The organism is Orrella sp. JC864 (assembly GCF_037026685.1).
Classification (GTDB): domain Bacteria; phylum Pseudomonadota; class Gammaproteobacteria; order Burkholderiales; family Burkholderiaceae_B; genus Orrella.
Genome location: NZ_JBANET010000012.1, coordinates 1 through 57,038 on the forward strand (window position 1 = coordinate 1; position 57,038 = coordinate 57,038).

General features: G+C 70.1%; 45 protein-coding genes, 1 pseudogene and 2 riboswitches (1 of these 48 running past the window's edge). Of the genes and pseudogenes, 31 read left to right on the forward strand and 15 right to left on the reverse strand.

The features are described from left to right. Positions 1–865: 865 nt before the first annotated feature. Positions 866–973: riboswitch (glycine riboswitch) on the forward strand. Positions 974–986: 13 nt separating this feature from the next. After that, positions 987–1,085: riboswitch (glycine riboswitch) on the forward strand. 80 nt (positions 1,086–1,165) lie between these two features. The 4 genes from gcvT to V8Z80_RS12200 all read left to right on the forward strand — a co-directional run bounded on the left by gcvT (position 1,166) and on the right by V8Z80_RS12200 (position 6,316). Continuing rightward, the gene (gcvT, locus tag V8Z80_RS12185; RefSeq protein WP_336062134.1) at positions 1,166–2,269 is read left to right on the forward strand and encodes a glycine cleavage system aminomethyltransferase GcvT; all 1,104 of its coding nucleotides are present in this window, start codon (positions 1,166–1,168) and stop codon (positions 2,267–2,269) included. A gap of 65 nt (positions 2,270–2,334) precedes the next feature. Next, on the forward strand, positions 2,335–2,715 hold the full coding sequence (gcvH, locus tag V8Z80_RS12190; RefSeq protein WP_155194598.1) for a glycine cleavage system protein GcvH: 381 nt from the start codon (positions 2,335–2,337) through the stop codon (positions 2,713–2,715). 55 nt (positions 2,716–2,770) lie between these two features. Then, positions 2,771–5,614, forward strand: coding sequence for an aminomethyl-transferring glycine dehydrogenase (gene gcvP / locus V8Z80_RS12195; protein ID WP_336062135.1), 2,844 nt, complete (start codon positions 2,771–2,773; stop codon positions 5,612–5,614). Positions 5,615–5,773: 159 nt separating this feature from the next. Next, on the forward strand, positions 5,774–6,316 hold the full coding sequence (locus V8Z80_RS12200) for a 2,4'-dihydroxyacetophenone dioxygenase family protein (protein ID WP_155194594.1): 543 nt from the start codon (positions 5,774–5,776) through the stop codon (positions 6,314–6,316). Here V8Z80_RS12200 and V8Z80_RS12205 read toward each other — a convergent pair. Further along, on the reverse strand, positions 6,306–7,205 hold the full coding sequence (locus tag V8Z80_RS12205) for a LysR family transcriptional regulator (protein ID WP_336062136.1): 900 nt from the start codon (positions 7,203–7,205) through the stop codon (positions 6,306–6,308). The two genes, V8Z80_RS12200 and V8Z80_RS12205, sit on opposite strands and share 11 nt — an antisense overlap. 131 nt (positions 7,206–7,336) lie before the next feature. Between V8Z80_RS12205 and V8Z80_RS12210 the strand changes: the two genes are divergently transcribed. The 7 genes from V8Z80_RS12210 to V8Z80_RS12240 are packed head-to-tail and all read left to right on the forward strand — an operon-like array spanning position 7,337 to position 14,085. Next, positions 7,337–8,302 carry a Bug family tripartite tricarboxylate transporter substrate binding protein gene (locus V8Z80_RS12210; RefSeq protein WP_155194591.1) on the forward strand — a complete coding sequence of 322 codons (966 nt, stop codon included), beginning with the start codon at positions 7,337–7,339 and terminating at the stop codon, positions 8,300–8,302. A 34-nt stretch (positions 8,303–8,336) separates the two neighbouring features. After that, positions 8,337–9,260: an NAD(P)-dependent oxidoreductase gene (locus tag V8Z80_RS12215; RefSeq protein WP_155194589.1), complete on the forward strand. Its 924-nt coding sequence runs from the start codon at positions 8,337–8,339 to the stop codon at positions 9,258–9,260. Beyond that, entirely contained in the window at positions 9,260–10,108 is an 849-nt protein-coding gene (locus V8Z80_RS12220; protein ID WP_336062137.1) for a shikimate dehydrogenase family protein, read from the forward strand. The genes V8Z80_RS12215 and V8Z80_RS12220 overlap by 1 nt, the downstream gene beginning before the upstream one ends. Continuing rightward, complete coding sequence (locus V8Z80_RS12225) at positions 10,105–10,899, forward strand: SDR family NAD(P)-dependent oxidoreductase (protein WP_155194585.1); 795 nt, start codon at positions 10,105–10,107, stop codon at positions 10,897–10,899. The genes V8Z80_RS12220 and V8Z80_RS12225 overlap by 4 nt, the downstream gene beginning before the upstream one ends. 17 nt (positions 10,900–10,916) lie before the next feature. Continuing rightward, positions 10,917–12,518, forward strand: a complete 1,602-nt coding sequence (locus V8Z80_RS12230; RefSeq protein WP_336062208.1) for a GMC family oxidoreductase — start codon at positions 10,917–10,919, stop codon at positions 12,516–12,518. A gap of 24 nt (positions 12,519–12,542) precedes the next feature. After that, a complete protein-coding gene (locus V8Z80_RS12235) occupies positions 12,543–12,962 on the forward strand; it encodes a carboxymuconolactone decarboxylase family protein (RefSeq protein ID WP_155194581.1) in 420 nt (139 codons plus the stop codon). Positions 12,963–13,017: 55 nt separating this feature from the next. Then, complete coding sequence (locus V8Z80_RS12240; RefSeq protein WP_336062138.1) at positions 13,018–14,085, forward strand: Bug family tripartite tricarboxylate transporter substrate binding protein; 1,068 nt, start codon at positions 13,018–13,020, stop codon at positions 14,083–14,085. Positions 14,086–14,118: 33 nt separating this feature from the next. Here V8Z80_RS12240 and V8Z80_RS12245 read toward each other — a convergent pair whose 3' ends face one another. The 8 genes from V8Z80_RS12245 to V8Z80_RS12280 form a co-directional block, all read right to left on the reverse strand. Continuing rightward, entirely contained in the window at positions 14,119–14,991 is an 873-nt protein-coding gene (locus V8Z80_RS12245; protein WP_336062139.1) for an amidohydrolase family protein, read from the reverse strand. A 1-nt stretch (position 14,992) separates the two neighbouring features. Beyond that, positions 14,993–16,060, reverse strand: a complete 1,068-nt coding sequence (locus V8Z80_RS12250) for an isocitrate/isopropylmalate dehydrogenase family protein (protein ID WP_336062140.1) — start codon at positions 16,058–16,060, stop codon at positions 14,993–14,995. 32 nt (positions 16,061–16,092) lie between these two features. Continuing rightward, complete coding sequence (locus V8Z80_RS12255) at positions 16,093–17,151, reverse strand: Bug family tripartite tricarboxylate transporter substrate binding protein (protein WP_336062141.1); 1,059 nt, start codon at positions 17,149–17,151, stop codon at positions 16,093–16,095. Between the two features lie 36 nt (positions 17,152–17,187). After that, positions 17,188–17,820 carry a GntR family transcriptional regulator gene (locus tag V8Z80_RS12260; protein ID WP_155194574.1) on the reverse strand — a complete coding sequence of 211 codons (633 nt, stop codon included), beginning with the start codon at positions 17,818–17,820 and terminating at the stop codon, positions 17,188–17,190. A gap of 125 nt (positions 17,821–17,945) precedes the next feature. After that, positions 17,946–19,904: a DUF945 family protein gene (locus V8Z80_RS12265; protein WP_336062142.1), complete on the reverse strand. Its 1,959-nt coding sequence runs from the start codon at positions 19,902–19,904 to the stop codon at positions 17,946–17,948. Further along, complete coding sequence (locus V8Z80_RS12270; RefSeq protein ID WP_336062143.1) at positions 19,901–20,422, reverse strand: dihydrofolate reductase; 522 nt, start codon at positions 20,420–20,422, stop codon at positions 19,901–19,903. The genes V8Z80_RS12265 and V8Z80_RS12270 overlap by 4 nt, the downstream gene beginning before the upstream one ends. Continuing rightward, on the reverse strand, positions 20,419–21,213 hold the full coding sequence (locus tag V8Z80_RS12275; RefSeq protein WP_155194569.1) for a thymidylate synthase: 795 nt from the start codon (positions 21,211–21,213) through the stop codon (positions 20,419–20,421). Before V8Z80_RS12275 ends, V8Z80_RS12270 begins: the two co-directional genes overlap by 4 nt. Before the next feature lie 62 nt (positions 21,214–21,275). Next, positions 21,276–21,740 carry an OsmC family protein gene (locus V8Z80_RS12280; RefSeq protein ID WP_155194567.1) on the reverse strand — a complete coding sequence of 155 codons (465 nt, stop codon included), beginning with the start codon at positions 21,738–21,740 and terminating at the stop codon, positions 21,276–21,278. A 136-nt stretch (positions 21,741–21,876) separates the two neighbouring features. Between V8Z80_RS12280 and coq7 the strand changes: the two genes are divergently transcribed. The 10 genes and pseudogenes from coq7 to V8Z80_RS12330 all read left to right on the forward strand — a co-directional run bounded on the left by coq7 (position 21,877) and on the right by V8Z80_RS12330 (position 34,720). Beyond that, positions 21,877–22,554, forward strand: coding sequence for a 2-polyprenyl-3-methyl-6-methoxy-1,4-benzoquinone monooxygenase (coq7, locus tag V8Z80_RS12285; RefSeq protein ID WP_155194565.1), 678 nt, complete (start codon positions 21,877–21,879; stop codon positions 22,552–22,554). Positions 22,555–23,139: 585 nt separating this feature from the next. Beyond that, positions 23,140–24,243, forward strand: a complete 1,104-nt coding sequence (locus V8Z80_RS12290) for an MraY family glycosyltransferase (protein WP_336062144.1) — start codon at positions 23,140–23,142, stop codon at positions 24,241–24,243. Between the two features lie 107 nt (positions 24,244–24,350). Then, entirely contained in the window at positions 24,351–25,625 is a 1,275-nt protein-coding gene (tviB, locus tag V8Z80_RS12295; protein ID WP_155194563.1) for a Vi polysaccharide biosynthesis UDP-N-acetylglucosamine C-6 dehydrogenase TviB, read from the forward strand. 8 nt (positions 25,626–25,633) lie between these two features. Further along, the gene (locus V8Z80_RS12300; RefSeq protein WP_336062145.1) at positions 25,634–26,656 is read left to right on the forward strand and encodes an SDR family oxidoreductase; all 1,023 of its coding nucleotides are present in this window, start codon (positions 25,634–25,636) and stop codon (positions 26,654–26,656) included. Between the two features lie 84 nt (positions 26,657–26,740). Next, the gene (gene murJ / locus V8Z80_RS12305) at positions 26,741–28,102 is read left to right on the forward strand and encodes a murein biosynthesis integral membrane protein MurJ (protein ID WP_336062146.1); all 1,362 of its coding nucleotides are present in this window, start codon (positions 26,741–26,743) and stop codon (positions 28,100–28,102) included. Further along, entirely contained in the window at positions 28,099–29,292 is a 1,194-nt protein-coding gene (locus V8Z80_RS12310) for a glycosyltransferase family 4 protein (protein ID WP_336062147.1), read from the forward strand. The genes murJ and V8Z80_RS12310 overlap by 4 nt, the downstream gene beginning before the upstream one ends. 15 nt (positions 29,293–29,307) lie before the next feature. Further along, positions 29,308–31,221: an asparagine synthase (glutamine-hydrolyzing) gene (gene asnB, locus V8Z80_RS12315; RefSeq protein WP_336062148.1), complete on the forward strand. Its 1,914-nt coding sequence runs from the start codon at positions 29,308–29,310 to the stop codon at positions 31,219–31,221. Positions 31,222–31,266: 45 nt separating this feature from the next. Then, positions 31,267–32,415, forward strand: a complete 1,149-nt coding sequence (locus V8Z80_RS12320) for a glycosyltransferase family 4 protein (RefSeq protein ID WP_336062149.1) — start codon at positions 31,267–31,269, stop codon at positions 32,413–32,415. Beyond that, a pseudogene (locus V8Z80_RS12325) lies at positions 32,408–33,559 on the forward strand (glycosyltransferase family 4 protein); the annotation flags it as partial. The gene V8Z80_RS12320 and the pseudogene V8Z80_RS12325, both read left to right, overlap by 8 nt. A 12-nt stretch (positions 33,560–33,571) precedes the next feature. After that, entirely contained in the window at positions 33,572–34,720 is a 1,149-nt protein-coding gene (locus V8Z80_RS12330) for a glycosyltransferase family 4 protein (RefSeq protein ID WP_336062209.1), read from the forward strand. 669 nt (positions 34,721–35,389) lie between these two features. On the opposite strand, the gene V8Z80_RS12335 is transcribed toward V8Z80_RS12330, so the two are convergent. Then, a complete protein-coding gene (locus V8Z80_RS12335) occupies positions 35,390–36,778 on the reverse strand; it encodes a phosphomannomutase/phosphoglucomutase (protein ID WP_336062150.1) in 1,389 nt (462 codons plus the stop codon). Between the two features lie 427 nt (positions 36,779–37,205). On the opposite strand from V8Z80_RS12335, the gene urtA reads away from it, so the two are divergent. The 6 genes from urtA to V8Z80_RS12365 all read left to right on the forward strand — a co-directional run bounded on the left by urtA (position 37,206) and on the right by V8Z80_RS12365 (position 43,549). Further along, positions 37,206–38,462 (forward strand): urea ABC transporter substrate-binding protein, encoded by a 1,257-nt coding sequence (gene urtA / locus V8Z80_RS12340; protein ID WP_336062151.1) that lies wholly within the window; start codon positions 37,206–37,208, stop codon positions 38,460–38,462. 15 nt (positions 38,463–38,477) lie between these two features. Next, a complete protein-coding gene (gene urtB, locus V8Z80_RS12345) occupies positions 38,478–40,166 on the forward strand; it encodes an urea ABC transporter permease subunit UrtB (RefSeq protein ID WP_336062153.1) in 1,689 nt (562 codons plus the stop codon). Then, the gene (gene urtC, locus V8Z80_RS12350; protein WP_155194547.1) at positions 40,163–41,275 is read left to right on the forward strand and encodes an urea ABC transporter permease subunit UrtC; all 1,113 of its coding nucleotides are present in this window, start codon (positions 40,163–40,165) and stop codon (positions 41,273–41,275) included. The genes urtB and urtC overlap by 4 nt, the downstream gene beginning before the upstream one ends. 53 nt (positions 41,276–41,328) lie before the next feature. Then, on the forward strand, positions 41,329–42,111 hold the full coding sequence (urtD, locus tag V8Z80_RS12355; protein WP_336062210.1) for an urea ABC transporter ATP-binding protein UrtD: 783 nt from the start codon (positions 41,329–41,331) through the stop codon (positions 42,109–42,111). Between the two features lie 8 nt (positions 42,112–42,119). Continuing rightward, positions 42,120–42,818 carry an urea ABC transporter ATP-binding subunit UrtE gene (gene urtE / locus V8Z80_RS12360; RefSeq protein ID WP_336062155.1) on the forward strand — a complete coding sequence of 233 codons (699 nt, stop codon included), beginning with the start codon at positions 42,120–42,122 and terminating at the stop codon, positions 42,816–42,818. A 182-nt stretch (positions 42,819–43,000) separates the two neighbouring features. Next, entirely contained in the window at positions 43,001–43,549 is a 549-nt protein-coding gene (locus V8Z80_RS12365; RefSeq protein ID WP_336062156.1) for a MarR family winged helix-turn-helix transcriptional regulator, read from the forward strand. A gap of 45 nt (positions 43,550–43,594) precedes the next feature. Here V8Z80_RS12365 and V8Z80_RS12370 read toward each other — a convergent pair whose 3' ends face one another. The 5 genes from V8Z80_RS12370 to V8Z80_RS12390 form a co-directional block, all read right to left on the reverse strand. Further along, entirely contained in the window at positions 43,595–44,566 is a 972-nt protein-coding gene (locus V8Z80_RS12370; RefSeq protein ID WP_336062157.1) for a Bug family tripartite tricarboxylate transporter substrate binding protein, read from the reverse strand. 65 nt (positions 44,567–44,631) lie between these two features. Further along, the gene (locus V8Z80_RS12375) at positions 44,632–46,326 is read right to left on the reverse strand and encodes an amidohydrolase (RefSeq protein ID WP_155194538.1); all 1,695 of its coding nucleotides are present in this window, start codon (positions 46,324–46,326) and stop codon (positions 44,632–44,634) included. Continuing rightward, the gene (locus tag V8Z80_RS12380) at positions 46,323–47,870 is read right to left on the reverse strand and encodes a gamma-glutamyltransferase family protein (protein WP_336062158.1); all 1,548 of its coding nucleotides are present in this window, start codon (positions 47,868–47,870) and stop codon (positions 46,323–46,325) included. The genes V8Z80_RS12375 and V8Z80_RS12380 overlap by 4 nt, the downstream gene beginning before the upstream one ends. Positions 47,871–47,887: 17 nt before the next feature. Then, on the reverse strand, positions 47,888–48,916 hold the full coding sequence (locus V8Z80_RS12385; protein WP_155194534.1) for a D-cysteine desulfhydrase family protein: 1,029 nt from the start codon (positions 48,914–48,916) through the stop codon (positions 47,888–47,890). Between the two features lie 155 nt (positions 48,917–49,071). Beyond that, complete coding sequence (locus V8Z80_RS12390) at positions 49,072–51,447, reverse strand: glycerophosphodiester phosphodiesterase family protein (RefSeq protein WP_336062159.1); 2,376 nt, start codon at positions 51,445–51,447, stop codon at positions 49,072–49,074. 178 nt (positions 51,448–51,625) lie between these two features. Between V8Z80_RS12390 and V8Z80_RS12395 the strand changes: the two genes are divergently transcribed. From V8Z80_RS12395 to V8Z80_RS12410, 4 genes are all read left to right on the forward strand, one after another. Next, on the forward strand, positions 51,626–53,068 hold the full coding sequence (locus tag V8Z80_RS12395) for an FAD-binding oxidoreductase (RefSeq protein ID WP_155194530.1): 1,443 nt from the start codon (positions 51,626–51,628) through the stop codon (positions 53,066–53,068). A 56-nt stretch (positions 53,069–53,124) separates the two neighbouring features. Next, the gene (locus V8Z80_RS12400; protein WP_336062211.1) at positions 53,125–53,847 is read left to right on the forward strand and encodes a response regulator transcription factor; all 723 of its coding nucleotides are present in this window, start codon (positions 53,125–53,127) and stop codon (positions 53,845–53,847) included. Then, entirely contained in the window at positions 53,844–55,187 is a 1,344-nt protein-coding gene (locus tag V8Z80_RS12405; protein WP_336062160.1) for a sensor histidine kinase, read from the forward strand. Before V8Z80_RS12400 ends, V8Z80_RS12405 begins: the two co-directional genes overlap by 4 nt. An 82-nt stretch (positions 55,188–55,269) precedes the next feature. After that, on the forward strand, positions 55,270–57,038 hold the 5' portion of the coding sequence (locus V8Z80_RS12410) for an LTA synthase family protein (protein ID WP_336062161.1). Its footprint extends 199 nt past the window's final position; the window shows 1,769 of its 1,968 coding nt (coding positions 1–1,769); it begins with the start codon at positions 55,270–55,272; its stop codon lies beyond the right edge, outside the window.

A 57,038-nucleotide genomic window follows, 5' to 3' on the forward strand; every position in this document is an offset into this window, starting at 1 on the left:
CGCCGTGCGGCGCGGTTGCGCCGCGCCCGGCGCCAGAAATCGCCCGCCACCCCGCCCGGCCTCGGCGGACTGCGTAGGTTGGGCTTGGTCCGGCGCTGGGGGCGGAGTCGTTCTTGCCTGCTTGCCCCACGCCGGTTGAAAAGAGAAAGATCTTGCAGGGCCGCTCAAGCGGGGCGCGCAGGCGCCCCTTCTTTCGCATTCGACCGCCGATTTTGAGGGGGAGGGGCGGCGGGGTAGGGCCGAAGATTTCAGGATTGTGAGAGGCGTGTCATCACCGCCGCTGCCGCCGTCAGTGCCGCTGCCACCCCGGAGTCTGCCAGCGTATCAGCGTAGCTTCCTCAGTAGGGTCTGCCAGTGTTCCAGCGTAGGGGCGGGTTGTCAGAGTCATCAGCGTAGCGGCCAGGCCGCCAGTGTCCCTTCCGCCCTGAGGCTTGCAAGCGGCTCCACACCCAACGCATGCGCCACAGCCCTGAAATCTTCAGGCTTGCCCCGCTGCCCCTCCCTCCCAAAATCGGCGGTCGAATGTTCGCCAGGGGTTGCCTGCGCAACCCCTGGCGAACGGCCCCGCAAGATCTTTCTCTCTTCAAGCGGCGTGGGGCAAGCAGGCAAGAAGAACCAAGCCACCCGGCGGTGGAGCGATCACACGGCTCAGAAGGCCGGCGTGGCCGGGCGGGGTGGCGGGCGATTTCTGGCGCGGGGGCGGCGCGACCGCGCCGCACGCGACGGCATGAGCCCGCCACCCCGACCGGCCCCGCCGGCCGTCAAGAAAGCGACCGCAACCCCCCCGGACCTTGAACAACAACACCACGCGCGCCCCCGCCCTGGCACCCCCACTGCATTTCGAGTTATGCTGTGCAAGTTGTCGATGCATGATGCAGGAGAGTGCGCACGGACCCGGATCCCGGATGTGCCGTGTCGCCGCCGAAGGCGCAATTCGCCCGGAATCGCTCAGGCCCAACAGGGCATCATGCCTTGCCCACGAGGCAGGACAGCACTCTGGAGAGACCCGGCTGCGCGCCGGGCGCCGAAGGGGCAAACCTGCCGCGTGCGGGGCAACTCTCAGGCCAAAGGACAGAGGGGCGGAGCACCTTGGCCGGTGCGGCGGCGGCGTTTGCCGCGCATCGGCATTGACGCAACCGATCCATACCGCTCCGGAGCTTGCCGCATGTCCACCGATCTCAAATCGACCCCCTTGGCGCACCTGCATGAGCAGGCCGGCGCGCGCATGGTGGATTTCGGCGGCTGGCGCATGCCGCTGGCCTACGGTTCGCAGATCGAGGAACACCACGCCGTGCGCCAGGACGCCGGCATGTTCGACGTCTCGCACATGCTCAACGTCGACGTGCAGGGGCCGGCCGCCCAGGCTTTCCTGCGGCATCTGCTGGCCAACGACGTGGCGCGCCTGAAGACGCCCGGCAAGGCCCTGTACTCCTGCATGCTCAATCCCGAAGGCGGCGTCATCGACGACCTGATCGCCTATTTCTTCACGCCTGAAAGCTATCGCCTGGTGGTCAACGCCGGCACGGCCGACAAGGACCTGGCGTGGATGCAGCGGGTGGCGCAGACCCAGGGCTTCGAGGTGCGCATCGCGCCGCGCCGCGACCTGGCCATGATCGCGGTGCAGGGCCCGCAGGCCCGCGCCAAGGTGTGGGCCGCGCGGCCGGGCTGGCAGGCCGCCACCGAAGGGCTGGCCGCGTTTCACGCCGCCCAGGCCGCACCCGGCACGCTGGTGGCCCGCACGGGCTATACCGGCGAGGACGGATTCGAGATCATGGTGCCGGCCGACCAGGCCGCCGCGCTCTGGACCGAGCTGCAAGCCCAGGGCGTGCGGCCCTGTGGCCTGGGCGCGCGTGACACCTTGCGGCTGGAGGCCGGCATGGCGCTCTACGGCCAGGAGATGGACGAGTCCGTGACGCCGGCGCAGGCGGGCCTGTCCTGGACGGTCTGGCTCAAGGATGCCGGGCGCGACTTCATCGGCCGCGAGGCCATCGAACTGGGCGCCGAACCTTGCGCCTTCCTGGGCCTGCAGCTGCAGGAGCGCGGCGTCATGCGCGCCCACATGGCCGTGCGCACGGCCGACGGCGGGCAGGGCGAGGTCACCAGCGGCACCATGTCGCCGACGCTGGGCGTGTCCATTGCCATGGCGCGCCTGCCCGAAGGCGCCAAGCCCGGCGATACGGTCGAGGTGGACATCCGCGGCAAGTGGGTGCCCGCCCGCGTGTGCGCCTTGCCATTCGTGCGCAACGGCAAGCCCGTGCAGCACGCCTGAATGCTTCCCGCCGCCGCATGCCGCATGGCGCGGCGGTCCGATTTTCCTTTTCTCCCGGAGTCCGCATGAACCTGCCCAACGACCGTCAATACGCCCGCACCCACGAATGGATCAAGCCCGAGGGCGATCTGTACGCCGTGGGCATCTCCGATGCCGCCCAGGAGCAGCTGGGCGACCTGGTCTACGTCGGCGACGTGAACGTCGGCGCCAAGCTGGCCGCCGGCGCCACCGCCGGCGTGGTCGAGTCCGTCAAGGCCGCCTCGGACATCTACGCGCCCGTGGCCGGCGAGATCGTCGCCTTCAACGAAGCGCTGCAGGACAACCCCGCCCTGATCAACGAAGACCCCTACGGCGCCTGGATCTTCAAGATCAAGCCCGACGAGCCGGGCAAGACCGAAGGCCTGCTGGACGCCGCCGGCTACCAGGCCGTGGTCGACGCCGGCTAGGCCGATCCGATTCCCTTTTCTTCACCTTACCGCCCCGCAGCAGGAAAGCCAGCCCATGCCCCGCGATTTTGACCCCGCCCGCGACTTCGTGTCGCGCCATATCGGTCCGGCCGAGGACGATCTGCACAAGATGCTCTCGGTGGTCGGCGCCGACAGCCTGCAGGCGCTGATCGAGCAGGTCGTGCCGCCTTCCATCCGGCTGCAGGAGCCGCTGGACCTGCCCGCGCCGCGCAGCGAGCCCGACGTGCTGGCCGAACTGCGCGAGATGGCGGCGCGCAACGAGGTCTATCGCAGCTACATCGGGCAGGGCTACTACGGCACCCACACGCCCAACGTGGTGCTGCGCAACGTGTTGGAGAACCCGGCCTGGTATACGGCCTATACGCCCTACCAGCCCGAGATCTCGCAGGGCCGCCTGGAGGCGCTGCTCAACTTCCAGACCATGGTGGCCGACCTGACCGGGCTGGACATCTCCAATGCCTCGCTGCTGGACGAAGGCACCGCCGCGGCCGAGGCCATGACGCTAGCCCGGCGCGGCAGCCGCAGCGCCAGCCAGGTGTTCTTCGTCTCGCAGCACTGCCATCCGCAGACCATCGAGGTGGTGCGCACGCGCGCCGAGGGCCTGGGCATCGAGCTGGCCATCGGCGACGAGGCGCAGGGCCTGCCGGACTGCTTCGGGGTGCTGCTGCAGTATCCGCAAAGCCTGGGCGCGGTCGGCGACTATCGCGCCCTGGCCGAGTCGGTGCATGCCAAGGGCGGCATCGTGGCCTGCGCCACCGACCTGCTGGCCCTGGCGCTGCTGGCGCCGCCGGGCGAGTGGGGCGCGGACATCGCCGTGGGTTCGGCGCAGCGCTTTGGCGTGCCTTTTGGCTTCGGCGGCCCGCATGCCGGCTTCATGGCCTGCCGCGATGCGCTCAAGCGCAACATGCCCGGACGCCTGGTGGGCGTGTCCAAGGACGCGCAGGGCAAGCCGGCGCTGCGCCTGGCGCTGCAAACGCGCGAGCAGCACATCCGCCGCGAGAAGGCCACTTCCAACATCTGCACCGCCCAGGTGCTGCTGGCCGTGATGGCCGGCCTGTACGCGGTCTGGCACGGCCCGCAGGGCATCGCGGCGATCGCGCGGCGGATCAACGCCCAGGCGGCGCAGCTGCGCGCCGCCTTGCAGGCGGCGGGCCACGAGGTGCTCAACGACAGTTTCTTCGACACGCTGCTGGTGCGCACCGGCTCGCGCACGGCCACCGTGCTGCAGGCCGCCGCGCAGGCGCGCATCAACCTGCGCCACGTGGATGCCGAACGCGTGGCGGTGTCGCTGGACGAGACCGTGACCGATGCGGACCTGGCCGCGCTGGCCGGCGTGTTCGGCGCGCAGCTGGGCGAGGCCGCCGCGGCCGGCGGCATCCCCGCGGCGCTGGCGCGCCAGGGCGCGATCCTGTCGCATCCGGTGTTCTCCAGCGTGAAGTCCGAGACCGACATGCTGCGCTACCTGCGCCGCCTGGCCGACAAGGACCTGGCACTGGACCGCAGCATGATCCCGCTGGGCTCGTGCACCATGAAGCTCAACGCCACGGCCGAGATGATTCCCATCACCTGGCCCGGCTTCGCGCATATCCATCCCTTCGCGCCGGCCTCGCAGACGGCCGGCTATGCCGAGCTGATCGGCAAGCTGTCGCGCGCGCTGTGCGAGATCACCGGCTATGACGCCATCAGCCTGCAGCCCAACTCGGGCGCCCAGGGCGAATACGCCGGGCTGCTGGCCATCCGCGCCTATCACCGGGCGCAGGGCCAGGGCCAGCGCGACATCTGCCTGATCCCGGCTTCGGCGCACGGCACCAACCCGGCCTCGGCGCAGATGGTGGGCATGGAAGTGGTGGTGGTGGCTTCCGATGCGCAGGGCAACGTCGACCTGGACGACCTGGCCGCGCGCATCGCGCAGGCCGGCGACAGGCTGGCCGCGCTGATGATCACCTATCCCTCGACGCACGGCGTATTCGAGGAAAGCATCACGCAGATCTGCGCCATGATCCATGATGCCGGCGGCCAGGTGTACCTGGACGGCGCCAACATGAACGCCATGGTGGGCGTGGCGCGCCCGGGCCGCTTCGGCTCGGACGTCTCGCACCTGAACCTGCACAAGACCTTCTGCATCCCGCACGGCGGCGGCGGGCCGGGCGTGGGCCCCGTGGCCCTGCGCGGCCACCTGGCGCCCTACCTGCCCGGGGTGGTGGGCAGCGACGGCAAGCTGGTGGCCGACACGCCGGTCGGGCCGGTGTCGGCGGCGCCCTACGGTTCGGCGGGCATCCTGCCGATCCCCTACGTGTACATCGCGCTGATGGGCGCGCAGGGCCTGCGCCGCGCCACCGAGGTGGCCATCCTGAACGCCAACTACATCGCCACGCGCCTGAAGGACCACTACAAGGTGCTCTATACCGGCCGCAACGGCCGCGTGGCCCACGAGTGCATCCTGGACGTGCGTCCGCTCAAGGATTCCAGCGGGGTCAGCGCCGAGGACATCGCCAAGCGCCTGATCGACTATGGCTTTCATGCCCCCACCATGAGCTTTCCGGTGGCCGGCACGCTGATGGTCGAGCCCACCGAGTCCGAAGGCCTGCACGAGCTGGACCGCTTCATCGACGCCATGATCGCCATCCGCCAGGAGATCGCCCAGATCGAGCGCGGCGAGCGCGACCGCGACGACAACGTGCTGCGCAACGCCCCGCATACCGCCCAGACGCTGCTGGCCGAGGACTGGCACCACGACTACCCGCGCCAGCAGGCCGCCTATCCGGTGGCCTCGCTGCGCGAGGGCAAGTACTGGCCGCCGGTGGCCCGGGTGGACAACGCCTACGGCGACCGTAACCTGGTGTGCGCCTGCCCGCCGCTGGAGGCCTACGCGAGCTGACCTGGGGTCCGGCCCATCCCGGGGGAACTGTGAAATTGCGTCACAAGCCATTGGCGCCAGGCCCGTTCCGGTACGAAGCCGCTTGCGGATACGCTGCCGCTTCGGTCGCGCCATGCCTAGCCGGCAAGGCGCGTCGCCCAGCCAGCTATCGGAGAGCCCATGCAAGACGCCGTACAGAACCAGCCGGATACCCGCGCCATTCCTTATCAACTGCCCCAGGTGCCGTACATGAGCGCCGACCTGGTGGTGGGCAACGTCCTGGACCTGGCCCTGCAGGACGACGAGAAATGGGTGCCCGTGACCGACGCGGTGTCCTTCAAGCCGCTGCTGCTCTCGACCACCGGCGGCTACTACGTCAACCTGCTGCGCGTGCGGCGCAGCGGCGTGCTGTCCCGCCACCGCCATACCGGCGCCGTGCACGCGCTGGTGCTCAAGGGGCGCTGGTACTACCTGGAGCACGACTGGGTGGCCGAACAGGGCGCCTTCGCCTTCGAGCCGCCGGGCGAGACGCATACCCTGTACGTGCCCGAGGACGTGCAGGAAATGATCACCTGGTTCCATGTGCAGGGCGGCTATACCTACGTCGATCCGCAGGGCAGGGCGGTGGGCTACGAGGATGTCTTCACCAAGCTGCAGGCCGCCCGGCAGCACTATCGCGGCCTGGGCCTGCCCGACAGCTACCTGGAACAGTTCATCCGCTGAACCGGCCGTCGTGGCCGAAACGCTCGAACAGGAAGTCCAGGAAGACCCGCACCTTGGGGCTGAGGAACTTGCGGCTCTTGTAGACCACGAACAGCGGCTCCTCATGCTGCGGCTGGAACGATTCGAGCACCGGCACCAGGCGCCCCGCCGCGATCTCGCCGTCGATGTGGAAGGCGGCCAGGCGCACCAGCCCCGCCCCGTGCAAGGCGAGCTGCATCAGCATGTCCCCCTGGTCGGCCCCCAGGTTGCCCTGCGCGGCCACGCCGTCGGGTTCGGTCGTGAAGGGCCAGGTGTTCCAGTGGGTGCGGTGGGTGAAGTTCAGGCAATTGTGCTGCGCCAGGTCGGCCGGGGTGCGCGGCGCGCCGTGCCGGCGCAGGTATTCGGGCGAGGCGCAGACGATCCAGCGGCTGGTCAGCAGCCGGCGTGCGATCAGCGAGGAGTCGGGCAGCGTGCCGCTGTGGATGGCCACGTCGATGTCGTGCTCGACCATGTCCAGCGGATCGTTGCTTAGCAGGAAATCGATGCTCAAGCCCGGATGCGCGGCCAGGAAGCCGCCGATGGCCGGCGCCAGCTGGTACTTGGCGAAGGTGAACAGGCAATGCACCCGCAGCTTGCCGCGCGCCTGCCCCGCGTGGGTCTGCAGGGCGTTCTCGGCCTCGGTCAGGGCCTCGATCACGCGCAGGCCTTCCCGGTGCAGGGTCCGCCCGGCCGGCGTGAGCTTGACGTCGCGCGAGGTGCGTTCGAACAGCAGGGTGCCCAGCCGCGCCTCCATGCGCGAGATGGTCTTGCTCACGGCGGAAGGCGAGCGCGACAGCCGGCGCGCGGCCGCGGAGAAGCCGCCCGTCTCGACCACGGTGATGAACAGTTCAAGTTCGGCCAGCTGGTTCAACGATCGCCTCCGTCTGTGAATTTTCTTCAAATGCCTGTGCCGCCGGGCGCCTTCCCGAGCCGGCGTGCGCGCTGCATCATCGCCAGGCGGTAAGGTTACCGTCCCACGAGATCACTAGACAGGAGACAAGCATGCTCAAGCGCGCCTTGGCGGCGATGGCCGCGAGCCTAACGTTTCTGGCCCCCGCGGTCCAGGCCTTTCCCGACAAGCCGGTGCGCATCGTCGTGCCCTTCAGCCCCGGCGGCGGCACCGACATTCTCGCGCGCCAGGTCGCCGAAGGGCTGGCCACCTCCGAAAAATGGAACGTGGTGGTGGAGAACCGCCCGGGCGGCAACGGCGCGGTGGCGCTGTCCTCCGTGGCGCGGGCGCCGGCCGACGGCTACCAGGTGGTGCTGGCCTTGCGCGAGAACATCGTGATCGCGCCCTTGCTGAACCAGGGCGCCGGCAACTTCGATCCGCTCAAGGATTTCACCTCCATCGTGCATATCGCCGATGCGCCGATGGTGGTGGCCACCGGGCCGAACAGCGGCCTGCAGAGCATGGAGCAGGTGATGCGCCAGGCGCGCGAGCAGCCGGGGCGGCTGCGCTTCGGCACCTCGGGGCAGGGCAGCATGTCGCACCTGCTGCTTGCCCTGCTGGACAAGGCCGCCAACGTGCCCATGACGCACGTGCCGTACAAGGGCTCGAACCCCGCGCTGACCGACCTGGTGGGCGGGCATGTGGAGCTGGTCGGCGGCTCGATCGCCTCGGCCAAGTCCTTCATCGAAAGCGGCCGCATCACGCCGCTGGCCGTCTCCTCGGCGCAGCGCGTGGCCGCGCTGCCGCAGGTGCCCACCATCGCGGAGCTGGGCCAGCCCGGCTTCGAGGTGGTGACCTGGTACGGCTTCTTCGGCCCGGCGGGCATGCCGCAGGAGGTGGTGCAGACCCTGAACGCGGCCGTCAACAAGGTGCTGCAGGCGCCGGCCATGCAGCGCATCCTGGCCGAGCAGGGCATGCAGACGCGCATCGGCACGCCCGGCGATTTCGACAAGCTGTTTCGCGAGGATTACGAGGGTCTGTCGCGGCAGATGGGCGAGCTGGACATGAACGCCAACTGAGCCGGCGCACGGCTCGCACAAAGGAGTATTGGTCATGAGCGATCAGGATGTCGCCGGCTTCGTCGGCCTGGGCGCGATGGGCGCGGCCATCGCGCGCCGCCTGCTGCAGGCCGGCGTGCGCCTGCATGTGTACGATCCGGACGCCTCGCGCATGCAGGCGCTGGCCGCGCTGGGCGCGGTGGCGCACGAAGGGCCGCGCGCCGTGGCGGACGCCGCCCCGGTGGTCTATGCCTGCCTGCCCGGCGCCCAGGTCAGCCGCCAGGTGGCTTATGGCGAGGGCGGCGTGCTGGGCGGCCGGGCGCTGCGCGTCTACGTCGAGATGTCCACCATCGGCCGCACGCCGGTGATGGATATCGCGCGGGCCTTGCACGAGCACGGCGTGGCGGTGGTCGATGCGCCGGTCAGCGGGGGCCCGCGCGGGGCGCAGGCCGGCACGCTGTCCATCATCCTGTCCGGCCCGGCGCAGGCGCGCGAGCGCATCCGCGCGCAGGTGCGGGCCATGGGCAAGGGCGTGTTCGAGGTCGGCGAGCAGCCCGGCCAGGCGCAGATGATGAAGCTGGTCAACAACCTGATCTCGGCCGCCAACATGGTGTCGGCCTACGAGGCGCTGGTGCTGGGCGCCAAGGCCGGGCTGGACCCGGACCAGATGGTCGAGATCATCAACGTGAGCACCGGGCGCAACAGCGCCACGCTGGACAAGGTGCCCAAGTCCATCCTGCCCGGCACCTTCGACTATGGCGCCAGCATCCGCACCATCCACAAGGACGTGACGCTGGGCCTGGAGGAGGCGCAGGCGCTGCGCGTGCCGATGTGGCTGGGCCATAGCGTGCGGCAGGCCTGGGAGTTCGCCGTGACGCAGGGCGGCGAGGACCTCGATTTCACGGCCCTGATCCGCTACATGGAGGATTGGGCCGGCGTGCAGGTGCGCAGCCGCAAGAACGGCAAGGAGCCGGCTTGATGCGCGAGATCACGGGCAAGACGGCGCTGTATTGCATCCTGGCCGACCCGATCGGCCACGTGCAGACGCCGCAGCTGGTCAACCGCCTGATGCGCGAGCAGGACCGCGACGGCGTCATGGTGCCGGTGCACGTGCGGCCGGACGACCTGCCGCAGATGATGGCCGCGCTGCGGCGCGCCGGCAACCTGCGCGGCATGGTGGTGACGGTGCCGCACAAGATGGCGGCGCTGCCGCTGTGCGACGCGCTCGAAGGCGACGCCGCGCAGATCGGGGCGGTGAACGTGGTGCGCCGCGAGGCCGGGGGGCGCCTGGTGGGCGGCATGCTGGACGGCCAGGGCTTCGTGCGGGGATTGCGGGCGCTGGGCTTCGTGCCGGCAGGCGCCTCGGTCTACCTGGCCGGGGCCGGCGGGGCGGCCAGCGCCATCGCCTTTGCCCTGGCGCGCGCCGGCATCGGCAGCCTGAGCATCGCCAATCGCGGCCAGGCCCGCTACCAGGCGCTGGCCGAGCGGCTGGCCCGGCACCATCCGGCGCTGCCGGTGCGTGCGGCCGGTGCCGATGCGTCCGGGCATGCGCTGGTGATCAACGCCACCTCGCTGGGCATGTCGCCCGGCGATCCGCCCCCTCTGGCGCTGGAAAGCCTGGACGCGGGCCAATGGGTGGCCGACATCATCATGGAGCCGGCCCAGACGGCGCTGCTGGCGCAGGCGCGGCGCATCGGCGCGCGCACGTACGGCGGGCTGGGCATGTTGCAGGCGCAAGTGGCCGACATGGTGGCGTTTTTCGACGCCGGCCAGCCGGCGCAGGCCGGCGCGCATCACGCCGGCCCAACCGAAAGGAGCATGGGATGAGGCTGAAGGACAAGGTCGCCGTGGTGATCGGCGCGGGGCAAAGCCCCGGACAGACGGTGGGCAACGGGCGGGCGACGGTGCTGCGCTTCGTGCAGGAAGGCGCACAGGTGCTGGCGGTGGACCGCGACGCGGATTCGGCCGCCGAGACGGCGGCCCAGGCGGGGGCGGCCTGCGTGCCGTGGCAGGCCGACGTGCTCAGCGAGCAGCAGATCGCCGCGGCGCTGGCCCAGGCGCAGCAGCGCTGGGGGCGCATCGACATCCTGCACTACAACGTGGGCATCAGCGTGTCCGGGGGCGACGCCGACCCGCTGGAAATCACCGAGACCGCCTTCGACCGCATCTGCGCCATCAATCTGCGCGGCTGCGTGATGGCCGGCAAGCACGTGCTGCCCATCATGCGCGCCCAGGGCAGCGGGGTCATCCTGACCACGGCCTCGGTATCGGCCTGGCAGCGCTATCCCTGGGTGGCCTACAAGGCTTCCAAGGCCGGCATGATCGCCTATACGCAGCAGCTGGCCATCGAGAACGCCGCCTATGGCATCCGCGCCAACGCCATCCTGCCCGGCCTGATGGATACGCCCATGGCCGTCGATACGCGGGCGCAGTCCTTCGGGCGGGCGCGCGAGGACGTGGTGGCCGAGCGCAACGCCCGCGTGCCGCTGCGCGGCCGCATGGGCACGGCCTGGGACGTGGCCAATGCCGCGGTGTTCCTGGCATCGGACGAGGCCGGCTTCATCACCGGCGTGGAACTGCCGGTGGACGGCGGCGCCCTGGTCAACATCGTGCGCTAGGGACGGCCATGGCCCAGATCGATACCTACGACTACGTCATCGTCGGCGGCGGCACGGCCGGCTGCATCCTGGCCAACCGCCTGAGCGCGGACGGCCGCAGCACCGTGGCCTTGCTGGAGGCCGGCGAGCCGGGACGTGGCCTGTGGGTGGGCATACCGGCGGGCTTTACCAAGCTGCTGACGCACCCGCGCTGGAACTGGGGCTTTCGCAGCGAGCCCGAGCCGGGCACCTGCGACCGGCCCATCGCCATCCCGCGCGGCAAGGGCCTGGGCGGCTCGACGCTGATCAACGGGATGATCTATGTGCGCGGCCAGCCCGGCGACTACGACGCGTGGGCGCAGGCCGGCGCGCGCGGCTGGAGCCATGCCGATGTCGCACCCTACTTCGAGAAGCTGGAGCAGACCACGGTCGGCGGCGCGGGCCGCGGACGCAGCGGCCCCATGCACATCACCGAGGTGGCCGAGCGGTTTCCGATTTCGGAGGCCTTCCTGCAGGCCGCCGGCCAGGACGGCTGGCCGCGCAATCCGGACTACAACGGCGCCAGCCAGGAGGGCGTGGGCTACTACCAGGTCTGCCAGCATCGGGGCCGGCGCTGGAGCGTGGCCGACGGCTATCTGCGGCCGGCATTGCGCCGGCGCAACCTGGACGTGCGCACGCAGGTCCATGTCACCTCGCTGGTGCTCGAACAGGGCCGCTGCACCGGCGTGCGCTTGCGGCGCGCCGACGGCAGCACCTCGCAGCTGCGCGCCCGGCACAGCGTGGTGCTGACGGCCGGGGCGGTGCAGTCGCCGCAGCTGCTGGAGCTCTCGGGCATCGGCAGCCCGCAGGTGCTGGCGGCCGCCGGCATCCCGGTGGCCCATGCGCTGGCAGGCGTGGGCGAGAACTATATCGACCACTACGCCACGCGCATGAACTGGCGGGTGCGCGGGGCCAGGACGCTGAACGAGTCCACCCGCGGCCTGTCGCTGGCCGCGGCGGTGGCCCGCTACGCGGTGCAGCGCCGCGGCATCCTGACGCTGGGCACCGGACTGGCCTTCGGTTTCGTCAAGACCGACCCTGCGATGCCCACCCCGGACGTGCAGTATTTCTTCATGCATGCCAGCTATGCCGATGCCGCGGTGCGCAAGCTGGACCGCCTGCCGGGCATGACCCTGGGCGTGGCGCAGCTGCGGCCGCGGTCGCGCGGCAGCATCCACGTGGCCAGCGCCGACCCGCACGCCGCGCCGGCGATCCGGCCCAACCTGCTGACCCATCCGCAGGACCAGCGCTGCCTGATCGACGGCATGCGCATCGCCCGGCGCATCGTCGAGCAGCCGGCCATGGCGCGCTACGTGCAGGCCGAGCTGAACCCCGGTCCGCAGGTGCAGACCGATGCGCAATGGCTGGAGTTCGCGCGGCGCACCGGCCAGACCATCTACCACCCCATCGGCACCTGCCGCATGGGCGAGGACGAGCACGCCGTGGTCGACAGCAGGCTGCGCGTGCGCGGGCTGCAGGGCCTGCGCGTGGCCGATGCCTCGGTGATGCCCGCGATGGTGTCGGGCAACACCCAGGCAGCGGTGATGATGATCGCCGAGAAGGCGGCCGACCTGCTGCTGCAGGACGCCCGCTCGGCATGACTTTCTATTTTTCAAGGAGCAGCCATGCAAGACGACAAGCCTTTTGACCCGGTTACCCCCGAGACCGTGGCGCTGGGCCACAAGAACCGCCGCGCCACCCTGGGCGACAAGTATGTGGACCAATCCATCGCGCGCGCCCAGCAGGACGATTTCTTCGCGCCCCTGCAGGAAGCGGTGACCGGCCTGGCCTGGGGCGCCATCTGGGGGCGTCCGGGCCTGACGGCCAAGGAGCGCAGCCTGATCACCGTCAGCGTGCTGATCGCCACCGGCCGGCGCCACGAGCTGGCGCTGCACCTGAACGGCGCGCTGAACAACGGCTGGACCCGCAAGCAGGTCCAGGAAATCCTGCTGCATGCGGCCTGCTATTGCGGCATGCCGGCGGCGGTGGACGGTTTCCGGATCGCCAAGGAAGTGCTCGACGAGCGCGCGCAGTCCGGGCAGTAGCGCCGCGACGCGGGCAGGCCCCGCGCCGGTGAATCATTCACGAGGAGACACAATCATGATCGACACAATGGGGAATGTGAAGAACGCCTTGCGCCGCGCGCTGGGCTTGGGGCGGGGGCGGGCCGCGCGAGACCGCGCCGCGCTAGGCCTGGCTGCGCTGGGGCTGGCTGCGCTGGGGCTGGCCGCCGTGCCGGCCGCGCAGGCGCAGGACTATCCCGCGCGGCCCGTGACCTTGCTGGTGCCCTTTACCGGCGGCGGCGCGACCGACGTGCTGGCGCGCGCGGTCGCCGAAGGCCTGGCCAAGGAGCTCAAGCAGCCCGTCATCGTCGAGAACGTGCCCGGCGCGGGCGGCTCGGTGGGGCAGGCGCGCGCGGCGCGCTCGCCGGCCGACGGCTACACGCTGCTGCTGGGCAACGTCGGCACGCTGGCCGCCAATGCCTCGCTGTACCGCAACCTGTCCTACGACATACTGGCCGACTTCACCGCCTTGGCCTCGGTGGGCGATGCGCCGCAGGTGCTGTCCATCCGCGCCGATTTCCCGGCGCGCACGCTCGAGGAGTTCGCGGACTACGCCAGGCAGAACGGCGAACGGATGAACTCGGGCACGGCGGGCGTGGGCTCGGGCTCGTTCCTGGGCGGCGTGGTGCTGAACGAGGCGCTGGGCATCAAGGTGCCCCCGGTGCATTACCGCGGCGCCGCGCAGACGATCGCCGACGTCATGGCCGGCCACATCGACTACACCATCGAAAGCAGCAGCACCGCGGTCGGCTCCATCGCCTCGGGCAAGGTGCGCGGCCTGGTGGTGCTGCGTCCCGAGCGCGTCGCGGTGCTGCCCGACGTGCCGGCCGCCGGCGAGACCCGCTATCCCGGCCTGCACTACGACATCTGGAACATGATGCTGGTGCCCAAGGGCGTGCCCGAGCCGGTGCTGGAAAAGCTCAATGCCGCCATCAACCGCGCCCTGGCCACGCCTGCGCTGCGCCAGCGCTACGAGCAGATGGGCGTGGCGCTGCCCAGCCAGGAGCATCGCTCGCTGGCCGGCTCCGCCGAACTGCTGCGCAGCGAGGTGGCACGCTGGAAGACGCTGCTCGAGCAGGCCGGCGTCAAGCCCGATGGCGCCTGAGCCTGGCACCGGCGCCGCGGGGCGCCGGCGCGGCTAGCCGAAGTCGTACAGCCGCGCCGGGTTGTCCGCCAGCACTTGCCGGCGCAGGCCCGCATCGGGCAGCCAGGCGTGGATCTCGCGCAGCAGGTGCGACGGCGCGATCCGGCGATAGGCGCTGACCTCGGTGGGGCGCTTGCCGGGCTCGCGGTTGGTGTGCGGCCAGTCGCTGGCCCATAGCATGCGGGCCGGATTGGCCTGCAGCAGCGCGCGGGCCAGCGCGGCGACCTGCTCCTGATCCTGATCCTGGGCCTGGCCGCCGCCGGCGATGCGGTACGAGGCCGACAGCTTGACGTATGCCATGCCGCTGGCGGCCATCTCCAGCACCCGCTCGACGCGGGCGTCCTGCAGCGGCGTGCCGGCGGGGATCATGGCGAAGTGGTCCAGCACGATCGGAACGGGCAGGCCGGCAAGCAAGGGCGCGGCCTGCGCGATCGCGTCCAGCGAGGCATACACCTGCAGGTGCCAGCCCAGCCCGGCGATGCGGCCGGCCCACTGGCGCAACGCGCCGGCGATGGCTTGCGGGTCGCTGCGGCCCAGGCTTTCCAGGTTGATCCGCAGGCCGCGCACGCCGCCCAGGTGCAGGCGCCGCAGTTCGGCTTGGCCGGCCTGCGGATCCGCCACGGCCACGCCCCGCGCCGCGCCGGGCAGGGCCGCCAGGCTTTCCAGCAGGCATTGGTTGTCGGTGCCGTAGACGCTGGGCTGCACGATCACGGCGCGCGCCAGGCCCAGGCGCGCCAGGTGCGCGCGCAGGTCCTGTACCGCGGCCGGGCCGGGCGTGTAGGCGCGCTCGGGCACCATCGGGTGGCGCGGGTCGATGACGTGCACGTGGCAATCGCAGGCCAGCGCGGGCAAGGCGTTCGCCGGCATGTCAGCCTCGCAGGGCCGCCAGGCGGCGCACGAAGGCCTGGCCGGCCTCGCGGGTGCCCAGCGTGCCGCCCACGTCGCGCGTGCATTCGCCTGCCTGGATGGTCTGGGCGATGACCGCCTCGATGGCGGCCGCCGCCTCGGCGTAGCGCGGCAGCCCCTTGCGCTGGCCGTGCCAGTTCAGCAGCATCGCGGCCGACAGGATCAGCGAAATGGGATTGGCCACGTTCCGGCCGGCGATGTCGGGCGCAGAGCCGTGCGCCGCCTGGCCCATGGCGTGGTCGCGGCCGGCATTGAGCGAGCCGCCCAGGCCCAGGCTGCCCGACAGCTCGGCGGTCAGGTCCGACAGGATGTCGCCGAACATGTTGGTGGTGACGATGACGTCGTAGCGCTGCGGCGCGCGCACCACGTGGGCCATCATGGCGTCGACGATGACCTCGTCGATGCCCACCTCGGGAAACTCGCGGCCCACTTCGCGGCATACGTCGATGAACATGCCGTCGCCCAGCTTGAGCACGTTGGCCTTGTGCACGATGGTCACGTGCTTTCTGCGGGTCATGGCCAGCTCGAAGGCCGAGCGGGCGATGCGTTCGCAGCAGGGGCGGGTGATGCGGCGCAGCGACACCACCACGTCGGGGGTGATCAGCATCTCGCTGCTGCCCGATTCGATGTTGCGGTCGGCGTAGAAGCCTTCGGTGTTCTCGCGCACCACCACCAGGTCGAATTCGCCCAGGCGCGCCTGCATGCCGGGGTAGGTGCGGGCCGGGCGGATGTTCGCATGCAGGTCCAGGCATTTGCGGAAGAACTTCGAGGGATTGATCTCGCCGCGCGATTCGTCCTTGAAGTCGTAGGTGGCCATCGGCCCGAGCATCAGGCCGTCGGCCTGCCTGACCTTCTCCAGCAGCGCGGGCGTGACCGTGGCGCCGTGGCGCTTGAGGCTTTCGTGCCCGGCCACATCGTGTTCCAGGCGCAAGCCCAGGTCAAAGCGCGCATCGGCGGCCTGCAGCACGTCCACGGCGACGGCCATGGTTTCGGGGCCGATGCCATCGCCAGGCAGTACGACGATCTTCATTGTCTGTTCCTTGAAAAGTCGAAGGGGTACGGTCAAACCGGCTCGATGCCCACGGCAGACACCAGGTCCCGGTACTTGCCGGTCTCGGCCTGCACGAACTGCCGGAAGGCCTCGGGCGTATTGGCCTGCACGGCGGCGTTGTCGGCCTCGAATCGCTGCCGGATGGCCGGCTGCGCCACGATGGCGTTGATCTCGCGGTTCAGCCGCGCCACGATTTCATCGGGCGTGCCGGCCGGCACGAACACCCCGCCCCACAGGCTGAACTGGAAACCGGGCAGCACGGACTCGGCCACGGTCGGCACCTGCGGCAGCGCCGCCAGCCGCTGGGCGGTCGAGACGGCCAGCACGCGCAGCTTGCCGGCCTTGACGTGCGGCATGGCCGCCGAGGCGCTGGAGAAAAAGAAGTCCACATGCCCGCCCAGCAGGTCGGTCATGGCCTGGCCGGCGCCCTTGTAGGGCACGTGGACCATGCGGGTCTGCGTGCCCAGCGCCAGGGCGGCCGCGGCCAGGTGCCCGGGCGTGGCCGCGCCCGAAGAGGCGTAGGAAAGCTGCTCGGGCCGCTGCGCCGCCGCCTCCAGCAGGGCGCCCAGGTCCGGATAGGGCGAGTTGGCCGGCACGGCCAGCACCAGCGGCGCATCGCCCACCAGCACCACGGGCTTGAGATCCTTGAGCGGATCGTAGCCGGGTGTCTGCATGGCGAAGACATTGACCGCGATCTCGCCGGTCTGGCCCAGCAGCAGGGTGTGTCCGTCGGCGGCGGCGCGCGCCACCAGCCGCGTGCCGATCGACCCGGAAGCCCCGGGGCGGTTGTCGACGATGACGGTCTGGCCCAGCGCCTGGCCCAGCGGGTCGGCGATCAGCCGCGCAAAGACGTCGCCTTGTCCGCCGGGGGCGTAGGGCACGATGAAGGTCAGCGGTTGGGAAGGGTACTGGGCGGCGGCGCGCAGCGGCCCGGGCAGGGCCGCGCCCAGCAGGCCGCCGGCCAGCCCCAGCAGGACGGCGCGGCGGCCGGTGGCGCGGCCTGGCCGGGCGGACGCCAGGGCGGGCTGGCAGGCGGCGCCCGGGGCGGGGCGGGGGAATCGATGCGGCATGGTTGCTCCTCGGTCTGTCGTGGTGTCTTGCCGTGCTCAGCCTTGGCGCAGCAGCTTGAGCCGCTCCAGCAGCGCCTGGTGGATGTGGTGCTGCGCGGCGCCCTGGGCGCGCTGCGGGTCGCGTTCGCGTATGGCCGCCAGGATGAGCCGGTGTTCGTCGTCCGAGCGCCGGGCGCGCTCGGGGCTGCTGAGCGTGCTGCGCCCCAGCAGGTAGGTGGTGTCGGTCAACGATTGCAGCGAGCGCAGCAGGTAGCGGTTGTGCGCGGCGCTGTAGATGGCCTGGTGAAAGCGCAGGTTCTGGGCCACGGGATCGCCGCCGTCGCCTTCGTCCAGGATGGCCTGCATGTGCACGAGGTCGGCCTCGGTGGCGTGGCGCGCGGCAAAGGCGGCGGCCGCGCCTTCGAGCACCTGGCGCATGGCGTAGAGCTCGCCGACTTCCTGCTGGTCCATGCTGGCGACCACCAGGCCGCGGCCGGGCTCGCGGGTGATCAGGCCTTCGTCCTCGATGCGCTTGAGCGCCTCGCGCACCGGCGTGCGGCCCATGTCCAGCAGCTTGGCGACTTCGACTTCGCGCAGCCTGTCCGAGGCGGTGAACGCCCCGCTGAGGATGCGGCGCTTGATTTCGTTATAGGCGGCATAGGCCTGGGAGTTGCCCGGTGTGATCGGCATGTGGGTCCCTGTATTTTTGTATATTTTTGCATACAAAAAAACCGGGCGCAAACCGGCGTCATGCGCGCAAGCGGCCCGGGCAGGGGCCTGCGAGCCGGCCAGGGGCCTCGGATGCGAGGCGGGGTTTACTGCCGGGGCTGCGGCGCCGTCCCGGGGCCGGCCTCGGCCTCGGCCTGGCCCGGGACGGGCGCTTCCTGGGCGCCGATGAACTCGGCGAATTCTTCGCTCAGGTCCACGAAGGTCACGATCAGCGACGCCAGGTTCTCCTGGCCCAGGCCGCCATAGGCGCCGATGTCCATTTCCAGCACGGCCTGGCCGTCCTCGGACTGGTAGGCCTTGACCCAGCGGCTGTCGGCGTTCCAGGCGTTGAGCCGCGTGAGCGTCACGTGCGGACCGGCATCGTGGATGGCCCGCAGCAGCAGCTCCTCGCAATCGTCCTGGCCTATGCAGCCGTAGAACTCGACCTGGATCTCGCGCCCGCGCAGCGCCTGGCCGTCGCGGCGGCGGATCTCCAGCAGCGGCTCGCCGGCGGCGTCCCGGCTGCGGGCCACTTCGTAGCCTTCTTCCTCGAACAGCGCGGCGATGTGCTTGGGATCCAGGCTTTGCAGCACCTGGCCGAAGGCCGGCCCGGCAGGCTCTTCCTGCAGGCCGGGTACCGCCAGGCCCAGGCCCGGCGCGAGGTCCTGGATGGGCTGCTCTTGCCCGTTGACCTGCAGGCGCCCGTCGGCGTAGGCCAGCGTCATGGACAGGCGATCGCCCTGGGCGGTGACCAGGCCGGTGAGCTGCGCGGCATCGGCCATGGCCTGGACCTGCGTCTGCGCCATGGCGGCGGCGGCCTGCGGATCCCGCCCGTCCTGGTCCTGCAGCGTGGCCGCCACGATCTCCTGCAGCATGGGCTTGGCCACGCTCAGGTCCAGGTCCAGGCGTTCGAGCAGGTGCAGCGCCGGCAGCGCCGAGGTCTGGTCCGCGGGCGGCGTGCGCTCGCGCAGGCCGGCCTTCACGCTCAGGCGGCTCTCGCCTTGCGGCATGCGCCACAGCCAGGGCTCGATGGCGACGGTGGGCTTGCCGGCCAGCAGCCCGTCCACCGCCTGCTCGAAGGCTTCGTAGGTCGCCGTGCTGGGCCCGTCGGCTTGCGCGCTTTCGCGCAGCAGCGCGTCATAGCGCGCCGAAAAGGCCTGCAGCGCCGCGCCGTCCAGGTTGCCGATCTGCAGGGCCATCTGCATGTTGCCGAAGTCGCGCTCGCGCACCGTGATGCGGTCCACGGCATACGTGGCGTCCACGGCCACGCTGCTGCCGCTTTCGGAGACGCTCAGGCGGTGCGAGAGCTTCTCCAGCACGACCGGCGCGGCGCCGGGCGCCTGCACGCGTACCAGGCCGAGGTTCAGGCTGCTGTCGCCCACGCCCATGCCCAGCGCGCCGGCCCGCGTGTTGGCGCCCACGCGCAGGCCCCGGATCTCGGCGGCCTGGCCGGGCGCCTCGTACAGCAGGTGGTCCATCACGCCGCTGGCGGCCACGCGCTGCAGGTCCGCGGCCACCATGCCGCTCAGGCGCGCGCCGCTGAACGAAACCGAACGGCCGTCGCGCTGCGCCTGGAACGCGGCCAGCGTCCAGTCGCCGTGGCTGGCGCCGTCAAAGCCGATGCGCGTCAGGCCGCGCAGCGGCTTGTCCTGCCCGGTGAGTTCGAACAGGGCGCGGGCTTGCGCCTCGTTGACCAACACCGTCTCGATGTGGGCCAGCCCGGGCACGAACTGGCCCCGCGCCAGGGCCGAGGGCGCCAGCGGGCCGTGGGCGATGCGGTTCTCGATGACCAGCCGGCCCGCGAGCGCTTGCTCGTCGGGCTGCGTGGGCTGGCGCTCGTAGCTGAAGACGTAGCGCGCGCGGCTGTTGAACCAGCCGCGCGCGTAGGATTCGGTTTGCAGCGCCAGCGTCAGGCCCTGCATGCCGTGGTTCTGCAGCGCCGCGTGCGCCTGCTCCAGGGCCTGGGCCGTACGGGCCTGGATGCGCTTGCCCAGGTGCCAGCTGGCGCCGGCGTAGGCGAGCGCGGCCAGCGCCAGGGCGGACACGACTGCGGTGGATTTTTTCATTGCAGGGCCGTCCCTGTATGACGTTCCGATGCGATGCGCCGGTATTCGACGAAATCGTAAGCGTAGCCGTTCTCGGCCGGCTGCGGCGCGCGGGACTGCTCGCGCCACTGGCCGGCAGGCAGGTCCGGAAAGAAGGCGTCGCCCGGCACCTCGGCCTGGATCTCGGTGGCCACGATGCGGTCGGCGTGCGCCAGGGCTTGTTCGTAGATCTGCGCGCCGCCGATCACGAAGACCTCGGGCGCATCGCCGGCCAGCCGCAGCGCCGCCGCCAGGTCGGGCGCCAGTTCGGCCCCTTCGGCGCGGTAGCGCGGGTTGCGGCTGATGACGATGTTGCGCCGGCCGGGCAGCGGGCGGCCCAGCGACTCCCACGTCTTGCGGCCCATGATGATGGGCGCGCCGGTGGTCGTGCGCTTGAAGTGCGCCAGGTCGCCCGGCAGCCGCCAGGGCAGGGCATTGTCGCGGCCGATGGCGCGGTTGCGGGCATAGGCCACCACCAGGGTCAGGCAGGGGGGGGTCATACCGCCACCGCCGCCTTGATGTGCGGATGGCATTGGTAGTTCTCGATGGCGAAGTCCTCGTAGCGGTAGTCGAAGATGGACTCGGGCTTGCGCAGGATCCTGAGGGTGGGGTAGGGATAGGGTTCGCGCGAGAGCTGCAGCGCCACCTGTTCGGTGTGGTTGCTGTAGATGTGGCAGTCGCCGCCGGTCCAGACGAACTCGCCCGGGGCCAGGCCGCATTGCTGGGCCACCATGTGGGTGAGCAGGGCGTAGCTGGCGATGTTGAACGGCACGCCCAGGAAGACGTCGGCGCTGCGCTGGTACAGCTGGCACGACAGGCGGCCTTCGGCCACGTAGAACTGGAAGAACGCGTGGCAGGGCGGCAGCGCCATCTTCGAGAGCTCGCCCACGTTCCAGGCCGAGACGATCAGGCGGCGCGAGTCGGGGTTGGCCTTGATCTGCGCGATGACCTGCGCGATCTGGTCGATGTGCCGGCCGTCGGGCGTGGGCCAGGAGCGCCATTGCACGCCATAGACCGGGCCCAGGTCGCCGTCGGGCGCGGCCCATTCGTCCCAGATGGTCACGCCCTGCTCCTGCAGCCAGCGCACGTTGCCGTCGCCGCGCAGGAACCACAGCAGTTCGATGAAGATGCTTTTGGTGTGCAGTTTCTTGGTGGTCACCAGGGGAAAGCCCTGGGCCAGGTCAAAGCGCATCTGGTAGCCGAACACCGAGCGCGTGCCGGTGCCGGTCCGGTCCGTCTTGAGCACGCCATGTTCGTGGACGTGGCGCATGAAGTCTTCGTATTGCCGCATGGAGTTTCCTGCCGCGCGCGCCGGGCCCGGCCGCGCGCCTTGTCTGGGTGGTTCGGCCCCGGCTAGCGCGAGGCGGCCGGCTGCCCGGCGTTTTCGGCCTGTTCGGCGGTATCGACCAGCTCGACCGACCAGCTCAGCTCGGCGGTCTTGCCCAGCATGGCCGAGGCCGAGCAGTACTTGTCGTGCGAAAGGGCGACGGCGCGCTCGACCGCCGCGCGCGGCAGCTTGCTGCCGGTGACGGTGAAGGCGAAGTGGATGCGGGTGAACACCTTGGGATCGGTGTCCGCGCGCTCGGCCTGTAGCGTGACGCTGCAGCCGCTGACCGCGTGGCGCCCGCGCTTGAGTATCAGCACCACGTCGTAGGCCGCGCAGCCGCCGGTGCCGGCCAGCAGCATCTCCATGGGCCGCGGCGCCAGGTTGTTGCCGCCGCCTTCGGGGGCGCCGTCCATCGCGGTCACGTGGCCGCTGCCGGTGCGCGCCACGAACAGCATGCCGGAGGGGCCGCCCCAATCTATCGTGCATTCCATGCCGTTTTCCTGTCCTGAAAGAGTAGAAAGCATCATAACCGTCCGGCGCGCGGGCGGCGTCGCGCGGCGCTGTCGCTACAATGAGGGGGCGCTGGCGTGGGCCAGCGCGGGGATCGTTCCCAAGGAGTCCGCCCGCATGAATGCCGCCTCGCGTCCCGTACCCGCTTTCCATCGCCGCCCCGGGCGGCTCGATCCGCTGATCGCCGAGCTCGACCGCGCGCTGCAGGTGCTGACCGGCGTGGCCACGGCCAGCCGTCCCAACCCGGCCGGGCCCCGCCCGGCGCAGCCGGCGGCCGGGCTGGACGCCGGCCAGCGCCGGCATGCCGCGGGGCTGATGCGCGTGAACCATGTGGGCGAGGTTTGCGCCCAGGCGCTGTATCGCGGCCAGGCGGCGGTCTGCAAGGACGCGGCGGCGCGCCGCCTGTTCGAGCAGGCCGCGCGCGAAGAGGTGGACCATCTCGCCTGGTGCGCGCAGCGCATCCAGGAGCTGGGCAGCCGCCCCAGCCTGCTCAACCCGCTGTGGTATGCCGGTTCCTTCGGCCTGGGCCTGGCCGCGGGGCTGGCCGGCCCGGCCCGCAACCTGGGTTTCATGGCCGAGACCGAGCGCCAGGTCGAGCAGCACCTGGACGGGCACCTGAAGTCGCTGCCCGAGCAGGACGAGCGCTCGCGCCGCATCGTCCAGCAGATGAAGCAGGACGAAAGCGAGCACCGCCAGAAGGCAGAGGACGGCGGCGGCGTGCGCCTGCCCGCGCCCGTGCGCGGCGCGATGCGGCTGATGTCCAAGGTCATGACGGTCACCGCCTACCGGCTGTGACGGGCCGCGCCATTGCCTGGCCGAGCCGCCGGCAGGGCGCCCGCCAGGCCAGAGGGTTAACCCTGTCCCGGCTGCGCGCGGCGGGGCAAGTCCCGGGCTCCTAATAACTCATGGTTATAAACAAACGCCGGTTTTCCGCAGTGCACAAAAACAACAGATGCTTGGAAAACGACGCTTGCACATTTTTTTCTTGCATCGCACAAAAAACTCGTCTACCATTCACACATCGGATGTCGATTTGCAGACGGCGCGGTGGAAACCCCGGCTGCTTCGGTGATAGCCCTAAGCGGGTTAACCCTCGACATGCCACGGTTGTCTCCTCCACCCTCCTCCTTTGGTGGATTTGGCCCGAGATCGTCAGATCTCGGGCCTTTTTTTTCGTTCTTTCGGATCCTTTGTCCCGGTCGGGCACTCTAAAATGCGCAGTGCGCACCCGTGCGCCGGCCCGCGCACGCCCCGCCCGGCGGGGCCGTTACGTTCTGTGGGCGGGTCTTGCAATTGCACATTGGGCCCATACAGAGGGCTTACACCTGGGTCGGATAATGTGCGACCTGTGATATTGCCAAACTTTCCAAAGGTAATTGAGTGACCTGGTTCTCCATTTGCGTGGTCGCGTTCATGGTAGGCGGCTTGATCGTCGCTTCCGAGCGCTGGCATGGCGCATTGACGGGCGATACCGACCTGAACAAGCCGCAGGCCTTCCATTCGCGCTCCACGCCGCGCGTGGGCGGGCTGGCCGTGCTGGCGGGCACGCTGGCCGGGCTGCTGGTGCTGGGCCCGAGCAACATGACGCTGACCTGGCTGTGGCCGGCCCTGTTCGTGGCGGCCATGCCGGTGTTCGTGGCGGGCCTGCTCGAGGACATCACCAAGGACATCGGCGCGGGCAAGCGCCTTCTGGCCGCCTTCCTGTCGGCGGCGATCGCCTGGTGGCTGCTGGGCGGGGTCTCGCGCGTGGGATTCGCCTGGGCCGACGTCATCCTGGCCTATTGGCCGGTCTCGCTGCTCTTTACCGTGGTGGCGGTGGGCGGCTGCACCCACGCGCTGAACATCGTCGACGGCATGAACGGCCTGGCCGGCATGGTGGCCACGCTGATGGCCATCTCGCTGAGCCTGGTGGCCCTGCAGGTGGGCGACACGCCCATCTTCCTGATCTCGGCGGCGCTGGCTTCGGCCACGCTGGGCTTCCTGGTCTGGAATTTTCCCTTCGGCCGGGTATTCCTGGGCGACGGGGGGGCCTATTTCCTGGGCTTCATGCTGGCCGAGCTGGCGGTGCTGCTGGTCGTGCGCAATCCGTCGGTCTCGCCCTTCTATGCCCTGGCAGTGCTGTTCTATCCGGTTTTCGAGACGCTGTTCTCCATCTGGCGCCGCCGCTTCAAGCGCGGCGTGCCGGTGGACCAGCCCGATGCCCTGCACCTGCACCAGCTGGTGTTCCGCCGCCTGGTGCGCGTGACCTTCAGCCGCCGCAGCCGGCACGCGGTGCCGGCCCTGTGCAATGCCATGGCTTCGCCCTATCTTTGGGTGTTGACGCTGATCGGCCTGGTGCCGGCCACCATTTTCTGGGACAACGCCGTGGCCCTGTGCATCAGCCTGGCGGTGTTCGCCGCGGTGTACATCTGGCTGTATTCCAGGCTGGTGTCCTGGCGCCGGCCGGGGTGGCTGCTGCTGCCCTCGGTCCTGCGGTCGGACTAGCGCCGCGGCAGGCCGCCGGGCGCGGGCGGGCGGCCCGCCGGCCCGGCATGACGTGATTCCGTCCTGGTATTTACAATGCCGCTCAGGCGCGGCAAGGGAGATTCATTTTGCGTATCGACGATATCAAGCTGGCTGTCGTGGGACTGGGCTACGTGGGCCTGCCCCTGGCGGTGGAGTTCGGCAAGAAGCGGTCCGTGATCGGTTTCGATATCAACGCCCGGCGCATCGCCGAGCTGCGCGGCGGGCACGACCACACCATGGAGGTGGAGGACGAAGAGCTGGCCCAGGCCAAGCACCTGAGCTTTACCGACGAGCGCGAGAAGCTGCGCGAGGCCAACGTCTACATCGTCACGGTGCCCACGCCCATCGATGCGCACAAGCAGCCCGACCTGACGCCGCTGATCAAGGCCAGCGAGACCATCGGCAGCGTGCTCAAGCGCGGCGACATCGTCATCTACGAATCGACCGTCTATCCCGGTGCCACCGAGGAAGACTGCGTGCCGGTGCTCGAGCGCGTCTCGGGCCTGAAGTTCAACCACGACTTCTATGCCGGCTACAGCCCCGAGCGCATCAACCCCGGCGACAAGGAGCACCGCGTCAGCACCATCAAGAAGGTGACCTCCGGCTCCACGCCCGAGGTGGCCGAGCTGATCGACCAGCTCTACCAGCAGATCATCACCGCCGGCACGCACAAGGCCTCGTGCATCCGGGTGGCCGAGGCCGCCAAGGTCATCGAGAACACCCAGCGCGACGTGAACATCGCGCTGATCAACGAGCTGGCGCTGATCTTCAACAAGATGGGCATCGATACCGAGGACGTGCTCAAGGCCGCCGGCACCAAATGGAACTTCCTGCCTTTCCGGCCGGGCCTGGTGGGCGGGCACTGCATCGGCGTGGACCCCTACTACCTGACGCACAAGGCCCAGTCCATCGGCTATCACCCCGAGATCATCCTGGCCGGGCGCCGCCTGAACGACTCCATGGGCAGCTACGTGGTCTCGCAGCTGGTCAAGACCATGACCAAGCGCCGCATCCACGTGCAGGGCGCGCGCGTGCTGGTGATGGGCCTGACCTTCAAGGAAAACTGCCCCGACCTGCGCAACACCCGCGTGGTGGACATCGTGCAGGAACTGGGCGAATACAGCGTGGACGTGGACGTCTACGATCCCTGGGTCGAGCCCGAGGAGGCCGTGGCCGAATACGGCATCACGCCGATCGAGACGCCCAGCAAGGGCCACTACGACGGCATCGTGCTGGCCGTGGCGCACCGCGAGTTCGTGCACATGGGCGCCGACGCCATCCGCGCGCTGGGCAAGCCGCAGCACGTGCTGTACGACCTGAAGTACGTGCTGCCCTCGCACGATTCCGACCTGCGTCTTTAAGGAACACGATGAGCCGTTACCAGCAAACCCTCGACGTTCTGCGCCAACAGCCCCGCACCTGGCTGGTGACGGGCTGCGCCGGCTTCATCGGGTCGAACCTGCTCGAAACCCTGCTCAAGCTCGACCAGCGCGTGGTCGGGCTGGACAACTTCGCCACCGGACACCAGCGCAACCTGGACGAGGTGCGCGGCCTGGTGACGGCCGAGCAGTGGGCGCGCCTGCGCTTCATCGAGGGCGACATCCGCAAGCTGGACGACTGCCGCCAGGCGGCGCAGGGCGTGGACCACGTGCTGCACCAGGCGGCGCTGGGTTCGGTGCCGCGTTCGCTGAACGACCCCATCACGACCAACGAAGTCAACATCTCTGGTTTCCTGAACGTGCTGGTGGCCGCGCGCGACGCGCAGGTCAAGTCCTTCGTGTATGCGGCCTCCAGCTCCACCTACGGCGATCATCCGGGGCTGCCCAAGGTCGAGGACCGCATCGGCAAGCCGCTCTCGCCCTACGCGGTCACCAAGTACGTCAACGAACTCTACGCCGACGTGTTCGCGCGCTCCTACGGTTTCAAGAGCGTGGGCCTGCGCTATTTCAACGTGTTCGGCAAGCGCCAGGATCCGGAGGGCGCCTATGCCGCGGTCATTCCCAAGTGGGTCGCGGCGATGATCCGCAACGAGGACGTGGCGGTCAACGGCGACGGCGAGACCAGCCGCGATTTCTGCTTCGTCGAAAACGCCGTGCAGGCCAACCTGCTGGCCGCGCTGGCCGAGGGCCAGGCGCAGGACCAGGTCTACAACGTGGCCGTGAGCGGACGCACCACGCTGAACCAGCTGTTCGAATTCCTGGTGCAGACCCTGGGCAGGATAGGCGTGCAGTACGACAAGCGGCCGGTCTACCGCGACTTCCGGCCCGGCGATGTGCGCCATTCGCAGGCCGACATCAGCAAGGGCGCGAGCCTGCTGGGCTATGCGCCCACGCACACCATCGTGCAGGGCCTCGAAGAGGCCATGCCCTGGTACGTGCAGTTCCTGCGCTGAAACGAGGCCGCCGCGCTTGACGCCCCGCCTGCGCTCCACGACCACGGGCGCGGCCGCCGCCGGCCGCTCCCAAGGAAGGGCTGAATGAAAGCCTTGCGCCAGCGCCTGGCCCGCCTGCATCCGGACCACCGCCGCATCGCCTCGGGGGCGTTCCGGGTCGCCATCTTCCTGGTGCTGGGCAAGGCGGCCGGCGCCTTCAAGGAAATGGCCGTGGCCTACCGCTACGGCGTCAGCGACGCGGTCGATGCCTACCAGTTCACGCTGACCATGGCGACCTGGCTGCCGGTGACCGCGGTCAGCGTGCTGTCGGTGGTGCTGATACCGGTGCTGGTGCGCGTGAACCGCAGCGCCGAGGCGGACCGGGCCCGTTTCGTGGGCGAGCTGCAGATGCTGGCCCTGGTGCTCGCGCTGGCCCTGGGGGCGCTGACCTGGCTGGCCTGGCCGCTGGTGCTGCAGGTGGTGGGCAGCGGGCTGTCCGAGAACGTGCAGGCCATGTCGCGCCAGCTGCTGTGGGCCTTCGCGCCGGTGGCCGCCTTCACGCTGCTGGCCGGCATCAGCGCGGCGCGCCTGCGCGCGCGCGAGCGCCATGTGAATACGCTGCTTGACAGCGTGCCGGCGGTGGCGGTGCTGGCCTGGGTGATGCTGGCCTTCAATGCCCAGGGCGTGGGGCCGCTGCTGTGGGGCACGCTGGTGGGCTTTGCCGTGCAGGCCGCCTGGCTGGCCTGGCTGGCCGCGCGCGCCGACGGCGCATGGGGCCGGCCGCTGTGGGGCATGCGTTCGGCGCACTGGCCCGAGGTCATGAAGGCGGCCGGGGTCATGCTGATCGGCCAGGTGGCCATGAGCTTCGTGGGCCCCATCGACCAGTACACCGCGGCCAACCTGGGCCAGAACGCCAATGCCACGCTGGGCTATGCCGCGCGGCTGCTCTCGCTGCTGCTGGGCATCGGGGCGGTGTCGGTGGGCCGGGCCGCGCTGCCCGTGCTGGCCGACGTGCAAAGCCGCGGCGAGGTGCATCGCGCCCGCGCCATGGCGCTGAAGTGGTCGGCCCTGATGGTCCTGGCCGGCGCCGGCGCGGTGGCGGTGGGCTGGGTGCTGGCCCCTTGGGGCGTGGCCTTCCTGTTCGAGCGCGGCGCCTTCACCGCCCAGGATACCCAGGCCGTGGCCGGCGTGCTGCGCTGGGGCATGCTGCAATTGCCTTTCTACTTCGGCGTGCTGGTGCTGGTGCAGCTGCTGGCCAGCCAGAACCGCTACCGCATCATGGCGCTGATCGCCGTGGCCAATTTTGGCCTGAAGGCCGTGCTCAACCCGGTGCTGGCGCCCCTCATGGGCACCGCGGGCATCATGCTGGCAACCAGCCTGATGTACCTGCTGTCCTATGTCTGCTATGTGTTCGCCGCGCTGCGCCCGCCGCCGGCGGCCGCCGTTTCCAAGGGAGAGTCCGCATGAGCGCAGATCCTATCGCCGCGGCGGCGCAGGGGCTGCCGCAACGCATCCTGATCCTTATCCACTCGCTGCACGGCGGCGGCGCCGAGCGCGTGGCCGCAGACCTGAGCGCGCAATGGGCCCGGGCCGGCGCCGAGGTCACGCTGGTGACGCTGGCCGGGGCCGACAAGGATGTCTACGCGCTGCACCCGGACGTGCGGCGGGTGGCGCTGGGCATGGCCGGCGACAGCGGCGGCGGGATGCGCGGCCTGCTGGCCAACCTGCGCCGGGTGCGGGCCTTGCGGCTGCGCATCGTGGCCAGCCGGGCGCAAGTGGTGCTGGGCATGATGACCACGGCATCGGTGCTGGCCGTGCTGGCCGCGCGCGGGCTGCCGGTGCGGGTGATCGCCACCGAGCATACCCATCCGCCCTCGCAGTCGCTGTCCCGGCTGTGGCGCCAACTGCGCCGCTATGCCTATCCGCGCGCCCACCGGGTGGTGGCGCTGACCCGCGATACCGCGCGCTGGATCGAGACGCACGTGCCCGGTTCGCGCCTGGCGGTGATTCCCAATCCCGTGCACTGGCCCTTGCAGCACGAGCCGCCGGTGGTGGCGCCGCCGCCGGCCGGCCCGCGCATCCTGCTGGCGGTGGGCCGGCTGCACCGGGACAAGGGCTTTGACATGCTGCTGCAGGCCTATGCGCGCATCGCCGCACGTTTTCCGGACTGGCACCTGGTCATCCTGGGCGAGGGCGCCGAGCGGGCCGCGCTGGCCGCGCAGATCGCGCGGCTGGGCCTGGACGGGCGCGTCAGCCTGCCCGGGCGCGTGGGCAACATGGACCAATGGTATGCGCGCGCCGACCTTTACGTGCTCAGCTCGCGCGTCGAAGGCCTGTCCAATACCCTGCTCGAAGCCATGGCCAGCGGGCTGGCCGCCGTGGCCTTCGATTGCGAGACCGGCCCGCGCGAGATCGTGCGCGATGGCGTGGACGGCGTGCTGGTGCGTCCGGCCGCCGACGAACAGGCCCTGGCGCAGGCGCTGGCCGGGGTGATGGGCGACGAGGGCCGCCGCGCGGCCCTGGCCGCCCAGGCCGTGCAGGTGCGCGAGCGCTTCTCGGTCGAGCGCGTATTGGGGCTGTGGCGCCAGGTGCTGGCCGGCGGCCCCGCAACGGCGCGCGTGCCCGCCGGCGGCGGCGCGTCCCCTTCCGACAGCTAGATCAGGAAAGCCATCATGTGCGGAATCGTTGGAATCTGGGGCGCCATGCCCGACAAGCGGCGATATGTCGAGTCCGGCTGCACGCGCATGCGCCACCGCGGGCCCGACTCGAACGGCTACTGGGAGGACGAGGCCGCCGAGCTGGCCTTCGGCCACGTGCGCCTGGCCATCCAGGATCTTTCGCCGGCCGGCCACCAGCCCATGATCTCGGCCTGCGGGCGCTACGTGCTGGTGCTCAACGGCGAGATCTACAACCACCTGGAGCTGCGCGAGCGCCTGGCCGCCGCCAGCCTGGCGCCGGACTGGCGCGGCCATTCGGATACCGAGACCCTGCTGGCCTGCTTTGCCGGCCTGGGAGTGCAGGCCACCTTGCAGGCGACGGTGGGCATGTTCGCGCTGGCGCTGTGGGACCGCGCCACCCAGAAGCTGGTGCTGGCGCGCGACCGCATGGGCGAGAAGCCGCTGTACTACGGCTATGCCCAGGGCGCGCTGGTGTTCGGCTCGGAACTGAAGGCGCTGGCCGGCGTGCCCGGCTTCGGCGCGCGCATCGACCGGCGCGCGCTGACGCTGCTGATGCGCCACAACTACATTCCCGCGCCCTGGTGCATCTACGAGGGCATCGCCAAGCTCATGCCCGGCACCTGGATCGAAGTGCTGCCCGGCGACATGCGCCGGCGCGACATGCCCGAGCCGCGCGCCTATTGGTCGGTGCGCGAGGCGGCCCACAATGCGCGCCAGACGCCGCTGCGCTTTGCCTCGGACGAGCAGGCCGTGGACGGGCTCGAGGCGGTGCTGTCCAAGGCGGTGGCCGGCCAGATGCTGTCGGACGTGAGCCTGGGCGCCTTCCTGTCCGGCGGCATCGATTCGTCCACCATCGTGGCGCTGATGCAGGCGCAAAGCAGCCAGCCGGTGCGCACCTTCGCCATCGGCTTTCACGAGAAGGGCTACAACGAGGCCGAGCATGCCAAGGCGGTGGCGCGCCACCTGGGCACGGACCACACCGAACTGTACGTGACCGCGCAGGACGCCCTGGCCGTGGTGCCGGGGCTGGCCGATATCTACGACGAGCCCTTTGCCGACTCCTCGCAGATTCCCACCACGCTGGTGGCGCGCATGGCGCGCCGCGACGTGACCGTGGCGCTGTCGGGCGACGGCGGCGACGAGCTGTTCGGGGGCTACCAGCGCTATTTCCGCGTCAAGAACTGGTGGGACAAGTGCTCGCGCGTGCCCGTGCCGCTGCGCGTGCCGCTGGGCATGATGCTGTCCGGCACCGCGCGCCTGCCCGGCAAGGGCGACTGGCGCGGCAAGGTGGGCAAGATGGGCGAGCTGCTGCAGTCGCGCAGCAAGCCCGAGTTCTACCGGCATTTCGTGTCCTACTGGCTCGACCCGGCCAGCGCGGTGGTCGATGGCGGCGAGCCGGACACGCCGTTTTCCGCGCCCTTCCAGGGCAGCACCTACGACGCCATGATGGAGCTGGACGCGGCCACCTACCTGCCCGACGACATCCTGGTCAAGGTGGACAGGGCCGCCATGTCGGTCAGCCTGGAAACCCGCGTGCCCATGCTGGACCACCGGGTCTACGAGTTCGCCTGGAGCCTGCCGCTGTCCTTCAAGATCCGGCGCGGCCAGGGCAAGTGGGTGCTGCGCCAGCTCTTGTATCGCCACGTGCCGCAGGCGCTGGTCGACCGTCCCAAGAAGGGCTTCGGCGTGCCGCTGGCGGCGTGGCTGCGCGGGCCGCTGCGCGATTGGGCCCACGCGCTGCTGGACGAATCGCGGCTGCGCCAGCAGGGCCTGTTCCAGCCCGAGCCCATCCTGCGCAAATGGCGCGAGCACGCCTCGGGTCATCGCGACTGGAGCACCCATCTGTGGGGCGTGCTGATGACGCAGGCCTGGCTGGACCGCTATCGCGCCGATGCCAAGGAGCCATGAAACACAGCGGGCCGTTGCGGGCGGCCCGCGCAAGAAGGAAACACGATGAAGATCCTCATGCTGGTCAGCTCGATGCACGCGGGCGGCGCCGAGCGCGTGGCCGCCACCCTGGTCAACGCCTGGGCCGAACGCGGCGACGAGGTCACGCTGCTGCCCACCTATTCGGACAAGGGTTCCTGCTTTTATCCGGTCTCGGACGACGTGGCGCTGGTCTGGCTGGCCGACCTGGCCCGGGTGCGGGGCGGCGGGCCGGCGGCCGCGGCGCGGCGCCTGCTGGCGCTGCGCCGCTACATCGCGCAGGCCAGGCCCGACGTGGTGGTGTCCTTCCTGACCAACGTCAACGTCGCGGCCATCCTTGCCACGCGCGGGCTCGGGATTCCGGTGATCGCCTGCGAGCGCACCAATCCAGCCGCCGGCGCCGGCGTGGGCGCCTTGCTGGGCGCGGCGCGGCGCCTGGCCTACCCCCTGGCCGAACTGGTCACGGTGCAGGCCCAGGCCACCGTGGCGCCGTTTCGCCAGATGGTGCCGGGCCTGCGGGCCATGGCGGTGATCCCCAATCCCCTGCCGCCCGAGCTGGCGGCCGCGCCGGTGGCAGCACGGCTGCCGGCAGTGGACGAGCGCCGGCGGCTGATGGCCATGGGCCGGCTGGTCCCGAGCAAGCAGTTCGACCTGCTGATCGATGTCTACGCGCAGCTGGCGCCCGCGCATCCGCGCTGGGATCTGTGCATCTGGGGGGAGGGGCCGGACCGCGACGCCTTGCAGGCGCGCATCGACGGCCTGGGCCTGGCCGGGCGCATCACGCTGGCCGGGCGCACCGAAACGCCCTGGCAGGCGCTGGCCGAAGGCGATGCCTTCGTGCTGACCTCGGCCCTGGAGGGATTTCCCAATGTGCTGCTCGAGGCCATGGCGCTGGGCCTGCCTTGCGCGGCCTTCGACTGCCCCAGCGGCCCGCGCGAAATGAGCCGCGACGGCCAGGATGCGCTGCTGGTGCCCAATGGCGACCGCCAGGCGCTGCGCCAGGCGCTGGAGCGGCTGATGGGCGATGCGGCCTTGCGCGTGGCGCTGGCCGAACAGGGTGCGCGCTCGGTGCGCGAGCGCTATGCCCTGCCTGCCGTGCTGCGGCAGTGGGACGCGTTGTTCGCGCAGGTCGGCGCCGCGCCCGCCAACTCCAAGCAGGAGACGACCCATGACTGAGGCCGACCGCCAGCGCTTGCGGGTATTGCACGTCATTACCGGACTGGGGCAGGGCGGCGCCGAGGCCGTGCTGCTGCGCCTGGTGCTGGGCGCGCCCGATCCTTCCCTGCATACCGTGGTCTCGCTGACCGACGAGGGCGTGCACGGCGAGCGGCTGCGCGCCGCCGGGGCGCAGGTGCTGGCCCTGGACATGCCGCGCGGGCGGCTGACCCTGCCGGGTTTCCTGGCCTTGCGCCGGCGCATCCGCAAGGACAGGCCCGACGTGGTGCAGACCTGGATGTACCACGCCGACCTGGTGGGCGGGCTGGCCGCCCGCATGGCTGGCGTGCGGGCCATCGCCTGGGGGGTGCGCAACTCGGGCGCCCACCTGGAAAAAAGCAGCTTCTCGGCCCGCATGGTGCTGCGCCTTTGCGCGCGGCTGTCCGGTTGGCTGCCGGCCGCCATCGTCTATTGCGCCGAGCAGGCACGGGTGCGCCACGAGGCCCTGGGCTACGCGCCGGACAAGTCGGTCCTGATCCAGAACGGCTACGACCTGTCGCGCTTCGCGCCCGATCCGGCCGCGCGCGAGCGGCTGCGCCAGCGCTGGGGCCTGGCGCCGGCAACGGTGCTGCTGGGCTGCGTGGCCCGCTGGGATCCGCTCAAGGACCATGACAACCTGCTGGGCGCGCTGGCCGCGCTCAAGGCGCAGGGCCAGGCGCGCGACCTGCGCTGCGTGCTGGTGGGCCGCGGCATGGACCAGGCCAATACCGCCCTGGTCGGCCGCATCCGCGCCCTGGACCTGCAGGACGTGCTGATCCTGGCCGGTCCCAGCGACGACGTGCCGGGCGTGATGAACGCGCTGGACGTGCACGTGCTGTCCAGCCGCGCCGAGGGCTTTCCGAACGTGGTGGCCGAGGCCATGGCCTGCGGCACCCCTTGCGTGGCCACCGACGTGGGCGACGCGGCGGCCATCGTGGGCGAGACGGGCTGGGTGGTGCCGCCCGAAGACAGCCGGGCGCTGGCCGGCGGCATCCAGGCCGCGCTGGCCGCCCTGGCCGAGCGCGGCAGGCAGGCTCTGGGCGCGGCCGCGCGTGAGCGCGTGCAGCAGCGCTACGGCCTGCCGGTGATGCTGGCGGCCTATACGGACGTGTGGCGGCGCCTGGCCCGGCGCGATCCGCTGCGGGCCGGGCGCGCGCCCGAGCGCCTGCTGTTCGTGGTCAACAACCCGGCCTTCTTCCTCTCGCACCGCCTGCCGCTGGCGCTGGGCGCGCAGGCCGCGGGCTTCCAGGTGCACGTGGCCACCATGGACGGCGATACCGTGCCCGTCATTCGCAGCCACGGCATGGCGCATCACGTGCTGCCGCTCTCGCGCAGCGGCAGCAACCCCTTGCAGGAGCTGCGTTCGCTATGGGCCATGTGGCGGCTGATGCGGCGCCTGCGTCCCCGCGTGGCGCACCTGGTGACGATCAAGCCCGTGCTCTACGGCGGCATCGCCGCGCGCCTGGCCGGCGTGCACGGCATGGTGGCCGCGATCTCGGGCCTGGGCTTCGTGTTCATGCGCAAGAAGGAGGGCGTGGATCTCTTGCGCACCGTGGTCGTGGCCTTGTACCGCCTGGCGCTGGGGCACCGCAACAGCCGCGTGATCTTCCAGAACGCGGCCGACCGCGACACGCTGCTGGCGCTGGGCGTGGTGCGCGCCGGCCAGGTGGTGCTGGTCCGCGGGGCGGGGGTGGACCTGGCCGAGTTTCCGGCCACGCCCGAGCCGCCCGCGCCGCCAGTCAAGGTGCTGATGGTGGGCCGGCTGCTGCGCGACAAGGGCGTGCACGAATACGTCCAGGCGGCGCGGCTGTCGGCGCAGCGCGGCGCGCCCGTGCAGTGGCTGCTGGCCGGCAGCCCCGACCCGGGCAATCCGGCCTCGGTCACCGACGAGCAGGTGCGCCAATGGCAGGCCGAGGGCCACGTGCAGTTCCTGGGCGAGCGGCGCGACATCGCGCAGCTGTACGCCCAGTCGCATATCGCGGCGCTGCCTTCCTACCGCGAGGGGCTGCCGCGTTCGCTGATCGAGGCGGCCGCCTGCGCGCGCGCGGTGGTGACCACCGACGTGCCGGGCTGCCGCGACGCCATCGAACCGGGCCGCACCGGCTTGCTGGTGCCGGTGCGCGATGGCCAGGCGCTGGCCGACGCGGTGCTGCGGCTGGCCGACGATGCGCCGCTGCGCCGGGGGATGGGGCAGGCCGGGCGGGAGCTGGCCGAACGGGCGTTCGATATCCGGCATGTGGTCGAGGTGCACCTGGAGGTGTATCGGATGCTGGCGGATTATCGGTGAGCGTGGCTGCTTGTCGTTGAGGCCGGTTTGGGTTTGGGCTTGGGCTTGGGTTTGGACCGCTTGCCTGACGGCCTTCGGGGCCGGTAGGGGCGTCGGGCTCATGCTGTCGCGTGCGGCGCGGTTGCGCCGCGCCCGCGACAGAAATCGCCCGCCACCCCCACCGGCCCCGAAGGCCTCCTTGGTCGTATGTCTGGTCTACCGCTGGCGGCTTGGCCGTTCTTGCCTGCTAGCGTCGCGGCCCCTCATTGAAGAAGATATTGTGGTGCCGCTCAAGCGGGTCGCCCAGGCTCCCCTTCTTTCGCTTTCGACCGCGGTATGCGATGGCAGGGGCGTTCGGGCAAGCCCGAAGATTTCAGGGGCCAACGACATCGGCTGGCGTGGCGATGGTTCGAGGCCCCGGGCCACAACGCCGCATACCGCCACGCCTTCAATGGCCCGTTCGCCCCTGAAATCTTCGTCCCAGCCCAGTGCCCCTACTCCTCAATTTCCGCGGTCGAAAGCGAAAGAAGGGGAGCCTGGGCGACCCGCTTGATCGGCACCGCAAGATCTTTCTCTTTCCAGATGAGGCGGCAGCGGAATGCAAGAACGACTCCAGTCGCAGCGTCGAGCCATCCCACGACTCCACAGATAACCCGCTTAAAGGATACCCCCCTCAAACAAAACAGCCGCTCAGAACGGCAGCTTCGCCCCCGGCGCATGCGCCAATATCTGCTGCCGGAACGCCTCCTGGATCCGCCCCAGCGCCGCCTCGCTGTCGGCCTCGAAGCGCAGCACCACCACCGGCGTGGTGTTGGAGGGCCGGGCCAGGCCGAAGCCGTCGGGGTATTCGGCCCGCACGCCGTCCAGCGTATGCACGGCCGTGGCGCCGTCGAACTTGCCGTCGCGCTGCAGGGCCTCGATCAGCGTGAACGGTTCGCCTTCTTTCATCGGCAGCTTCAGTTCGGGCGTGGAGATGCCCTTGGGCAAGGCTTCCAGTTCGGCCGAAGGGTCGGCCGTGCGCGAGACGATCTCCAGCAGGCGCGCGCCCGTGTACAGGCCGTCGTCAAAGCCGAACCAGCGTTCCTTGAAGAAGATGTGGCCGCTCATCTCGCCGGCCAGCGGCGCGCCGGTTTCCTTGAGCTTGGCCTTGACCAGCGAATGGCCCGTGCGCCACATCAGCGGCTGGCCGCCGGCGGCCTGGACCTCGGTGGCCACGTGGCGGCTGCACTTGACGTCGTAGATGATCTGCGCGCCGGGGCAGCGGGTGAGCACGTCGCGCGCCAGCAGGATGAGCTGGCGGTCCGGCCAGATGATCTCGCCGGACTTGGTGACCACGCCCAGCCGGTCGCCGTCGCCGTCGAAGGCCAGGCCCAGCTCGTTGTCGGTGGTGCGCAGGCATTCGATCAGGTCCTGCAGGTTGTGCGGGTCGGCCGGATCGGGATGGTGGTTGGGGAACTGGCCGTCCACCTCGCAGTACAGCTCGGTGACTTCGCAGCCCAGGGCGCGGAACAGCGCCGGGGCGACCGCGCCGGCCACGCCGTTGCCGCAGTCGATGGCGATCTTCATGGGCCGGGCCAGCTTGACGTCCGAGGCGATGCGGTCGATGTACTGGCGCACCAGTTCGCGCACCTGGCGCGTGCCGGCCGGGCCGTCGTAGGCGGGCGTCACCAGCATGGCCGGGCGCAGGCCCGTGATGGCATCGCCGTACAGCGTGGCGCCGCCCAGCATCATCTTGAAGCCGTTGTAGTCGGGCGGGTTGTGGCTGCCCGTCACGGCCACGCCCGAGCCGGTCTCCAGCACGTGGGCGGCGTAGTACACCAGCGGCGTGGGCACCTGGCCGATGTCCAGGGTGTCGATGCCCACGGCGTTCAGTCCTTCCTGCAGCGCCAGGGCAAGGGATTCGCTGCTTTCGCGGCCGTCGCGGCCCACCACCAGGGTGTCCACGCCGAGGGCGCGCGCCTGCAGGCCCAGGGAGTGGCCCAGCGCGCGGGCGAACCCCGGGTTGAGCTGGTCGGGCACCGTGCCGCGGATGTCGTAGGCCTTGAAGGCGGACTGAGGGAAGGCGTTCTGCGTGTTCACGTCGTTTCCTGCGGGGTTGAAAGGCAGCGGCAATTATCCCCGATACGGATGCCAGGGCAGGGATTCCGGCGCGGCGACATGGTTGCAAATCCTGACAAGGCCTGACAGGGCGGACGGCGGCGCTGGGGCCCCGGGGAGCGTCCTGCCCAGGCACCCGGGCGGTGCGGCGCAGGCGCTAGCCCAGGGATGCGTGCATCAATGCGGTGCCGGCCGCTGGCCCGCCCGCAGGCGGCGGGCCGGGCGCCAGCCCGCGTGAATGCGGCGCAGGGGCCCATGGCCCGGCATGGCACGGGAATTGCTTCGACACGGCTTGTATACAACCAGGTATCCAAACGCGGACCGCGCCGGCGCGCTGGCCGCGGGCGGCCGATGCAGCAAGGCAGGCCGGCCTGTGTCGGCTCCGTTTTCCTTTCTATGGAGTGATGTCATGCAACGCAGAACCGTGCTCAAACAATTCGCCCTGGCCGGCGCCATGCTGGCGGTCTCGGCGGCCTGGCTGCCCGGCGCCCATGCCCAGGAGACCATCAAGGTCGGCATCCTGCATTCGCTCTCGGGCACCATGGCGATTTCCGAGACCTCGCTCAAGGACGTGGCGCTGATGACCATCGAGGAGATCAACGCCAATGGCGGGGTCCTGGGCAGGAAGCTGGAGCCTGTGGTGGTCGACCCGGCCTCGGACTGGCCGATGTTCGCCGACAAGGCCCGCGAGCTGCTCAGCCAGCACAAGGTGGCGGCGGTGTTCGGCTGCTGGACCTCGGTGTCGCGCAAGTCGGTGCTGCCCGTCTTCAAGGAGCTCAACGGCCTGCTGTTCTATCCGGTGCAGTACGAAGGCGAGGAACTGGAGCGCAACGTCTTCTACACGGGCGCGGCCCCCAACCAGCAGGCCATTCCGGCCGTCGAGTACCTGATGAGCGAGGACGGCGGCCAGGCCAGGCGCTTCGTGCTGCTGGGCACCGACTACGTCTATCCGCGCACCACCAACCGCATCCTGCGCGCCTTCCTGCATTCCAAGGGCGTCAAGGACGAGGACATCGAGGAAATCTACACCCCGTTCGGCCATGCCGACTACCAGACCATCGTGGCCAACATCAAACGCTTCGCCGCGGGCGGCAGGACGGCGGTGGTGTCGACCATCAACGGCGATTCGAACGTGCCGTTCTACCGCGAGCTGGGCAATGCCGGCCTGAAGGCCACCGACGTGCCGGTGGTGGCCTTCTCGGTCGGCGAGGAAGAGCTGCGCGGCGTGGACACCAAGCCGCTGGTCGGCCACCTGGCCGCCTGGAACTACTTCCAGAGCATCAAGAACCCCGTGAACGACGCCTTCATCGAGAAGTGGCGCGCCTACGCCAAGGCCAGGAACCTGCCCAACGCCGGCACGGTGGTTACCAACGACCCGATGGAGGCCACCTACATCGGCATCCACATGTGGAAGCAGGCGGTCGAGCAGGCCGGAACCACCGACGTGGACAAGGTGATCGAGGCGGTGGGCGGCCAGACCTTCGAGGCGCCCAGCGGCTTCACGGTGCAGATGGACAAGACCAACCACCACCTGCACAAGCCGGTGTACATCGGCGAGATCCGCGGCGATGGCCAGTTCAACGTCGTCTGGAAGACCGACGGGCCGATCCGCGCGCAGCCCTGGAGCCCGTTCATCCCGGGCAACGAAGGCAAGCAGAACCTGTAAGCGGAGCGTCCCGCCATGCGTCCATCGTTCACCTGCGCGCTGCGCCGGCTGCTGCTTGCGCTGGCGTTGCTGGCCGCCGCCCTGGCGGGCCCGGCCCGGGCCGTCCAGGCCGGCCCGCCAGGCGCCGAGCCTGCCGGGCCGGACCTGCAAGCAGGGCCCGCCGCCGCGCTCGATCCGGCCGTCGTGGCGGGGCTGGCCGGTGACAACAACGCCAAGCTTGCGGCCATCGCCGCCCTGGGCGAGTCGCCGGACCCGCGCGCGGCCAAGATGCTGGAGGCCCTGAACGAAGGCACGCTGATGATGACGGCGCAAGGGCGGGCGCTGCTTGCGCTGCCCGGCGGGCAGGCCGCCGATCCGCTGACGGGACAATCGCTGGCCATGCCCGGCCAGGCCGACGCGGTCATGCTCAATAACCGGCTGCGCCGCGCGATCGAGAACGCGCTGGCCGCCTCGAGGCTGTTCTCGGAAAGCGCGCCGGTGCGGCTGGCGGCCGCGCGCGGCATGCAGCGCGAAGCCAACCCCGAGCGCCTGCCGCTGATCGAGCGGGCGCTGGCCAAGGAGCGCCATCCCGAGGTGCGCGCCGCGCTGGAGGTGGCGCAATCGGTGCTGGACCTGGAGCATGCGGATCCGGCGCGCCGCGCCCAGGCGGCCACGCGCCTGGGCCAGACGCGCAACACGGCCTTTCGCGGCATGCTGGCGGCCATCGCCGAAGCGGACGCGTCCGGCGATCATGCCGAGGCCGACGAGTCGGTGCGCCAGGCCGCGGCGGCGGCGGTGCGCGCCATCGACCGGCATGCCCGCCTGGCGCAATGGGGCGGCCACCTGTTCTTCGGCCTGAGCCTGGGCAGCGTGCTGCTGCTGGCCGCGCTGGGCCTGGCCATCACCTTCGGCCTGATGGGCGTGATCAACATGGCCCACGGCGAACTGCTGATGATCGGCGCCTATGTCACCTTCGTGGTGCAGACGCTGTTTCGCCAGTATGCGCCGGCGTGGGTGGACTGGTACGTGCTGGCGGCGCTGCCGGCGGCCTTCGCGGTCGCGGCCCTGGTGGGCATGGTGCTCGAGCGCACCGTGATCCGCTGGCTGTACGGCCGCCCGCTGGAGACCCTGCTGGCCACCTGGGGCATCAGCCTGATCCTGATGCAGGGCGTGCGCAGCCTGTTCGGCGCGCAGAACGTCGAGGTCGGCAATCCTTCCTGGATGTCGGGCAGCCTGCGGGTGATGGACGGGCTGGTGCTCAGCACCAACCGCATCGTCATCATCGTCTTCGCCATGCTGGTGGTGGCCCTGGTATGGCTGCTGCTGAACCGCACGAGGCTGGGGCTGTTCGTGCGCGCCATCACGCAGAACCGCCGCATGGCCGACTGCGTGGGCGTGCCCACCGGGCGCGTGGACATGCTGGCCTTCGGGCTGGGCTCGGGCATCGCCGGCCTGGCCGGCGTGGCGCTTTCGCAGCTGGGCAACGTCGGGCCGGACATGGGGCGCGTGTACCTGATCGATTCCTTCATGGTCGTGGTCCTGGGCGGCGTGGGCCAGCTGGCCGGCACCGTGATCGCCGCCCTGGGCCTGGGGGCCTTCAGCAAGTTTCTCGAACCCTATGCGGGCGCGGTGCTCGCCAAGATCACGGTGCTGGTGCTGATCGTGCTGTTCGTGCAAAAGCGCCCGCAGGGCCTGTTCGCCCCGCGCGGAAGGAGTGTGGAATGAATCCCCAGGCCCTGCTCGCCGGCGCCCGCCGGCCGCTGTTCACGCCGCGGGCCTGGCTGGCGCTGCTGGCCGCCACGGCGGCGCTGGCGCTGCTGCCCGTGCTCAACCTGTACTTCGCACCGGGCCATCCCTTGCATGTCTCGGCCTACGCCATCTCGCTGGGCGGCAAGTTCATGTGCTATGCGCTGGCCGCGCTGGCGCTGGACCTGGTGTGGGGCTATGCGGGCATCCTGTCGCTGGGCCACGGGCTGTTCTTCGCGCTGGGCGGCTATGCCCACGGCATGTACCTGATGCGCGCCGGGCGCGGCGACGCGTTGCCCGGGTTCATGAGTTTCCTGGGCTGGCAGGAATTGCCGTGGTACTGGTCCTTCACCGAGCATTTCGCCTATGCCTGGCTGCTGGTGGTGCTGGCCCCGGGCCTGCTGGCCTTCGTGTTCGGCTACTTCGCCTTCCGCTCGCGCATCACGGGCGTATATTTTTCCATCATCACGCAGGCCTTGACCTTCGCGGCCATGCTGCTGTTCTTTCGCAACGAGACGGGCTTCGGCGGCAACAACGGCTTTACCGATTTCCGCGAGATCCTGGGCCTGAGCGTGACGGCGCCGGGCACCCGCGCGCTGCTGTACTGGGCGACGCTGCTGGCGCTGGCCGGCGCCCTGGTGCTGGCGCGGGCAGTCACCCAATCGAAGCTGGGCCGGGTGCTGACCGCGGTGCGCGACTCGGAAAGCCGGCTGCGCTTTCTCGGCTACGAGCCGCTGGGCTTCAAGCTGTTCGTCTGGACGCTGTCGGCGGCCCTGTGCGGCGTGGCCGGGGCGCTGTACGTGCCGCAGGTGGGCATTATCAATCCCAGCGAGATGTCGCCGGCCAATTCCATCGAGATGGTGGTCTGGGTGGCCACCGGCGGGCGCGGCACGCTGGTGGGGCCGATCGTGGGCGCGGGCGCGGTCAACGGCCTGAAGACCTGGTTCACCAGCGCCTTGCCGGAATACTGGCTGTACGCGCTGGGCCTGATCTTCGTGCTGACCACGCTGTTCCTGCCGCAAGGCATCGTCGGGCTGGCGCGCCGGCTGGTGGCGGCCTGGGGCGGCAAGGCGGAGACAGTCCAATGAGCCAGACGCAACGCAAGCCCGAGACGCCCGGGGACGGCCCCGCCGGCGAGGCCATGGCCGGACGCGTGGCCGTCCCGGGGGTCGATACCACGCATGGCGCCATCCTTTACCTGGACGAGGTGACGGTCAGCTTCGACGGCTTCAAGGCCCTGAACCGCCTGAGCCTGGACGTGGGCGTGGGCGAACTGCGCTGCATCATCGGCCCGAACGGCGCGGGCAAGACCACCATGATGGACGTGATCACGGGCAAGACCCGCCCTTCGTCCGGCACGGTGTTCTTCGGCCAGAACATCGACCTGAGCCGGCTGGCCGAGTCGCAGATCGCCGATGCGGGCATCGGGCGCAAGTTCCAGCGGCCCACGGTGTTCGAGAACCACACCGTGTTCGAGAACCTGGAGCTGGCCATGAAGGCCGACAAGCGGGTGCGGCCCACGCTGTTCTCGCGCCTGTCGGGCGAGCAGGCCGACGCCATCGGGCAGACCCTGGCGTTGATCAGGCTGCAGGACCACGCCTGGCGCCAGGCCGGCCTGTTGTCGCACGGCCAGAAGCAGTGGCTGGAGATCGGCATGCTGCTGATGCAGCAGCCCTTGCTGCTGTTGCTGGACGAGCCGGTGGCCGGCATGACCGATGCCGAGACCGAGCGCACCGGCGAGCTGCTCAACGAGCTGCGCGGCAAGCACTCGCTGGTGGTGGTCGAGCACGACATGGATTTCGTCGCCAGCATCGCGGGGCAGGGCAAGGTGACGGTGCTGCACGAGGGCTCGGTGCTGGCCGAGGGCAGCATGGCGCAGGTGCAGGCCGATCCGCGCGTCATCGAAGTCTATCTGGGCCGTTAGGAGCGGGCATGCTGCAAGTCAAGGACATCGACCAGTACTACGGCGGCAGCCATACGCTGCGCGCAGTCTCGCTTGCGGTCGAACCCGGGCAGTGCCTGGCGCTGCTGGGCCGCAACGGCGTGGGCAAGACCACGCTGCTCAAGTGCCTGATGGGCGTGCTGCCGGTGGCGCGCGGCAGCGTCAGTTTCGAGGGCCGCGACATCACCGGCCTGGCCCCGCACCAGCGCGCGGCCCTGGGCATGGCCTACGTGCCCCAAGGGCGCGACATCTTCGCGCGCCTGACGGTCGAGGAGAACCTCCTGATGGGCATGGCGGCGCGGCCGGGCCGGGCTGGCAAGCGCATCGACGAGGACATCTACACGCTCTTTCCGGTGCTGCGCACCATGCTGCGCCGGCGCGGCGGCGACCTGTCCGGCGGGCAGCAGCAGCAGCTGGCCATCGCCCGAGCCCTGGTGGCGCAGCCCAGGCTGATCATCCTGGACGAGCCCACCGAGGGCATCCAGCCTTCGATCATCAAGGACATCGGCCGGGTCATCCGCATGCTGCGCGAACGCGGCGACATTGCCATCCTGCTGTGCGAGCAGTATTTCGATTTCGCCCGCGAACTGGCCGACAGCTTCGTGGTGCTCTCGCGCGGCGAGGTGGTGGCCAGCGGCGGGCAGGCCGAGATAGGCAGCGAGGCGGTGCGCCGGCATCTATCGGTCTAGGCGCGCCCGGCGCCCGCGAAGCGCCGGGCGCCGTCCCGCAGCGGCAAGGTGGAAGGCCCGGGCTGTCCCCGGTAGAATCGCCAATCCAGCGCGATGTGGCTGCTTGGCCGATTTCTCCAGGGATACAGTCGATAGCGAAGAGGCGCCACGCCCTGCCAACCCTGAACCCTCTTTGAGGAACAATGCCCGTCACCGACTCCAAACCGGAAAGCCAGCAAGTCGATCCCGCCAAGCTGCTCGCTTACCGGGTGCTGACCTTCAGCCAACGCTTGTACCGCGGCATTGAAATCGTCCTGCAGAACGAACTGGGCTTGTCCGTACGCCAGTGGCGCATCCTGCTGTTCCTGGCCAGCTACGGTTCGCGTTCCCTGCAAGAGATCGCGGCGTTCTGGCGCTACGACAAGAGCCAGGTCAGCCGGGCCGTCTCCGAGCTCGTCGAAAAAGGGCTGGCGGTCACCGAACGCGCCGAGCAGGATGTGCGCCGCGTCATGGTCGGCCTGACCGCCCAAGGGTGGCGCACATACGAGCAGGGGCTGCCATTGAGCCTAGCCAGGCAGGAGAAACTGACCAGTTGCCTGACCCGCAGCCAGCTCAAGGAGTTCGAGCGCACGCTGGAACTGCTGACCCGCCAGGCCGACGCCATGCTGGACCAGGCCGAAGAGGGCAGGCAGGCGCCGGCCGCGGGCAAGGGCAAACGCAAGGCGGGCCCCCGGATGCAGGCGGGGCATTGACCTGGCCGTGCCGCGGCCGCCCGGCCAGCGGCTGGCCGGCGCCGGCTATTCCAGCGTGATGTTCAGTTCCTTGATCAAGTCGCCGGTCTTCTTCAGGTCGGCCTGGATGTATTCCTGGGCCTGCGCATGCCCGCCGGGGATCACCGTCGCGCCCAGGGCGCGCACCTTGGCCAGGAACTCGGGGTCCTGCTTCATCTGCATGACGGCATTGCCGTAGGTTTCGACCACGGATGCCGGCACTGCGCTGTGGGCCAGCGCGCCGAACCAGCCTGCGATATCGAAGCCGGGAAAGCCGCTTTCCTCCAGCGTGGGGATGTCGGGAAACATTTCCGAACGCTGCCTGGTCGTGATGGCCAGCGGCTTTAAGGTGCCGGCCTTGATCTGGCTGGCAATCGCCACGATATTGTCGAATGCCACCGGCACCCGGCCGGTGGCCACGTCGGCGATCTGCGCCGCGCTGCCTTTGTACGGGACGAACACCATGTCCACCGCGGCCATCTTCCTGAACAGCGCCGCCGAGATATGCTGCGCCGAGCCGATGCTGGTTACGCCCACCGTGCTCTTGTCGGGATGCTGCTTGAGGTATTGGACCAGCTCTTTCGGCGTGGAAACGGGCAGCGAGGGCGCTACCACCAGCACATAGGGCGTCGTGGCGACGAGCCCGACACCGGTGAAATCCTTCTCGGTATCGAAGGGCAGGTCTTTCAGCAGGAACGGGTTGGCGGTGAAGCCGCTGGCGGTAAACAGCAGGGTGTTGCCGTCGGGCGGCGCCTTGGCCACGATGGCGGCCGCCAGCGAGGTCGCGGCGCCGGGCCGGCTTTCCACGATGACGTTCCTGCCCAGGCGCTTGTCCCATTCGTTGGCCAGCAGGCGGGCCAGGGCATCGGTCGTCCCGCCCGTGCCCTGGCCGTGGATCAGGTGCACCGCCTGGGCGGGCTGCGCGCTGCCCAGGGACGCGTGCAGGCAGACGAGCGTCCCGAACAATATGCGCGCCAGGTTTCCTTGAAGCTTGATCATTTTTTACCCCTTGATAGTTGCCTGTTTCGGCGTGTTTTGACTGACTGGAACTGCTTGGAACGGCTTTACTGGTTCATCGTGGCGTACACCACTTGCCCGCCTACGATGGTCATCACGGCTTCGATGTCCTTGATCTGCTCTTGCGGGCATGAAAGCGGATCGGCCGTCAGGACGGCCAGGTCGGCCAGCTTGCCGGGCTCGAGCGAGCCTTTTCTCGTCTCTTCCCAGGTCAGCAGCGGGCCGTTGGCGGTAATGCACCGCAAGGCTTGCTCGCGCGTGATCTGCTGCGCCTCGCATACCGCCGCGCCGCTGGCCCGGGACTGGCGGCTGACGGCATGCCAGAGGGGATGGAAAAGCGAAACGGGCACATTGTCCGAGGCCAGGACCACCGGCACGCCGGCATCGAGCAGCGAACGCAAGGGCACGATGTCCTGCTCGCCCTCGGGCCCGAGTCTGGCCTGCAGCAGGTGGCCTTCCTTGAAAAGGTAGCGGTTCGTATGCGTGGTGACGATCAGCTCCATTTCCCGGATCATCTCGATCTCGCGCCGGGTGAGCGTGGAAATGTGGCTCAGTACCCAACGCTGGCCGTTCAGCGGGATCTCCTTGTGGACGGCATAAAAAAGCTCCAGCATGTTGGGCCAGATCGCCACCACCTGGATCCGTTGGCGCGCGCAGGCCTTGAGCAGCTCGAGCGCCTTCTCGCGCGAGCGGGCCGTGTCATAGTTGAATCCCGCCCACCCCGTACTGGGATAGGCCTGCGCGCGGATGTCGTTGGCAGGATCCGGGCCCATGTCCACGAACATGCCCGCCATGCGCAGGTACTCGTCGCCCAGGCCGGGCCCGCCCAGCCAGCCGCACCAGGCTTCCACGAACGCGTCGATGTCGGGCACCGGCGCGCTTTTCCAGTTGGGGCTGAGCACCAGGGCCACGCGCATGCTCAACCGGCCCTGGGCATGCATCTCCTTGTAGGACTTGACCACCTCCGTGGCCACGCCGTGGCCTTCGAACACGCTGGTGGTGCCATATCGGTGATAGGCCCGCAATGCGCTGGGCACGGAGTTCGTGCGGGACTGGACCTGGAACCGGCTGGGCTCGCGGAAGAAGGCCAGTTCCACGATGGGCATCATGGTGTCTTCCCGGAAAATGCCGGTGGGTTCGCCGTGTTCGTCCTTCTCTATCTCGACCAGCGGCGAAGGCGCGGGCGTGTTCCGGTCTATCCCCGCCAGCTGCAGCGCGCGCGTGTTGGCGATCGAGACCAAGGGTGTGGTGTGGCGCCAATACCCCCAGATGGGCCGGATATAGACGGGGTGGTCCGGCGCGACGGCGTCCAGGTCATGCCGGTTGGGAAAACGTTTTTCCGCCAGCGCCTCGGGCATGCCCGCATACGCGGGCGGATCGCCGATGGGCATGGTGACGATCCATTGCCCGGCGGGCGTTTGCGCAACCTGTTGCGCGATGCTGCGCTGGATGTCCGCGATGCTTCGCACCGTGCCCAGCGAGGGAAAGATCTCCTTCAGGCCCTCGCGGTCCAGGTGCGCATGGCCATCGTGCAGCCCCGGCACCACGGTCCTGCCCTGCAGGTCGATCTTCCGGCAGGCCGGCGCGGCCAGCGCGAGGATGTCCTCGTCGCTGCCTACGGCCACGATGGTGTCGCCGCTGATGGCCAGCGCCTGCGCCACGCGCGAGGCCGCGTCCATGGTGATGATCTTGCCGCCGTACAGGATGGTGTCCGGCGCCGTGCCCCGTGCGGCGGGCTTCATGACAGGCCCCGCACCGTCGCGTCGCGCCGGTGGTCGGCCGCGCCGACGAGCGTGCCGTCTTCCTCGAGCGCGATGCCCTTGACCGAGCCGAAGTAGGGCGAGCCCGGCTCGCCGGCTTTCATGGGTTCTCCCAGCGCCTGGACCCCGCGCACCACCTGCTCGGGCATCGTATGCTCGAACAGCGAATGGCCGGCCAGGTCCATCGTCCAGCGCGGCGCCTGGATGGCCTGCGCCAGCGTAGCGCCTTCCTCGAACATGGCCTGCATGACCTGCGCCAGCGTCAGGGTCTGGCCCGGCCCGCCCGGCGTGGTTACGGCATAGCGCAGGCGGCCGTCCCTGAACACCATGGCGGGGCAGAGCGTGTGCGCCGGATACTTGTTGGGGCCGACCTCGTTCGGATGGCCGGGCTCCATGGTGAAGCCGAACAGGCGGTTGTTCAGCAGCACCCCGGTTTCGGCATCGCTCACGCCGCTGCCAAAGACCAGGAATACGCTCTGGATGATGGTGACGGCATTGCCCTGGTGGTCGGCCACGCTGATGACCGCCGTGCCGCCCAGGTTGCCGGGCTTGCCGCCCATGGCCGTCCTGAGCCGTCGCGCGCCCTCGGGCCCGAGCAGCAATCGGGCCGGCTCCGTGCCATAGCGCGGGTCGGGGTCCGCTACAGCGCGTGCGCCGACCTGGAAGGCCGCCTGGGCGGCCCGTATCAGTTTCGTGATCCGGGCCGGCGCATCCAGCCCTTTCCCGCCTTTGTCCTGCGAGGCCTCCAGCGCCATCAGCTGCAGCAGCAGGTACAGGCCGTAGGAGTTGGGCGGCATGGTGCGAACGACATGGCCGGCGTAGCCGGTTTCTATGGGCTCGACCCATTCGGGCGCATAGGCGCGCAGGTCCGATTCGCGGATCAGTCCGCCCGCCGCCTGGCAGGCGCGCGCCACGCTCGCGCCGATCGCGCCCTGGTAGAAACTGGCGCCGCCCTCGCGGGCAATGGCCTGCAGGGTCTGCGCCGCTTGCGGCTGCCGCAGCGTCTGGCCTGCGAGCAGGGGAACGCCGTCGGGCAGGAACAGCGTCCTGCTGTCTTCGTTCAGCATGTGCCGGTGCAGCGCCGAGGCCTTGGCCAGTACGGGCGAAACCCCGAAGCCGTCGTGCGCCAGGCCAATGGCCGGGCCCAGCAGCTCGGCCCAGGGCAGGCGGCCGTAGCGGTCGTGCAGGGCCTGCCAGCCGGCAATCATGCCGGGCACATTGCAGCTGAGCGGGCCGCGTTCCTGCAGGCCGTCGGGAAAGCTGCTTCTTTGGGCCAGCGCGGGTGACCTGCCCGAGGCGTTCAGTCCGAGCGTCTTGCCGGACGCGGCATCATGGACCAGCACGAAGGCGTCGCCGCCCAGGCCGCAAGCGTGGGGCAGCACGACGGACAGGACCGCCGCGCCCGCAAGGGCCGCATCCGCGATGGAGCCGCCCCGCTCCAGGACGGCAATGGCGGCCTGGGTGGCCTTGTCGTGGCCGGATACCACCATGGCCCGTTTGCCGGTGGCGTGCTTCGAATGATTCATGGCTGTGATTGCGCTTGTCATGCCGGCGCGCCCGGCTGGGCGGCGTCCAGGAGTTCATCGGAGTAGGCGAAGATGCCCGGAATGCCGCCGGTGTGCAGGAACACGACCGTATCGCCCTTGCGGAAGTCTCCTTCCCGGACGCGCCCGACCAGGCCGGCAAAAGCCTTGCCGGTATAGACCGGGTCGAGCAGGATGCCTTCGGTGGCGGCGGCCAGGGACAGGGCTTGTCTCGTGGTGTCGTGCATCAGGCCATATCCGCGGCCGATGTAGCGGTCATCCACCTTGGGCACCCGCATCCGGCCCGTCAGCGGCGTATCGAGCAGGGCGGCGGCGTCGGCCAGGACATTGGAGACGAGCGTGTGCAGCTGCTGTGCCGGATGCAGGACGCTGACCCCCAGGATGGGAAACTCGGCGCCGTGGACCAGCGCGCCGAGCAGCAGGCCCGCCTGGGTGCCGCCGCTGCCGCTCGCATGCACCAGGTAGTCGATGTCCACGCCCTGCTCGCGCGCCTGGTCCATGATTTCCTCGATACAGGCCACATGGCCCATCGCCCCGAGCGCATCGGTCCCGCCGAACGGAATGACCCAGGGCTTGCGCCCCTGCGCGGCCAGCTCGCCTTTCAGGCGCTCGCAATAGGCCAGGGGATCGTCCTCGCCCGGCAGCACGTGCAGCTGCGCGCCGAACAGGGTGTCGAGCACCAGGTTGCCGCCGGCCTCGTAGTGCGGCCCGGTGCGCGGCACCTTGCGGTTCAGGATGAGGTGGCATTTCATGCCGAAGCGCGCCGCTGCCGCCGCCGTCAGCCGGGCGTGGTTCGACTGCAGGGCGCCGAAGGTGATCAGCGTATCGCAGCCCTGCTCGATGGCCGGCGGCAGCAGGAACTCCAGCTTGCGCAGTTTGTTGCCGCCCCCGCCCAGCGCGCCCATGTCGTCCCGCTTGATATAGAGGTTGATGCCGCCCAGGGCCGCGCCCAGGCGCTCCAGCCGGATGAAGGGTGTCCTGTCGAGTAGCGGTACGCGGGCGAGCGCGCGGTATTTCTGCTGGAGCATGGTGTACGCCTGGATCGGTTCGGAAAGCGGGCCGCATGGCCGAGGATGCACTCATGGTAAGCCATAACAGTTGCTATAGCAACAGTATGCCGGCAGTCGTGAACGAAGCCATCACGGCGACGCCGGCCCGGCAAGCGCGGGGCCGGCGCCGGCCTTTACTGCACAGTCACCGCGATGGGCTGGGACACGATGCGGTAGCTGCGTCCATTGCCCATGTCATGGGTGTGCACCGCCAGCACCACGGCGCTGCCCGGGCCACTGAAGCTCAGCTGCCCGTCCGCCGCCAGCGCATGCGGCGCGCTGGCCTGCACCAGCACGAACCGGTCGGCCTGCACCGTCTGGCTGCTGCCGTCCTGGCGCAGCAGCTGCACCGGCAGCGATAGCGGGCCGGCCGCGGCGCTGGCCTGGGCCGGCGCGCGCAGCTGCGCGGCATAGCCGCTGAACCACTGGGCGTAGTCGGTGGTCAGCCCGTGCGTGCCGGCCTGGTAGTGCTGCCGCGCCACGTCCTCGTCCCGGTAGGTCCAGGGCCAGAAGGTAGTGCCGCGATGCTTGGCCGCCTCCAGGATGGCCGGCGTCAGGTTGTTGTAGCTGGGGTTGAAGGTCGAGGACATGGCCTGCGTGTGCGTCAGGATCTGGCGCACGATGCGCGAAGGGTCGGCGCCGGCGGGCACGGCGCTCAGAAAGCCGGCGGACACTTCGGGCATGGCCTGCCGGGCGCGCGCCAGCTGGTCCTGCAGGAAGGAGATGAAGATCACCTGGTCCTGCACGCCGTGCGCCTGGATCAGTTCGCGCAGCGGCTCGATGATGGCCGGGTTGCCGGTCTTGATCTCGACGAACTGCGTCACCGGCTTGTCCTTGAACTCGGCGAAGTACTGTGCCAGTGTCGGCACCTTGTAGCCGTTGTTGATCGTGGACAGGGCCTGGATCTGCGCCAGCGTCATCGATTCGATCTGGCCCGTGCCGTCGGTGGTGCGGTCCACGGTGGCATCGTGCATCACCACCACGTGGCCGTCGGCGCTCAGGTAGATGTCGGACTCGATGGCGTCGGCGCCCAGTTCATAGGCCCGAATCGCGCCTTCGAGCGTGTTCTCGTCCAGCAGCGAGGGCACGCCGCGGTGGCCCACCACCAGCGGCTTGCGCAGCAGCGTGCCCTCGGGCAGGCGCGCCAGCAGCTCGGCGTAGGTCTGCACCTGCTCGGTCACGATGCCGTTCACGCCGCTGGTCAGCACCGCCGCCGCGTGCGCGGCCGAGCGGTCATGGTCCACCGCGCCGGCCCAGACCGTGATCAGCATGCGCTGCAGGTAGGCCACGCTGTCGCGGTCCAGCAGCGCCGGCGGCACGATGGCGATCTTGCTGCCCGAACGGTTGGTCGCCTGTACGATGGACAGCAGATCGGCGCGCGAGCCGCCCAGGTCGGCGCCGGTGAAATCCAGGGCGGTGCGCAGCCGCGGCAGCGTCTGGCGGGCCAGTGCCAGCAGCTGCGCATTGTCCGAGACCAGCGTGATATCGATCAGGTTGCGCGCCTGGGCCAGCGGCGCCAGGGCCTGGACGGTGGCCGCATCGGCGATGCGCAGCACCGGGATGGCGTGGCCGGGCCGGTCCAGGAATTCGGCCAGCGTGCCGGCGCTCTCGCCGCTCAGGCTATGCAGGTTCAGGCCGGCGTCCAGGTTCATGAGCAGGTTGCCGGCGCCCTGCGCGGTGGCCGGATCGCTGCGGTAGCCGCCCACCAGCGTGGGCGCGAGCGCCGCGCCCGTCTGCGGCTCGGGAGCCTCGTACATGTCGCCCAGGCTGGGCAGGGGTTCGAGCTGCTCCTTGACGGTCACATGGTCCACCCGCAGGACCGCGCCGGCCGTCTGCAGACCCAGGCCGCCGGCCAGGTGCGTCTCGCTCAGCTCGGCGTCGTGCAGCAGCTGGCCGTCCAGGTATTGCCGCGCGCGCGTGCCGTGCACGACCAGCGTGGCCGTGTAGGTCTTGGCCGGATCGATCGCCTCGCCGAACGCGGCGGTATAGGGCACGGTCCAGGCGCCGTTCTCGCGCCAGGCCAGCTCCGTGCCGTTGCCGGCGGCGGCGTTCTGGCGCACGGCCATCTGGTAGTAGGGTTCCAGGTTGGCGGCCGACGGCGAGGTGCGGTACATGATGCTGCCCCACCGGCCGTCGTTGTTGGCCGACAGGATGGTGAAGGTCACATCCACGCGGTAGTTCCCGTGCCGGGCCAGCGTATCTGGCAGCGCTACGGCGGTGCCCGCGGTGTTGTGGTAGGTGCCGTCGATGATCAGGCTGCCGTCGCGCACCGATACCGTCTGCACCAGGCCGCTGACCTGGCGCCAGCCCTGGGGCAATGAGGCGCCGTCGAAGCTTTCGTCCAGCAAGGTGGCCGGCTCGGGCGCGGGCGGCTCGGGCGCGGGGCTGCCGGGTTCGGACGGCTGCTGCGGCGACGGGGAGTCCTCGTGGTCGTCGTCGGAGGAAGAGCAGGCAGCCAGCATCAGGGCAAGGCTGGCCGCCAGGGTAAGGCATAAGGATCGGAGCTTCACGGATCGGCCTGTCTCGGGTGGAAAAGCAGGAACCTTATGGGGCCATTGTTAAGGCTCTGTTGCCGTCAACATCCTGTAACGTTATGGCGGCGGGCTGGCGCGCGGCAGGAGCCGCGGACCGCAGGGGCGAGCCGCGCCCGCCTCTAAAATAGCCCGGTTCCCTGGGAGACGTACCGCCATGTTCCTGACCGCCTTGAAAGACCTGCTTGGCGCCCAGCACGTGCTGGCCGGCAGCGATGCTGACCCCTACCTGGTCGATTGGCGCGGGCGTTATACCGGCCGTGCCCTGGCGGTGGCGCGCCCGGCCGATGCGCGGCAGGTGGCGCAGGTGGTTGCCCTGTGCGCGCGGCACGGCGTGCCGATCGTCCCGCAGGGCGGCAATACCGGGCTGTGCGGCGGCGGCATTCCCGACGCCAGCGGGGCGGCGCTGGTGCTGTCGCTGCGGCGGCTGGACCGCATCCGCGAGATCGACACGGCCAACGACACCATCACCGTCGAGGCCGGCTGCGTGCTGCAGGCGGTGCAGGACGCGGCCCGCCAGGCCGGCCGGCTGTTTCCCCTGAGCCTGGCGGCCGAAGGCTCGTGCACGGTGGGCGGCAACCTGGCCACCAATGCCGGCGGCACGCAGGTGCTGCGCTACGGCAACACGCGCGAACTGGCGCTGGGCCTGGAGGTGGTCACGCCCCAGGGCGAGCTGTGGCAGGGCCTGCGCGGCCTGCGCAAGGACAACACCGGCTATTGCCTGCGCGACCTGTACATCGGCAGCGAAGGCACGCTGGGCGTCATTACCGCCGCCACCTTCAGGCTTTATCCGCTGCCGGTGGCGCAATCGACCGCGCTGCTGGCCCTGCCCGGGCTGGACGAGGCGGTGCAGGTGCTGGCCCACGCGCGCGCGGGCTTTGCCGCGGCGCTGACCGGCTTCGAGCTGATGGCCGCGGACGTGCTGGCGCAGGTCAGCGCCTGCTTTCCCGAACAGCGGCTTCCGTTTTCGGGCGCGCCCGCGCAAAGCCCCTGGTTCGCCTTGCTGGAGGTCTCGGACAGCGAAAGCCAGGCGCATGCGCGCGACCGTTTCGAGGCAGTGCTCGGCGGCGTCATCGAGGCCGGCCTGGCGGCCGACGTCGTCATCGCCCAAAGCGTGGAGCAGAGCCGGGCGCTGTGGCACCTGCGCGAAAGCATCCCGCTGGCCGAGGCCCGGACGGGCAAGAGCATCAAGCACGACGTATCGCTGCCGGCTTCGCGCATCGCCGATTTCGTCAAGACCACCAACGCGCTGCTGCAGCAGCGCTATCCGGGCGTGCGCAACGTGGTGTTCGGCCACTTGGGCGACGGCAACCTGCACTACAACGTGGCGCGTGCCCCGGGCCAGGACGAGGCGGCGCTGCTGGCCCTGCAGCCCGAGGTCTACCGCCTGGTGCACGACAGCGTGCATGCCCACGGCGGCTCGATCAGCGCCGAGCACGGCGTGGGCCAGCTCAAGCGCGACGAGTTGCCGCGCTACAAGGATCCGGTCGAGCTCGACCTGATGCGGCGCATCAAGCTGGCGTTGGATCCGCAAGGCATCATGAACCCGGGCAAGGTGCTGGCGCCGGCCGCGGGCCGGCCGGCGGCGGTGGCCCCGTGAGCCCGGCGGGCCGTCCCAAGGGCGAACCCCGGGGCGCGCAGCCCGAAGGCGGCCCGATGGGCGCCGGGGCCGCGCACGACCTGGACGCCCTGCGTCCGCGCGTGCTCATCGTCGAGGACGACGCCACCATCGCCAGCAACCTCTACAGCTACCTGGAGACGCGCGGGTTCGTGCCCGACGCGGCTTGCGACGGCCGTGCCGCCATCCAGATGCTGGAGGCGCAAAACTTCGACGTCATGGTGCTGGACGTGGGCCTGCCCGGGCGCGACGGCCATGCCGTGCTGCAGGTGCTGCGCAACGAGCTGGGCAGCGCGCTGCCGGTGCTGGTGCTGACTGCGCGCGACCAGCTGGAAGACAAGCTGGCCGGTTTCGCCCACGGGGCGGACGACTACCTGACCAAGCCCTTCGCCCTGGCCGAGGTCGAAGCCAGGCTGCGCGCGCTGGTGGCCCGGGCCCAGGGCACCGTGGTGGCCGCGGCGCGGCATTTCCACGGCCTGAGCTTCGACCCGCGCACGCGCGTGGTCACCGTGCATGGCAAGCCGGTGCACCTGACGCGCCGCTCCATCCAGATCATCGACATGCTGACGCGCGATGCCGGCAGCGTGGTCGAACGGGCCGACCTCGAGTCGGCGCTGTGGGGGGCCGAGCCGCCTTCCTCCGACGCCTTGCGCAGCCAGCTGCACCTGCTGCGCCGCGCCCTGGCCGACGCCGGCTTCGATGGCATCGAGACCGTGCACGGCACCGGCTGGCGCCTGGTGCCGCCCGGAGGCGCAAGATGAACGCCCCCGTGCGGCCGGCGCGCGGGCGCTCGACCGCGCTGACCCAGCGCGTGGTGTGGGCGCTGACAGGCACCGTGGCCTTGTTCGTGGCCATGCTGGTGCTGCTGGCCTACCTGACCTTCGACCAGATGGAGGATTCGCTGGTCAACGACATCCTGGCCACCGAAAGCGACAGGGTGGTGCAGCAGATCATCAAGGGCGACCTGGATTTCCAGGATGCCGGCCCGGTCGCGCTGGGCCAGACCATGAAGGTCTGGCGCGTGCGCGGCGAGGCCGACCGCCAGCAGCTGCCCGCCGTGCTGCGCGAACTCAAGCCCGGCATGCACCTGTACGAGGATGCCGGCATGGTCTGGCACGTGTCGGTGCGCCACGTGCCGGACGGGCTGGCGGTGATCTACTACGACGCCACCGAGAACGAGGCGCGCGTGGACGAGTTCGGGCTCATCGTCATGCTGCTGGGGCTGGCCTGCACGCTGGGCGCCTACCTGGTGGCGCGGCGGGTGGCGCGCCTGGCGGTCGGACCCATGCTGCGCCTGACCCACCAGCTGGCAAGCTGGGCGCCCGGCGCGCCGGACATGACGGTGGACCGCGACGACGAGGCCGGCCGGCTGGTCGAGGCCTTCAACCGGGTGCAGAACCGGCTCGAGCAGACGCTGGCGCGCGAGCGCGAATTCTCGGCCAATCTCAGCCACGAGATCCGCACGCCGCTGGCGGCCATGCGCTCGGACGTCGAGATCATGCTGCTCGATCCGCACCTGCCCGGGCAGGACCGGATGCGGCTCGAACGCACCTTGCGCGGCATAGACAGCGTGGTGGTGGCCTTGCAGGCGGCGCAGGCGCTGGCCCGCGAGGAGGCGGGCGCGGCCGAACCCGTGGCGCTGGCCGACTGCCTGCACGATGCCTGGGGCGCGCAGGCCGCGGCGGCCGAGCGCGCGGGCCTGCGGCTGGTGGACCGCGTGCCGCCGCACGTCGTGGTCGAACTGGACCGCTATGCCTTGCTGATGGTCCTGCGCAATCTCGTGCGCAACGCCATCGACCATGCCGCCCCGGCCACGCTCACCGTCGAGGCGGTGGACGGCGGGCTGGACTTTCGCGACAACGGGCCCGGGATCGCGCCGGGCGACCTGCCTTTCGTTTTCGAGCGCTACTACAGCGCGGCCCGGCGCGACGTGGGCAGCCAGGCCGAGCCCGGCGCGCTGCGCCGCGGCCTGGGGCTGGCCATCGCCAAGCGCGTGTGCGACGCCCAGGGCTGGCGCCTGGACGTGCAGGCCAGCAACGACGGCCCCGACCGCGGCACGCGCTTTCGCCTGCGCTTTGACGTTTATTCCACGCAGCCCTAGCTAACCTGCCTCCTTTCGTTCGCGGCCCGTGCGGTGCGGGCGTGTTTTTGACAAGGAGCCGCTTCATGGCGGATGGGTTCGCATGCGCACGCTGACCTTGCGCTTTCTGGCCGCAGGCCTGCTGTTGCTGTGCGCCTCGCGCCTGGCGCTGGTGATCTGGCAGTGGCCGCGGGTGGAGGCGGTGCAAGGGCTGTGGCCGGTGATGCTCGGCGGGCTGCGCATCGACGTGACCATGCTGTGCATGATCGCGGTGCTGCCGGCCGTGCTGTCGCCCTGGCTGGGCCATCTGGCCCTGCCCACGCGCCTGGCCGCCTGGTGGTTCCGCCTGGGATGGATGCTGCTGGTGCTGCTGGAGGTATCCACGCCGCAGTTCATCGTCGAGTACGACACCCGGCCCAACCGCCTGTACATCGAATACCTGACCAGTCCGCGCGAGGTGTCCTCCATGCTGTGGGAGGGCTACAAGGGCGTGCTGCTGGCCGCGCTGCTGGCGCTGCTGGCCGCGGCCTGGCTGGCCGGCAGGCTGTTTCCCACGCAGGTCCGCCAGGCCCGCCTGCGCCTGGCGTGGCGGCCGCTGCTGTCGCTGGCGGTGCTGGCGGCAATGGTGCTGGGCATACGCGGCACGCTGGCGCACCGGCCCATCAATCCCTCCACCGTGGCTTTCGGCAGCGACGCCATGGTCAATACCCTGGCGCTCAATTCGCTCTACGGGGTGTGCGATGCGCTCTATCGCCTGCAGGACGAGCGCGCCGCCCGCGTGAACTACGGCAAGCTGGCCCCCGGCGAGGCGCTGGCCGTGGTGCGCGAGGCGGCCGGGCTGCACGGCGCGCCGCTCGATCCGCAGATCCCGACGCTGCATGCGCAGCATGCCACCGTGCGGCGCGAACGGCCGTTGAACCTGGTCATCGTGCTGCAGGAGAGCCTGGGCGCGCAGTACGTGGGCAGCCTGGGCGGGGCGGGGCTCACGCCCGAGCTCGATGCGCTGAGCCGCCAGGGCTGGAGCTTCACGCGCGCCTACGCCACCGGCACGCGTTCGGTGCGCGGGCTGGAGGCCGTGACCACCGGCTTTCTGCCCACGCCGGCCGAGGCGGTGCTCAAGCTGCCGCGCGCGCAGGCCGGTTTTTTCACCCTGGCCGAGCTGCTGGGGCGGCAGGGCTACGTGTCGCGCTTCGTCTACGGCGGCGAAGCGCATTTCGACAATATGCGCGGCTTTTTCCTGGGCAACGGCTTTAACCAGGTCATCGACCGCAAGCGGTTCGGCAAGACCGTCTTCACGGGTTCCTGGGGCGCGTCGGACGAGGACATGTTCCGCGAGCTGGACGCGCTGCTGATGGCCGACCGCGATCCGCAGCAGGACAAGGGCTCGGGCGGGCGGCCCACCTTTACCCTGGCCTTCACCGTCAGCAACCATTCTCCCTACGAGTATCCGGCCGGGCGCATCGCCCCGCAGGGCGATCCGGCCACGGCGCACAACGCGGTGCGCTACGCCGATTGGGCCATGGGGCGCTTTTTTGCGCAGGCGCGCCAGCGGCCCTATTGGCAGGACACGCTGTTCCTGGTCGTGGCCGATCACGATTCGCGGGTGTTCGGCGCCAGCCTGGTGCCGGTGCGCCACTTCCAGATCCCCGCGGTCATCCTGGGCGCGGACGTGGCGCCGCGCCGCGACGACCGGCTGATCAGCCAGATCGACCTGGCGCCCACGCTGCTGTCGCTGATGGGCGTGGACAGCGTGCATCCCATGCCGGGCCATGACTTGACGCGCCAGGCCGCCGGCCGGGCCATCATGCAGTACGGCAACAACTACGGCTACCTGACCGAGTCGGGCCAGCTGGTGGTGCTGGAGCCGGACAA

What these genes read in the sequence shown, in the direction of transcription:
- gcvT (WP_336062134.1), top strand. Translation starts at nt 1,166, where the DNA reads ATGTCCACCGATCTCAAATCGACCCCCTTGGCGCACCTGCATGAGCAG.
- gcvH (WP_155194598.1), top strand. Translation starts at nt 2,335, where the DNA reads ATGAACCTGCCCAACGACCGTCAATACGCCCGCACCCACGAATGGATC.
- gcvP (WP_336062135.1), top strand. Translation starts at nt 2,771, where the DNA reads ATGCCCCGCGATTTTGACCCCGCCCGCGACTTCGTGTCGCGCCATATC.
- V8Z80_RS12200 (WP_155194594.1), top strand. Translation starts at nt 5,774, where the DNA reads ATGCAAGACGCCGTACAGAACCAGCCGGATACCCGCGCCATTCCTTAT.
- V8Z80_RS12210 (WP_155194591.1), top strand. Translation starts at nt 7,337, where the DNA reads ATGCTCAAGCGCGCCTTGGCGGCGATGGCCGCGAGCCTAACGTTTCTG.
- V8Z80_RS12215 (WP_155194589.1), top strand. Translation starts at nt 8,337, where the DNA reads ATGAGCGATCAGGATGTCGCCGGCTTCGTCGGCCTGGGCGCGATGGGC.
- V8Z80_RS12220 (WP_336062137.1), top strand. Translation starts at nt 9,260, where the DNA reads ATGCGCGAGATCACGGGCAAGACGGCGCTGTATTGCATCCTGGCCGAC.
- V8Z80_RS12225 (WP_155194585.1), top strand. Translation starts at nt 10,105, where the DNA reads ATGAGGCTGAAGGACAAGGTCGCCGTGGTGATCGGCGCGGGGCAAAGC.
- V8Z80_RS12235 (WP_155194581.1), top strand. Translation starts at nt 12,543, where the DNA reads ATGCAAGACGACAAGCCTTTTGACCCGGTTACCCCCGAGACCGTGGCG.
- V8Z80_RS12240 (WP_336062138.1), top strand. Translation starts at nt 13,018, where the DNA reads ATGATCGACACAATGGGGAATGTGAAGAACGCCTTGCGCCGCGCGCTG.
- V8Z80_RS12245 (WP_336062139.1), bottom strand. Translation starts at nt 14,991, where the DNA reads ATGCCGGCGAACGCCTTGCCCGCGCTGGCCTGCGATTGCCACGTGCAC.
- V8Z80_RS12250 (WP_336062140.1), bottom strand. Translation starts at nt 16,060, where the DNA reads ATGAAGATCGTCGTACTGCCTGGCGATGGCATCGGCCCCGAAACCATG.
- V8Z80_RS12255 (WP_336062141.1), bottom strand. Translation starts at nt 17,151, where the DNA reads ATGCCGCATCGATTCCCCCGCCCCGCCCCGGGCGCCGCCTGCCAGCCC.
- V8Z80_RS12260 (WP_155194574.1), bottom strand. Translation starts at nt 17,820, where the DNA reads ATGCCGATCACACCGGGCAACTCCCAGGCCTATGCCGCCTATAACGAA.
- V8Z80_RS12265 (WP_336062142.1), bottom strand. Translation starts at nt 19,904, where the DNA reads ATGAAAAAATCCACCGCAGTCGTGTCCGCCCTGGCGCTGGCCGCGCTC.
- V8Z80_RS12270 (WP_336062143.1), bottom strand. Translation starts at nt 20,422, where the DNA reads ATGACCCCCCCCTGCCTGACCCTGGTGGTGGCCTATGCCCGCAACCGC.
- V8Z80_RS12275 (WP_155194569.1), bottom strand. Translation starts at nt 21,213, where the DNA reads ATGCGGCAATACGAAGACTTCATGCGCCACGTCCACGAACATGGCGTG.
- V8Z80_RS12280 (WP_155194567.1), bottom strand. Translation starts at nt 21,740, where the DNA reads ATGGAATGCACGATAGATTGGGGCGGCCCCTCCGGCATGCTGTTCGTG.
- coq7 (WP_155194565.1), top strand. Translation starts at nt 21,877, where the DNA reads ATGAATGCCGCCTCGCGTCCCGTACCCGCTTTCCATCGCCGCCCCGGG.
- V8Z80_RS12300 (WP_336062145.1), top strand. Translation starts at nt 25,634, where the DNA reads ATGAGCCGTTACCAGCAAACCCTCGACGTTCTGCGCCAACAGCCCCGC.
- murJ (WP_336062146.1), top strand. Translation starts at nt 26,741, where the DNA reads ATGAAAGCCTTGCGCCAGCGCCTGGCCCGCCTGCATCCGGACCACCGC.
- V8Z80_RS12310 (WP_336062147.1), top strand. Translation starts at nt 28,099, where the DNA reads ATGAGCGCAGATCCTATCGCCGCGGCGGCGCAGGGGCTGCCGCAACGC.
- asnB (WP_336062148.1), top strand. Translation starts at nt 29,308, where the DNA reads ATGTGCGGAATCGTTGGAATCTGGGGCGCCATGCCCGACAAGCGGCGA.
- V8Z80_RS12320 (WP_336062149.1), top strand. Translation starts at nt 31,267, where the DNA reads ATGAAGATCCTCATGCTGGTCAGCTCGATGCACGCGGGCGGCGCCGAG.
- urtA (WP_336062151.1), top strand. Translation starts at nt 37,206, where the DNA reads ATGCAACGCAGAACCGTGCTCAAACAATTCGCCCTGGCCGGCGCCATG.
- urtB (WP_336062153.1), top strand. Translation starts at nt 38,478, where the DNA reads ATGCGTCCATCGTTCACCTGCGCGCTGCGCCGGCTGCTGCTTGCGCTG.
- urtC (WP_155194547.1), top strand. Translation starts at nt 40,163, where the DNA reads ATGAATCCCCAGGCCCTGCTCGCCGGCGCCCGCCGGCCGCTGTTCACG.
- urtD (WP_336062210.1), top strand. Translation starts at nt 41,329, where the DNA reads ATGGCCGGACGCGTGGCCGTCCCGGGGGTCGATACCACGCATGGCGCC.
- urtE (WP_336062155.1), top strand. Translation starts at nt 42,120, where the DNA reads ATGCTGCAAGTCAAGGACATCGACCAGTACTACGGCGGCAGCCATACG.
- V8Z80_RS12365 (WP_336062156.1), top strand. Translation starts at nt 43,001, where the DNA reads ATGCCCGTCACCGACTCCAAACCGGAAAGCCAGCAAGTCGATCCCGCC.
- V8Z80_RS12370 (WP_336062157.1), bottom strand. Translation starts at nt 44,566, where the DNA reads ATGATCAAGCTTCAAGGAAACCTGGCGCGCATATTGTTCGGGACGCTC.
- V8Z80_RS12375 (WP_155194538.1), bottom strand. Translation starts at nt 46,326, where the DNA reads ATGAAGCCCGCCGCACGGGGCACGGCGCCGGACACCATCCTGTACGGC.
- V8Z80_RS12380 (WP_336062158.1), bottom strand. Translation starts at nt 47,870, where the DNA reads ATGAATCATTCGAAGCACGCCACCGGCAAACGGGCCATGGTGGTATCC.
- V8Z80_RS12385 (WP_155194534.1), bottom strand. Translation starts at nt 48,916, where the DNA reads ATGCTCCAGCAGAAATACCGCGCGCTCGCCCGCGTACCGCTACTCGAC.
- V8Z80_RS12395 (WP_155194530.1), top strand. Translation starts at nt 51,626, where the DNA reads ATGTTCCTGACCGCCTTGAAAGACCTGCTTGGCGCCCAGCACGTGCTG.
- V8Z80_RS12400 (WP_336062211.1), top strand. Translation starts at nt 53,125, where the DNA reads ATGGGCGCCGGGGCCGCGCACGACCTGGACGCCCTGCGTCCGCGCGTG.
- V8Z80_RS12405 (WP_336062160.1), top strand. Translation starts at nt 53,844, where the DNA reads ATGAACGCCCCCGTGCGGCCGGCGCGCGGGCGCTCGACCGCGCTGACC.